Raw genomic sequence first — 56327 nt, 5'->3', positions numbered from 1 at the left:
GCTTCAGCTCGGCCGCGGCGAGGCCCCCGCTGCTCGCGCGGATCTTCTCGTAGAGCGCGACGAGGTCGTCGCCGACACCGGCGACGATGTCGGCGCGGCCGGCGCCCACCGTGACCTCCTCGGCGTCGAGCTTCTGCACGGCGGCGTCCTGCTCCGACTCGAGCTGCGCCACGCGCTCGACGATCTCGGCGCGACGGGCCTCGAGCTCGGTGACGCGGGCCGCGAGCTGCTCGGAGCGCTCCATGACCTCGATCTCGATGTCCTCGAGCTCGCCCTGGCGACGGGCCAGCGACGCCAGCTCGTGCTGCAGCGCCTGCAGGTCCTTGGCCGAACCCTGACCCGCGTCGAGACGGGTCTGGTTGCGCGCGGCGCGGTCACGCACGAGCTGCACGTCCTGCTCCGACTTCGTCAGCTCGCGCTGCACGTCGTGCGCGGCGGTGCGGGCGTTGACGATCTCGGTCTCGAGGCTCGCCAGGTCGTTGCGGGCCGTCTCGAGCGCCCGCGTCTGCGGCAGGTGCGATCGCGCGTGCGCGATCTGGTCGAGCCGCGTGTCGATGGCCTGCAGGTCGAGCAGGCGCCACTGGCGGGACGGGTCGGCTTTCAGGACACACCTCCGGGTTCGGGTGCCGCGCGGTCATCCCGCGCAGCGTTCGCACCGACGACGAACGTCCACGGCTCGGTGCGGATGGCTGAGACTCTGGTCTCGACCCTAGTCGCTCCGCCGGACTGCTCGAGCGCGGAGACCAGACGGTCGCGGGCGCTGGCCGTCCACAGCCACTCCGTGGCCCAGTGCCCGGCGTCGACGAGGAAGGGCCGGCCGCCCCGGGCCTCCTCGCGGGCCTCGAGGACGGGGTGGTGGCGCAGGTCGGCCGTGACGTAGACGTCCGCGCCGCTCGCGCGCACGTCGTCGAAGCGGTCGTCGCCGGAGCCGCCCATGACGGCGACGGTCGAGACGGTGGCGCCGGGGTCGCCGCTCACCCGGATGCCGGCGGCGGTGTCGGGCAGCGCCGCGGCCACGGCGGCGGCGAAGTCCGACAGCGCGACCGACTCGGGCAGCTCGCCGACGCGGCCGGCCGGGTGACCGCCCTCGGTCGAGAGCGGGCGCTGGCGCAGCAGTCCGAGAGCGTCGGCGAGCACCGTCGAGACGCCGGGCTCGGCGACGTCGGCGTTCGTGTGGCCCACCCACAGGGCGATGCCCGCCTTCACGAGCGCCGTGACGGAGGCACCCTTCGCGCTCGTGGTCGCGACCGAGTGCACGCCCCTCAACAGCAGCGGGTGGTGCGTCACGAGCAGGTCGGCGCCCCACGCCGCTGCCTCGGCGATGACCTCGAGGGTCGGGTCGAGCGCGACGAGGACACGGCGTACGGGCTGGTCGGGGTCGCCGGTGACGAGACCCACGCGGTCCCAGTCGGCGGCGGTGTCCAGGGGGTAGAGCGACTCGAGCGCCGCGACGACGTCGCGGAGCGGGAGGTCGGCAGCGGGCTCGGTCACGTGGGCCCGGCCGGGCTCGAACCGACGACACCCGCGGTGTAAACGCGGTGCTCTACCAACTGAGCTACAGGCCCCTCACGCACCGCGGTCCTCCGCGGCAGGCGGCGGTCAGCCTACGGCATCGCGCTGCCCGGCGCGGAGGCTCGCGAGCGCCGACCGGTAGGCCGTGAAGTCGCGCCCCTGGCCGATGCCGCGCACCTCGGTCCAGACGATGCGGCCGTGGCGGTCGAGCAGGAACGTGCCGCGCAGGGCGAAGCCGTCCTCGTCCTCGAAGACGCCGTAGCGACGGGCCACCTCGCCGTGCGGCCAGAAGTCCGACAGGAGCGGGAAGAAGTGGCCCTCGGCATCGGCCCAGGCGCGCAACGTGTACATCGAGTCGCAGGAGATCGCGAAGACCTGGATGTCGCCGTCCTGGAAGTCCTCGAGCCCGTCGCGGATCTCGCGCAGCTCGCCGCGGCAGATGCCCGAGAAGGCCGCCGGGTAGAAGACGACCACGGCGTTGCGCACCCCGCGGACGGCCGACAGGCTGACGTCCACGCCGTACTGGTCGACGAGGGTGAAGTCGGGAGCCTGCTCGCCGACACCCAGGGGTGCGAGCGGTGCGGGCGCCGGCACGGGGCGCTCGACCGGGTGCGCGTTCGTCATGCCGGTCAGTGTGACATCCCGGCGCGCATGCCGCTCAACCGTGGACAAGCCGCTCCGGCACCCGGCCCGGAGACCCGCGGGGTCGTCAGCGACGTGGGCCCTTCGGCGGCATGAGCCGGCTCGCGGTCCAGTCCTTGGCGACGTTGACCTGACCGCCGGTCGTCAGGCCCGCGGTCGAGGCCGCCTCCTCGACGACGCTCGCGTCGACGTGGCCGGCCCGGCCCGCCTTGGGCGTGAGCAGCACGACGAAGCCCTGGTCGAAGAGCTTCGTCACACCGTCGACCATGAGGTCGACGAGGTCCTCGTCACCGTCGCGGTACCAGATGAGCACCCCGTCGGCCCCGTCGTTGAAGTCCTCGTCCTCCAGCTCGGTCCCGATGACGTCCTCGAGCCCGAAGCGCAGGTCGTCGTCGACGTCGTCGTCATAGCCGAACTCCTGGATGACCTGCCCCTTGGCAAATCCGAGCTTGCTGAAGGACGCCGCACCTGCGGTCTCGCTCACTGTCACCGGTCCTCTCGTCGACGCGGCACGGTTGCCACGACATCAGTGCATCGGCTCCGACGCTATCGCGCAAGGTGCGGTCCGTCCGGGACAACACGGGCGACGACACGGACGAGCGGGCCGTGGATGGCGCCGACGACCTAGCAGACGGCGTCCGCAGGGAGGACCCAATTGTGACCACCACCACCGTTGGGTAGAGGATGGGGGCGTGCGTCGCCTCGGCCGACCGGCTGTGAGCGTCGCCTCGCGACGAGAAAGGACCCACGACGTGGCTTCCGAGGCCGGCCCGATCCTCAACGGCATCCCCAGTCAGCTCCCGGACATCGACCCGGACGAGACGCAGGAGTGGATCGACTCCCTCGACGCCGTCCTCGACGAGAAGGGCCGGACGCGGGCGCGCTACATCATGCTCAAGCTCATCGAGCGCGCGCGCCAGCAGCAGGTCGGGGTCCCGTCCCTGACGGCGACCGACTACATCAACACGATCCCGCCCGAGCGCGAGGCGTGGTTCCCCGGCGACGAGGACGTCGAGCGCGAGATGCGCCGCTACATCCGCTGGAACGCCGCGGTCATGGTGCACCGCGCCCAGCGCCCCGGCATCGGCGTCGGCGGGCACATCTCGACGTACGCGTCGGCCGCGACGCTCTACGAGGTGGGCATGAACCACTTCTTCCGCGGCAAGGACCACCCCGGCGGCGGCGACCAGATCTACTTCCAGGGCCACGCCTCCCCCGGCATGTATGCCCGTAGCTTCCTCGAGGGCCACCTCACCGAGGCCCAGCTCGACGGCTTCCGCCAGGAGAAGAGCCACCAGGTCGACGGCAAGGTCGAGGCCGTCCCGTCCTACCCGCACCCGCGGCTGCTCCCCAGCTACTGGGAGTTCCCGACGGTGTCGATGGGCATCGGCCCGATGAACGCGATCTACCAGGCGCAGTTCAACAAGTACCTCCACAACCGCGGCATCAAGGACACCAGCCAGCAGGACGTCTGGGCCTTCCTCGGCGACGGCGAGATGGACGAGCCGGAGTCGCGTGGCCTGCTCCAGCTCGCGGCGAACGAGGAGCTCGACAACCTCAACTTCGTCATCAACTGCAACCTGCAGCGCCTCGACGGCCCGGTCCGCGGCAACGGCAAGATCATCCAGGAGCTCGAGGCGTTCTTCCGCGGCGCCGGCTGGAACGTCATCAAGGTCGTCTGGGGCCGCGGCTGGGACCCGCTGCTCGCGGCCGACCGCGACGGCGCCCTCGTGCACCTGATGAACTCCACGAGCGACGGCGACTACCAGACCTTCCGCGCCAACGACGGCAAGTACGTGCGCGACCACTTCTTCGGGCGCGACCCGCGCACGGCCAAGATGGTCGAGGGCTGGAGCGACGACCAGGTCTGGTGGGACCTCAAGCGCGGCGGCCACGACTACCGCAAGGTCTACGCGGCATACAAGGCGGCGCGGGAGCACACCGGCCAGCCGACCGTCATCCTCGCCAAGACCATCAAGGGCTACGGCCTCGGCTCGCACTTCGCCGGCCGCAACGCCACGCACCAGATGAAGAAGCTGACGCTGGACGACCTCAAGGCCTTCCGCGACAGCCTGCGCATCCCGATCACCGACGAGCAGCTCGAGGCCAACCCCTACCAGCCGCCGTACTACCACCCGGGTGCCGACAGCGACGTCATCAAGTACTCGATCGACCGTCGCCAGAAGCTCGGCGGCACGCTGCCGAGCCGCCGCGTCGACTTCGAGCCGGTCAAGCTGCCCGGCGACGAGGCGTACGCCCAGGTCAAGAAGGGCTCGGGCAAGCAGGAGGTCGCCACGACGATGGCGTTCGTCCGCCTGCTCAAGGACCTGCTGCGCGACAAGGAGTTCGGCCCGCGCATCGTGCCGATCATCCCCGACGAGGCGCGCACGTTCGGCATGGACGCGTTCTTCCCGACGATCAAGATCTACAACCCCAACGGGCAGAACTACACGCCGGTCGACGCCGAGCTGATGCTCGCCTACCGCGAGAACGTCAGCGGCCAGATCCTGCACCTCGGCATCAACGAGGCTGGCTCGCTCGCGGCGTTCACGGCTGCCGGCACGTCGTACGCGACGCACGGCAAGCCGATGGTGCCGATCTACGTCTTCTACTCGATGTTCGGCTTCCAGCGCACGGGCGACTCGATCTGGGCTGCCGCCGACCAGATGACCCGCGGCTTCCTCATCGGCGCCACGGCCGGTCGCACGACCCTGACCGGTGAGGGCCTGCAGCACGCGGACGGGCACAGCCCGCTCCTCGCCGCGACGAACCCCGCGGTCGTGCACTACGACCCGGCCTACGCCTACGAGATCGCCCACATCATGCAGGACGGCCTCCAGCGGATGTACGGCGAGGGGAAGACGGCCGAGGAGTCGAACGTCATCTACTACCTCACCGTCTACAACGAGCCGATCCAGCAGCCCAAGGAGCCGGACGACGTCGACGTCGAGGGCATCCTGCGCGGCATGCACCGGATCTCCCCCGCGAAGACGGAGGGCTGGACGCACGACGCGCCCAAGGCGCAGATCCTCGGGTCGGGCGTCGGCGTGCCGTGGGCGCTCGAGGCGCAGCAGCTGCTCGCCGACGACTGGGGCGTGGCCGCCGACGTGTGGTCGGTGACCTCGTGGAACGAGCTGCGCCGCGACGGCCTCGCCGCCGACGAGCAGGAGTTCCTCTCCCCGACCGACGAGAAGCGCGTCCCGTGGGTCACCCAGTGCCTCCAGGGCACCGATGGCCCGGTCGTGGGCGTGTCCGACTACATGCGCGCCGTCCAGGACCAGATCCGCGAGTGGGTGCCGGGCACCTACGCCACGCTGGGCGCCGACGGCTTCGGCTTCTCCGACACCCGCGCGGCGGCGCGGCGCTTCTTCCACATCGACGGCCCCTCGGTCGCCGTGCGGACGCTGCAGCTGCTCGCCAAGGAGGGCAAGGTCGATGCCGACGTCCCGCGTCGGGCGGCCGAGAAGTACCAGCTCGACGACGTCACCGCCGGCACGTCCGGCAACGCGGGCGGCGAGAGCTGACCCGCTGACGTATGCCGTGTGGCCCGGTCCCTGCCCAGGGGCCGGGCCGCTCGGATGTCCGGGCGTCGCCGAGCGGCGGCGCGGCCCGGGCGATTGGATAGGTATGCGCTGGTGTGCATATACTTGCATCCATGTCCAAGGTCCTCACGTCGCTCCCCGTTGGTGAACGTGTCGGCATCGCCTTCTCCGGCGGTCTCGACACCTCGGTCGCAGTTGCCTGGATGCGAGAGAAGGGCGCCGTGCCCTGCACCTACACGGCCGACCTCGGGCAGTACGACGAGCCCGACATCGAGTCGGTGCCGGGTCGCGCGGGCCAGTACGGCGCCGACATCTCGCGTCTCGTCGACTGCAAGAGCGCGCTCGTCGAGGAGGGCCTGTCGGCCATCGCCTGCGGCGCGTTCCACATCCGCAGCGGCGGCAAGACGTACTTCAACACGACTCCCCTCGGCCGCGTCGTCACCGGCACCCTGCTCGTGCGCGCCATGCAGGAGGACGGCGTCTCGATCTGGGGCGACGGCTCCACCTTCAAGGGCAACGACATCGAGCGGTTCTACCGCTACGGCCTGCTCGCGAACCCGCACCTGCGCATCTACAAGCCGTGGCTCGACGCCGACTTCGTCACCGAGCTCGGCGGCCGCCACGAGATGTCGGAGTGGCTGACCGCGCGCGACCTGCCCTACCGGGCGAGCGCCGAGAAGGCCTACTCGACCGACGCCAACATCTGGGGCGCGACGCACGAGGCCAAGACGCTCGAGTTCCTCGATGAGTCGATCGAGGTCGTCGAGCCGATCATGGGCGTCAAGTTCTGGGACCCGTCCCTGACCATCGAGACCGAGGACGTCACGGTGCGCTGGGAGCGCGGCCGTCCCGTCGCGATCAACGGCACCGAGTATGCCGACGCCGTGGCCCTCGTCGACGCCGCGAACCGCATCGGTGGCCGCCACGGCCTCGGCATGAGCGACCAGATCGAGAACCGCATCATCGAGGCGAAGTCGCGCGGCATCTACGAGGCGCCGGCCATGGCGCTGCTCCACATCACGTACGAGCGGCTCCTCAACGCGATCCACAACGAGGACACGATCGCCAACTACCACGCCGAGGGCCGCAAGCTCGGCCGCCTCCTCTACGAAGGCCGGTGGCTCGACCCGCAGTCGCTCATGGTGCGCGAGTCGCTCCAGCGCTGGGTCGCCTCCGCCGTCACCGGCGAGGTGACGATCCGCCTGCGCCGCGGCGACGACTGGTCCATCGTGGGCACCGCCGGCCCCGCCTTCAGCTACCACCCGGAGAAGCTCTCGATGGAGCGCACCGAGGACGCCGCCTTCGGGCCGGTCGACCGCATCGGCCAGCTGACGATGCGCAACCTCGACATCGCCGACTCGCGAGCCAAGCTCGAGCAGTACGCCGCCCAGGGCCTGCTCGGCGCGGACACCCACGAGCTCGTCGGCGAGCTCGCCCCCGGTGGGGCGGCCGCCATCTCGGCCAACCCGTCGGCGGCCGACGTCGACGACCAGGACGACGCCCTCGACCGCGCGGCCATGGAGTTCGGCACCGACTGAGCGAGGCCGGCCGAGGGGTCGCACGGCCCGATCGGGTAGGTGCCCTGCATGACCGAATCCCAGAAGATCACCGTCCAGCGGAGCATCGACGCCTCGGCCGCCGACATCTTCGACGTGCTGAGCAACCCCAAGCGGCACGTCGAGCTCGACGGCTCGGGCTTCGTGCGCTCCGACGAGAAGGCCGAGCGCATCCAGCAGGTCGGCGACGTGTTCCGCATGAACATGGCCGGCGACCACATGGGCGGCGAGTACCAGACCGACAACACCGTCTCGGGCTACTCGCACAACGCCCTGCTCGCCTGGAAGACCGCGCCCGCCGACACCCCGCCCCCCGGCTGGGAGTGGATGTGGGAGCTGACGCCGGAGGGCCCGAGCTCGACCCTCGTCTCGCTCACCTACGACTGGAGCCACGTCACCGACAAGGAGATCCTCCAGAAGGTGAGCTTCCCGCTCGTCGAGAAGAGCCAGCTCGAGGACAGCCTCGGCAACCTCGCGTCGGCCGTCTCCGGCTGAGCCGGACCGCCTGACCACGCACGCGGCCGCCGACTTTGTGAACGGCATACAAAGTCGGCGGTCGCGTGCGCCTAGGCTGGGCTCGTGAGCGACGCAGCCCGGCAGCACCCGAGCGAGGCGACCTCACGCGCCGTCGAGCGCAGCGCCGGCGACCTGGCGACGCTGGCGTCGCAGCGCATGGAGGAGAAGCTGCGGTGGTACCGCGACCTCTCCGCCGAGGAGCGCTCGCAGGTCGGCCTCGTCGCGCAGGCCGGCATCTCGCAGTTCATCGCATGGTTCCACCACCAGGAGAGCCACTCCCCCTCGGCCATCTCGATCTTCGGCAACGCCCCGCAGGAGCTGACGCGCTCGGTGAGCCTGCGCCAGACCCTCGACCTCGTGCGCACCGTCGTCGACGTCGTCGAGTCCCGCGTCGAGAGCCTCGCCGGGCCGGGCGACGAGCAGCTCCTCCGCGAGTCGGTGCTCCGCTTCTCGCGCGAGATCGCCTTCGCCGCCGCGGAGGTGTATGCCGGGGCCGCCGAGGCCCGCGGCGCCTGGGACGCCCGGCTCGAGGCCCTCGTCGTCGACGCCGTGCTGCGTGGGGAGGCCGACGACTCGATGCAGTCCCGGGCGAGCGCTCTCGGCTGGGGCGACGTCGCCGACGTCACCTTCGTCGTCGGCAGCACCCCGACCACGGCGCGGGCCGGCGCGGTGCCGGCCGTCGACGACCTGCGCCGCTCCGTGCGCCAGCACGGGGTGGAGGCCCTCGCGATCGTGCAGCGCTCGCGCCTCATCGCCATCCTCGGCGGCACGCGGGCGGCCGTCGAGGTCGTCGAGGAGGTCGCCGGCTGCTTCGGCCCGGGCCCGGTCGTCGTCGGCCCGACCGTGCCGCACCTCTTCGCGGCCGGCCGGTCGGCGCGGGCCGCCCTGAGCGGGCTCTCGGCCGCGGCGGCCTGGCCGGACGCGCCCCGCGTGCTCGAGTCGGACGCCGTGCTGCCCGAGCGTGCCCTCGCCGGCGACTCCCCCGCGCGCCGCGTGCTCGTCGACCGCATCCACCGACCGCTCTCCGCGCCCGGCCACGCCTCCCTCCTCGAGACGGCGACCGCCTACCTCGAGCTGGGTGGGTCGCTCGAGGCGTCCGCGCGGGCCCTGTTCGTCCACCCCAACACCGTGCGCTACCGCCTCGGGCGCATCGCCGACGTCACGGGCTACGACCTGACGACGCCCCGCGAGGCGTGGGCCGTGCGCATCGCGCTCGCGCTCGGCCGGCTGGCTGAGGCGCCGGGCTCGCGCCCGGCCTCGCGCGCGACCGCGAGCCCGGCGCAATTGGAGGAAACCTCCAAGGTATCGTCTGCGACTTCGTGACATTCGGTGGCGGGGTCCCCGTCGGTAACCGGGAAAGGTGGGGACCGTGCTAGCGATCGTGTGCCCTGGACAGGGCTCCCAGACCCCCGGCTTCCTCGCCCCGTGGCTCGAGCTCGACGGCGTGCGCGAGCAGCTCACGGCCCTCGGCCTCGCAGCCGGGCACGACCTGGTCGCCCACGGCACCGAGTCCGACGCCGACACCATCAAGGACACCGCCGTCGCGCAGCCGCTCATCGTCGCGGCCGGGCTCGTCACCGCGTCGGCGCTCTTCCCCGAGCGCAGCGCGCTGTCGGCGACCAACGCCGTCCTCGCGGGGCACTCCGTCGGCGAGCTGACGGCGACCGCCCTCGCCGGCGTCCTCACCGACGACGAGGCGATCGCGCTCGTGGCGACCCGCGGCCGGGCCATGGCCGAGGCGAGCGCCGTGACCCCCACCGGCATGGCCGCCGTGCTCGGTGGCGCCCCCGACGAGGTGCTCGCCACCCTCGAGACCCACGGCCTCACCCCGGCCAACATCAACGGCGCCGGCCAGGTCGTGGCCGCCGGCACCCTGGAGCAGGTCGAGGCGCTGCGCGAGAACCCGCCCGCCAAGGCCCGCGTCATCCCCCTGCAGGTCGCCGGCGCGTTCCACACCCGGCACATGGCACCGGCCGTCGACGCCATGGGCGAGGCCGCCGCGCGGCTGACCCCGTCCGCGCCAGCCCTGCGGCTGCTCTCGAACGCCGACGGCTCCACCGTGGCCGACGGGGCCGACGCCCTGGCCCGCCTGGTCCGCCAGGTGAGCAACCCGGTGCGCTGGGACCGCTGCATGGAGACGATGACGGAGCTCGGCGTGACCGCCCTCGTCGAGCTCGCACCGGCGGGCACGCTCGTCGGCCTCGCCAAGCGGGCCATGCGCGGCGTCGAGACGCTCGCCGTCAAGACGCCCGACGACCTCGACGCCGCCCGCGCCCTCGTCGAGAACCACTCCAGCTCCTGACCGGTCGTCGCCGCCCGTGGCAGCCGCCGCCACCCCGGCGTGACCCCGTCCCACCCACCCCTGACCCCGAGAAGGCCCCCGTGACCGCACCCAGCGCCTCCGCCCCGACGCCCAAGGGCACCGGCACCCTCGTCGACAGCGGCGCCGCCCGCCACTCCCGCATCCTCGGGGTGGGCGCGTACCGCCCCGCGCGGGTCGTCATGAACTCCGAGATCGTCGACAAGATCGACTCGAGCGACGAGTGGATCCGCGAGCGCTCCGGCATCATCAGCCGGCACTTCGCCGCCGACGACGAGAGCGTCATCGACATGGCCGAGGCCGCCTCGCGCCAGGCCCTCGAGCACGCCGGCATCGCGCCCGAGCAGATCGGCTTCGTCCTCGTCGCCACGGTGACCCACCCCTACCAGACCCCCGCCGCCGCGCCGGAGCTCGCCTCTCGGCTCGGCTCGACGGCCCCGGCCCTCGACATCTCGGCCGCCTGCGCCGGCTACTGCTACGGCGTGGCGATGGCGAGCGACATGGTCAAGGGCGGCTCGGCCGACTACGTGCTCGTCGTCGGCGTCGAGAAGCTGAGCGACTTCACCGACCCCTACGACCGCGGCAGCGCCTTCATCTTCGGCGACGGCGCGGGCGCCTGCGTCGTCGGCCCGAGCGACACCCCCGGGATCGGCCCCACGGTCTGGGGCTCGGACGGCACGCAGCGCGACGCCATCACCCAGAAGCAGGCCTGGACCGACGTGCGCGAGTCGTGGCAGACGGCGCAGGCCGACAAGAACGTCTGGCCCGCGATCGGCATGGCCGGTCAGACGGTGTTCCGCTGGGCGGTCTGGGGAATGGCCCCCGTCGCGCAGCAGGCCATCGACAAGGCGGGCATCAAGGCCGACGACCTCGACGCCTTCATCCCGCACCAGGCCAACATCCGGATCATCGACGCCATGGTCAAGCAGCTCAAGCTGCCCGCCGACATCCCGGTCGCCCGCGACATCGTCACGACGGCCAACACCTCGGCCGCCTCGATCCCGATCGCGACGACGCGCATGCTCGCCGAGAAGGAGATCCCGAGCGGCGGGCTCGCCCTGCAGATCGGCTTCGGCGCCGGGCTCGTCTACGCCGCGCAGGTCGTCGTGCTGCCCTGAGCGGCGGCGACCTCCACCACTCCCGCCGGTCCCGACGGGTCATTCGGGCCACGGAACGACATCCAGCACCGCCCACAACACAAGGAGCAGACAGATGGCTCAGTCCGAGCAGGAGATCCTCGAGGGTCTTGCCGAGATCGTCAACGAGGAGACCGGCCTCGACACCGCGTCCGTCGAGATGGACAAGTCCTTCACCGAGGACCTCGACATCGACTCCCTCTCGATGATGACGATCGTCGTCAACGCCGAGGAGAAGTTCGGCGTGCGCATCCCGGACAGCGAGGTCAAGAACCTCAAGACCGTCCGCGACGCCGTCACGTTCATCGCCGGCGCGCAGTCCTGATCCTGTCGGTCGGCGCCCGGGACCACCGGGCGCCGACCGCGCGGGCCGCACCCGGCGCCGCACGACCGCACCGCACCGCACGACCGCACCCCCTGCACGACTCACCACTTCCGACTCAGAGGAGCACGTCACCATGACGTCCAATCGCGACCGACGCGTCGTGGTCACCGGTCTCGGCGCCACGACGCCCCTGGGCGGCACGGCCCCGGAGACGTGGGACGCCCTGCTCGCCGGCCGGTCCGGCGCCCGCCCGATGGACTTCGACTGGGTCGAGAAGTACGAGCTCCCGGTCACCTTCGCCGCCACGATCGCCGTCCCGCCGATCGACGTGCTCGCCAAGGTCGAGACGCGCCGTCTCGACCCGTCGAGCCAGTACGCCCTCATCGCCGCCCGCGAGGCCTGGGCCGACGCCGGCGCCCCCGAGATGGACCCGGAGCGGCTCGGCGCCGCCATCGGCTCCGGCATCGGCGGCGTCTGGACGCTGCTCGACCAGTGGGACAACCTGCGCGAGAAGGGCCCGCGCCGGGTCTACCCCCTCGCCGTCCCGATGCTCATGCCGAACGGCCCCGCGGCCGCGGTCTCGCTCGACCTCGGGGCCCGCGCCGGTGCCCACACGACGGTCAGCGCGTGCGCGTCCGGCGCCGAGAGCATGGGCTACGCCATCGACATGATCCGCACGGGCCGCGCCGACGTCGTCGTCGCCGGCGGCACCGAGGCCGCGGTCCACGCCCTGCCGATCGCCGGCTTCGCCGCGATGCAGGCGCTCTCGACCCGCAACGACGACCCGGAGCGGGCCTCGCGGCCCTACGACACGGGCCGCGACGGCTTCGTGCTCGGCGAGGGCGCCGCCGTCATCGTCCTCGAGTCCGAGGAGCACGCCCGCGCCCGCGGTGCACGCATCTACGCCGAGCTCGCGAGCGTCGGCATGTCGGCCGACGCCCACCACATCACGGCACCGGAGCCGAACGGCTCGGGCGCGTCCCGCGCGATGAGGTATGCCGTCGAGCGGGCCGACCTGTCCCTGACCGACATCATCCACATCAACGCGCACGCCACCTCGACCCCGGTCGGCGACGTCGCGGAGTACAACGCGATCAAGCGCGCCTTCGGCGACCACGTCGACGACATGTCCGTCACGGCGACGAAGTCGATGACCGGGCACCTGCTCGGTGCGGCCGGCGCGCTCGAGGCCGTCATCACGATCCAGTCGGTCTACAACCGGCTCGTGCCGGCCACGATCAACCTCGACGACCAGGACCCCGAGATCCCGCTCAACGTCGTCACCGGGGAGCACCAGAAGCTGCCCGACGGCGACATCGCGGCCCTGAACAACTCGTTCGGCTTCGGCGGCCACAACGTCGCGCTCGCGATCCGCAGCGTCTGAGCCGCCGCCATCCGCCCGCGCCGGGCGGTGCCGACCGCTGCTCGACCACGCGCTACGTCACTGACCCGCTTTTCGGGTCAGTGACGTAGCGCGTTGCGCCGGCACCCACCGCCGGTAGTGCCCCGCTCGCTGCGTCAGTGACCCGTTCCGCGGGTCACTGACGCAGCGGTCAGCCCTTGACGCAGAGCAGCGTGCTCAGGCGGGCGACGACCGCGACGAGCGGGTCCGGGCCCCCGGCCTGCGCCGCGATGACCGACTCGAGGTCCTTGTACGCCGAGGGGATCTCGTCGATCACCCCCGCGTCCTTGCGGCACTCGATGCCGGCCGTCTGGGCCCGCAGGTCCTCGACCGTGAACTGCCGCTTTGCCGCGTTCCGCGACATCCGGCGTCCGGCGCCGTGGCTCGCGGAGTTGAACGACGCCTCGTTGCCCAGTCCCCGCACGACGTACGAGCCCGTCCCCATCGACCCCGGGATCAGGCCGAGGTCGCCGGCGCCGGCCCGGATCGCGCCCTTGCGCGTCACGACGACGTCGACCCCGCCGTAGGTCTCCTCGGACACGTAGTTGTGGTGGCACCGCACCGGCTCGTCGAAGACGACGTGCGGGAAGTGCCGTGCCACGACCTCGCGCGTCGTCGCCATCATCACCTCACGGTTGAGCAGCGCGTACTCCTGCGCCCAGTAGAGGTCGTGCAGGTAGGCCGCCATCTCGTCCGTGCCCGCCAGGAACACCGCGAGGTCACGGTCGGGCAGCCCGAGGTTGTGCTCGAGCGTCTTGGCCGTGGCGATGTGGCGCTCGGCCAGCTCCTTGCCGATGTTGCGCGAGCCGGAGTGCAGCATGAGCCAGAGGTGGCCGTCGTCCGCCTCGCACACCTCCCAGAAATGGTTGCCAGATCCGAGCGACCCGCACTGCGCCAGGGCACGGCCCCGACGGTCGGCGATGCGCGGCGCCCGAAGGTCGCCGAAGCCGGACATGAGCCGGTCGACCCGGCCGGCCAGGCCCACGTCACGGGCCAGCACGGGTGCCGAGCCGTCGTGCGCGCTCCAGCCGACGGGCAGGACCGACTCCACGGCCGACCGGAGCGGGCCGAGGTCGTCGGGCAGGTCGTCCGCGGTGAGGTTCGTGCGGACCCCCGTCATGCCGCAGCCGATGTCGACGCCGACGGCCGCGGGCGACACCGCGTCGCGCATCGCGATGACGGAGCCGACCGTGGCGCCCTTGCCGAGGTGGACGTCGGGCATGACGCGCAGGCCGTGCACCCACGGCAGCCTGCTGATGGAGCGCAGCTGCTCGAGCGCCGCCGGCTCGATGTCGGCGGGGTCGGCCCACAGCAGCGTGGACGCCTCCGCACCGGGCAGCGGCACCGGGAAGGTGGACATGGGTTTCAGCCTTTCGTGGACCGGACGGTCGTCCGGTGGGTCATGGGTCAACGGTGGGTCAGTGGCGGCCGCCGCGCGCTCGGCGTCGGCGACCGTCGCCGGCCAGGAGAGCTCGGGGTCGTGGCCGGTGCACGCGGGCTTCGCTCGTGCCGCAGGAGTGGGGAGCCCGGTCGCCTGGTGCTCCGGACCGACACGCGGTGCGGCAGGGTCTCGTCGGTGCACGAGAAGAGCCGCCCGTGGGGGTCATCCCGGGGGCGGCTCGACGGACGGAGCCAGGCGGCTCGTGGCGTCAGTGAGATCGCGGCACGGGACGGTGCGGGATGCTGCGCGGGTTGCAGCGCTCGCCGGGGAACAGGCAGGGCGCACCGACGGCATACCGTTCGTGCTGCTTCTCCGGAAGGAGTGCCGGTGCCATCTCAGGTCCTCGGGTCTCGGGTGGTCACGTCGTGCGGCGCGCAGACTGCGCGCCGGCTCGATGATCGCAGGGCACCATGCGCCCTGCCAGCGAATATCGCGGACGTGGCAGGGGCGGCATACGTCCTCGGGCTGGCGGGCAGGACGAGGGCCCGGGAGCACGAACCGCCCGGGCCCTCGCCACGTCCGGTGCCCGCGGGCGGGCGGACGGTCAGCCGGTCTGGTGCAGCCAGCGCACGGGTGCGCCGTCGCCGGCGTAGCGGAACGGCTCGAGCTCCTCGTCCCACGGGATGCCGAGGAGCAGGTCGATCTCCTCGTGCAGGGCGACGACGTCGCCGCGGGTGCGCAGGATCGCCTCGCGCAGCCGGTCCTCCTGCACGACCGCGTCACCGGACGCCGACGTCATGGCGTGGTGGATGCCGAGGCGGGGCGTGTAGGACCAGCGGGCGCCGTCGCAGCCGGGCGACGGGTCCTCGGTCACCTCGTAGCGCAGGCCGTCCCAGCCGCGCAGGGCGCTGGCGAGCTCCGCGCCCGTGCCGGGGGCGCCCGCCCAGGCCAGCTCGGTGCGCACGGTCCGGGGCGCGGCCGGCTGCGGGATCCAGTCGAGGCTCACGGGCTGGTCGAGGACGGCCTCGATCGCCCACGTGATGTGCGGGCACAGCGCGGCCGGGGTCCCGTGGACGAACAGGACCCCCCGTGTCGTGGTGCGCGGCATGGCGGCAGCCATCCGAACCTCCTGGAGTTGCAGGGACGTCTTCCCCAACGCCTGCGTCTCCGAGCGAGGATCCGGTCGTGCTGTCGTGTTCCCGGCTCACGGCCGAGCGTGCTCGGCCGTGAGCACCTGCCCATTGTGCACCATGCGACACAGGCGCACCAGCAGTCCCGATGACCGATTTACGCCACTTTCGTCAATTCGCTCCAGGTCGTCAGGAGCCGGCAGGCACGCCCGGGTGGAGGTAGACCTCGCCGTCGCGGACCTCGACGCGGTGGGTGGCCACCGGCTGGGTCGCCGGCAGGCACATCGGCTTGCCGTCCGCGAGGCAGAACCGCGTGGCGTGCAGGGGGCACTCGACCTCGCCGGCCTCGATCCAGCCGTCGGCGAGGGAGGCGTCCTCGTGCGAGCACATGTCGTCGAGGGCGTAGTACGTGCCGTCGTCATCGCGGAAGAGCGAGATCGCCTCGGCGGTGCCGGTCAGCGCGGTGTCGAGCACGAGCGCCTCCCCCGTCTCGACGTCCTCGACTGCCGCCACGCGGATGCCGTCACTCATGCTGGTCGATTCCTCACGTGCCCGGGGTGGTTGGTCACGCCGAGCCTAGAGGCACGTCACCGATCGGCCGACACCGCTCGCTAGACTCCACCCCGACCACGCCGGGCCCCGGGCCTCGCCTGGTCACGGGGCAGTAGCTCAGCCGGTCAGAGCAGCGGACTCATAATCCGTCGGTCCAGGGTTCAAGCCCCTGCTGCCCCACCACACCGGGACCCCGCCCGGACGCGTGCTCCGGACCCCGCTCGGCGCTCCCCGGGCGACGGGGCCCTCAGGGCGTCAGGGCGTAGACGTCCACGGCGCGCCGCGTCACGTTGACGAGCCGGCCGCCCGCCACCTCGACGGCACCGTCCGCGAGGTAGCCGTAGGGGCTGAGGAAGTCGGAGTCCGCTCCCGGCACCGGTCGACCGGTGGCGGCGACGAGGGGCGCCTCGCCGGGCGTCACGTAGGCGAGGTCCGCGGCGAGCACGGCGGCCGTCGGGGCCACGCTGCGCGCCGAGGTCCACACCCGCGCCCCGGTGGCGCGGTTCAGCGCACAGACGTTCGTCGCGCCGCAGCCGACGATCAGGCGCACGGGGCCCGCCGCGAGCAGCGGGCCCGACTCCGTCGAGGTCCACCGGACCGCCCCGGTGGGAGAGAGCGCGGTGATCCGGCCCGCCGGGTTGCGGGCGTAGACGTTGGGGCTCACCGTGCCGCTCGGGTCCGCGCGGAGGAACGACCACCCGGCCGGCTTGCTCCAGCTCGTCGCGCCGCGCCGGGCGAACGACAGGGCACCGCACGTCGTGAGGATGTTGTCGTCGGAGGCGAAGAGGCCCGCGTCCGGGCCGAAGCCCGACGACACGCAGCCGCTCCGCACCCACCGCTGCGCGCCGGTCGTCAGGTCGTAGGCGACGACCGACGGCACTCCGGAGATGTCGTCGTTGTCGGAGACGACGGTGCTGCCCGAGACGACCATGCTGCGGTTGTAGCCACCCCGCTGGACGGACCACACCGTGGCTCCGGTGGCCGCGTCGAGGCCGACGAGACGCAGACCGGGGTCGCTCTGTGAGAGACAGCCTCCGCTGCCCTGGACGACGACCCGCGAGCCGCTGACGGCGAGGTCGGTCGCCTGGAACCCCGTCGTCCCGCCGAGGTCGGCGCCCCGCCAGAGCTGCTGCCCGGTCGCCAGGTCGGTCGCCACGACCCGCCGTCCGTCGAAGACGTAGAGACGGCTCGCGGTGGCGACCGCCGCGTGCGGGTGGGCACGGCCACAGACGGAGTAGTCGGGCAGCCGCCCGACGGAGTAGCGCACCGCGAGCCCGGCCACGGTCGCCGCCGTGATCGTCGTCTCCGCGTTGTTGCGGTTGCTGTGTGCCGCGTCGCCCTGGGGCTGGCTCCACGACGAGGTCGACACCGCCCCGGTCGCCTCGCTCGAGCTCAGCACCCCCAGGCACACGATCGACAGCGCCGCCGTGGTCAGACCCAGTCGTCTCATCGAGGACCCCCTCGTCGTCCCGGAGCTCCCAGCGTGGCACCGCTCGGGCCCGGCCATCAGCCGAACGTCGAACCAGCCCGGTCAAAGCCGGACAAAGCCGGGCGCCAGGGGAATTCACGTTCCAGATGGCCCACTGCTGCGCCCCCGATCGACGTCGCCGACCCCTAGCGTCGAGGGATCAGGGTCGATGGATCGTCCGCCGGTCGAGGCGGACCTCACCAGGGGGCGGGGTACGGCGATGGAGTCTGTCTCGAGGCGTGACGTCTCACGCAGGGCGGTGCTGCGGGGCGCGGGTGGGGCGGCCGCCCTGCTCGCGGGAGGAGCGGTGGCGAGCGCCGGCGCGGGGTCAGCCGTCGCGGCGCCGGCGTGGAGCACGCTGCAGCAGCGGATGAGCGGCCAGGTGCTCGTCCAGGGCGCGACCGGCTACACCGCCGTCGCGCACGGCTACAACCCGCGGTTCGACACCGTCTGGCCCTCGGCCGTGGCGCGCTGCGTCTCGACGGCCGACGTCTCCGCCGCCGTCGCCTTCGCGCGGAGCAACGCGCTGCCGTTCACGATCCGCTCGGGCGGCCACGCCCTCACCGGCTGGTCGACCGGCACCGGCCTCGTCATCGACACGACCCTCATCTCGGCGATGACGGTCGACCCGGCCACGGCCACCGCGACCGTCGGCGCGGGGGCGCGGCTCATCGACGTCTACCAGAAGGTGGCCTCGGCCGGCCTCGCCCTGCCCGGTGGCACGTGCGGCAGCGTCGGCATCGCCGGCCTCGCGCTCGGCGGCGGCATCGGCGCCCTGACCCGGCCGTGGGGACTGACCTGCGACCAGCTGACGGGCGCGACGATCGTCTTCGCGGACGCCTCCGTCAAGCAGGTCTCGGCGAGCCACTGGCCGGGCCTCTTCTGGGCCCTGCGCGGCGGTGGCGGTGGCTCCTTCGGCGTCGTCACCTCGCTCACCTTCCGGCTCCGCCCGGCGCCGACGTTCCAGGTGTGGTCGATGCCCTACGACATGTCGGCCGCGCCGGCCGTCGTCGCCGGCTACCAGACCTTCATGGCGACCGCCGACAGCCGGCTGCACGGCGAGCTGTCGTTCCGCGCCACGCCCTCGACCGGCAAGACGTCGCTGACGGTGACCGGGACGTGGATCGGCAGCGCCGCGGCGCTGACGGCCCAGCTCGACGCGCTCGTCGCGGCCATCGGCGTGCGGCCGAACGCGCGCACCGTCAGCAGCCAGGGCTACCTCGCCGCGATGCTCCAGGAGGCCGAGTGCTCCTCGTACGCGAGCTGCCACCTGCCACCGCAGGGCACGATCCCGCGCGTCCCCTCGGCCGGCGCGTCGACGATGGTCTACGCGCCGCTCTCCCCCGCCGCGGTCACGACCCTCGTCGACCGGGTCAGGGCCGGCCTGGCCGTGCCGAAGGCGACGTGGACGGGGTGCACCGTCGTGGCCCTCGGTGGCGCCGTGCGATCGACGACGACGGCAGACTCGGCCTTCGGCCACCGCGACGCCCGGCTCATGCTGCACTACCTCGCCCGGTGGAGCCCGTCGACGCCCACGCTCGACCCGACGCCGTTCGACGGCTACGTGCGCGGCTTCCGGGCCGCGATGGCACCCTTCTGCGGCACCGGCGCCTACGTCAACTACCTCGACATCTCGATCGCCGACCACGGCGCCGCCTACTGGCCCGGCACCTACGCGCGACTGCGCACCGTCAAGGCGACCGTCGACCCCGGCAACCTCTTCCGCTTCCCCCAGTCCGTGCGGCCGTGACGGGTCCCTGACCCCGCGCCGCACGACCGAGGGGCGTATGCCGGGTGGCGCGCCCCCGGCATACGCCCTCGGCGGGAGCGGGGCTCAGCCGGCCAGCAGGAAGAGCGACCGCGCGGCCCACGAGACCCGGTCGACCGTCGGCCCGCTGATGCGCACCGGCACGCCCGTCACCGTCGCGCCGTTCCAGCCGACGCGGTAGAGCGAGCTGTCGACCGTGGAGGTGTAGTACAGGTTGGCACCGGCGACGAGCAGGCCGCGGCTCGAGCGGAAGTCGACGGAGCTCGGCACCGTGAAGACGCGCTCGTCGACGATCCCGCTGTCGGGCGAGAACCAGCGCCAGCGCAGCGTCGGGTCACCCGTGATCGTGTAGAACAGCCGGCCGCCCGTGTAGAACATGCCGCTGAGGTTGGGCAGCTGCCCGTAGAGGGTCGGCAGGTTGCCGTCGAAGGTGCCGTTCAGGTGGTTGTCGACGGTCGCCCACCGCGGGTCGTGGTACGGGTCGATCCGGGTCTCGGCGCCCCAGACGCCCTGCACGAGCGGGCGGGAGTAGAGGTAGCCGTCCGTCTTGGCGTAGAACACCTTCGAGCCGACCATGAAGGCGCCGCGGGTGCCCGACCACGCGACCCCGCCGTTGCCGACGGGCACGGGCTGCGAGCTGACCCCGGTCGACGTCAGCCCGACGCTCGACAGCGCGTCGGAGGTCGCGCCGGCGACCGAGCCACCGAGGAGCACGGTGCCCGGGAGGGTGCCCACGGTCGTCGAGGCGAGGGTGCTGCCCCCGGCATACGGGAAGAGCACGATCTTCTTGCGCACGTAGGTGAAGTTGCCGACGTAGTCGGTGTTGGAGCCGAGCCACAGTCCCTCGCTCGTCGCGAGGATGGCGTAGACCGCCTTGCCCGGAGGGTTGCGTCCCGGGTTCCACTGCAGCGGACGGCCGCTCACGGGGTCGAGTGCGACGAGACCGGGGCGCGGCACCGCGCCCGGGCCGGCGAAGTCACGTCCGTAGGGGTTGTTGCCCCACCGCTGGTGGCCACCGACGAAGACGGCGGCCTCGGTGATCTCGACGGCCCACATCGTGTCGCCGCCGGTCTCGGCCACCCACGTCGGCTGCAGGTCGGCGCCCACGGCATACGTCTCGAAGCGGGCGGCGGCGTCGCAGAGCGTGTCGCGGACGCCTCCTCCGGTCGCGCCGATGACGAAGTAGGAGCCGCCGGGAGAGAAGGAGACTCCGCGCACGTAGGAGTCGAACGAGTTGCTGAAGCACAGCGGGTTGTAGCGCAGCGTGTTCCAGTCCGGCGTCACGACGGCCGCGGCCGCGCCGAGGGTGATGAGCGCGACCTGGTCGCGCGGCAGGCCGTCCGCCGTGCGGAAGTTGCCGATGACGACGAGGCGGTCGCCCGCCGGGCTGACATCGAGGTTCCACGGGCCGACCGCGCCCTGCGCGCCGGTGCCGGAGTTGTTGTGGTGGCCCGCGAACTGCACGCGCAGGTAGGTCTGGTCCACCGCTCCGGTGGTCGCGCTCAGCGCGGCGATCCCCGCGTGCGCCTGGCCGCCCACCGTCGAGAAGTCGCCGACGACGACGAGCCGCGATCCGACCCTGACCATGTCCTTGACGCGGCCGAAGCTCGAGAACGCGGGGGCCGTGAAGCCGGGCACGACGGTGTTCGTCGAGAGGTCGACGAGGGCGACGTTGCGCCGGGCCACGCCGCCGACCGTCGTGAACGCTCCGCCGATGTAGGCCGTCGTGGCCGTCGGGCCCGGCACGACGGACGAGACCTCACCGTTGACCGCCAGCGAGAGGCCGGTGAGCGCGCCGGTGCTCGCGGAGAAGGCCGCGAGGCGCGAACGAGCCACCCCGTTGACCGTGGTGAAGTTGCCGCCGATGACCATCGTGCTGCCGACCTTCGCGATGGCCCGCACGTCACCGTCACCGACGGCCGGCGTGGCCGCGGACGGCACGGCACTCACCATCGAGGAGCTCGACGGTGCCGGGGCCGGTGGTTGGACCGCCGAGGCGGTCGGCGCGGCCAGCACCGCGATGCCGAGGACGACCGAGCCGAGGCCCGCTGTCGTGACGTGCCAGATCCTGCGCATTGCACCCACCCCATCCTGACCGGATAGCCGAACTGTAGGTCGGCGGACCGACGGGCGACCGACCTTCGGCAAAACCCGGATGCGGGGGCGGGGTGGGAGTCACCGTCTCCCCCGGCGACACCCACCCCGTCCAGCTCGCACGACCGGGTCCCCCGACCCGACCGGCCAGGCCTTGCGGCCCGACCCCCGGGTCCCCCGACCCGGTGTGCGCTCCCGACTGCAACCCCCACGGCCGTGTCGGTAACCCCTCCCCCTGAACCACAGCCTGCACTGCGGACTGCAGGATCCGGGGTCGTGAACCACCTCCGTTTCCGCAAGATTTGCGCAAGTTGTCGATGGAAACCGTCGACAAGCGGTCACCTGCCGATCAAGGGGGACGAGAGTCGCCCGGGTTCTCGAGGTCGATCCGTGCTCACCGGGCGGCCTTGGTCGCCACACCCGTCACAGTCGTCATATCGAGGCCCATGAGCCTCTGGAACCACAGGGGTCACAGGTCCGTCGGCGGGCGCGGCTCGCCGGGCCGACGATCGAGCCACCAACTCGGTGCGAACCGGCCCGTCGCGGGCGGGCCCGACCTAAGGTGGGAGTCGACCGGCGTGCCGGGCCGACCAGCCCGGTCGCTCCCGGCCGCGCGGCGCCCGCGAGAGCGGCGACGACCAGGCCCCTCCGACGGGAGGGCGCCTCAGACGACACGAAGCAGTGGCAAGGCAGGGGGTGGCAGACGGTGCGAACACCGGCACAGCGCACGGGTCCGCTCGTCGTCCACGTCAGGATGAGCGGGCGACTGGTCCCGTTCGCCCTCATGCTGCTCGTCTTCGCCCTGCTGCCGTTCCTCGGCGGCAGCTCGCCGCAGTCGCCCGGGGCCACCGTCGTCCTCGCCGCAGCGGCCCCGAGCGAGGTCGACGACGCCGTCGCCGTCGTCGAGCAGGCCCGCACCGAGCTGTCGACGACCGTCACCGCCGCCTCGACGGCTGCGGCGGCTCCTGCGCTCTCGGCCTTCTCGGACGCCCTCGGCGGCGGCCTGTTCATGTTCCCGGCCATCAGCCTCGTGCCGCAGACCGCCGAGGCCCTCGCCGCGCCGATCAGCGGCGCACCGTTCTTCGTCCACCCCGTGCCGGGCGGCGAGACCTCGCCCTTCGGCCCCCGGATCCACCCGCTGCTGGGCCGGCCGATGTTCCACACCGGCCTCGACCTCGCCGCGAGCTGCGGGACGCCGATCCGCGCCGCCGCCGCCGGCACGGTCGTCTACGCCCGCACGTCCGACTCGTGGGGCAACCGCACGATCATCCAGCACAGCCCGACCCTCAAGACCGCGTACGGACACCAGTCCCGCTTCCTCGTCACCGAGGGGCAGACGGTCACGCAGGGCCAGGTCATCGGGCTCGTCGGCACGACCGGCTGGTCGACGGGCTGCCACCTGCACTTCGACGTGATCATCGACGACCGCTACGTCGACCCGGCCCCCTACCTCGGCTTCGCGCCGTCGTCGCTGGGCTCGGTGCCCTACGGCGCCGTGCCCCACCTCGTCATCGAGCCGGGCGGCACCGTGGTGCAGACGGTCAAGGACGGCGACGTGCCGATCCCCGACCCGAGCGACACCGGCGGCACGGGCGGCACGCCCACGCACACACCGAGCCAGACCCCGACCGCCACGTCGACGCACACGCCCTCGTCGAGCCCGACGAGCACGACGCCCACCACGACGGCCCCGACCACGACGGCTCCGACCACGACGGCTCCCACCACCTCCGCGCCGACCACGACGGCTCCCACCACGACGGCTCCCACCACGTCCGCGCCGACCACCTCGGTGCCCACGACGACGGCTCCCCCGACGTCCGGACCGACGACCTCGGGCCCGACGAGCACGACGCCCACCACGACGGCGCCGACGACCACCGGGCCCACCACGACCGATCCGACGACCTCGGCACCGAGCTCGTCGGCACCGACCAGCTCGGCACCCTCCAGCTCGGCGCCGTCGAGCCAGGACCCCACGACGTCCACCTCGACCACGACCGCCGGCACCACGCATCCGTCGTCGGAGAGCCCGTCGGAGTCGGCGACGTCAGCCCTGAGCACCACGGCCGCCGAGGTGCTCGCGTCCGCGACGCAGAGCGCGCTCGCCACCGAGTCGGCCACACAGGCGGCCGGGCCGACCACCTCTGCCCTCGAACGGCCCTGACCGCCGGTCCTCACGATTCGGGCACGCTTCGCGCCCGGGCGGCGCGGGATGGGTGCTCCCCACCTCCGGAGCCGATAGGTTGCCCGGATGGACGACGTGAACACCGATCCGCCGGTGGAGAGCACTGCTGACCACGACGTGTCTCGCGACCCGATGGTCGTCATCGAGGGCGTCAACAAGCACTTCGGCGACCTGCACGTGCTGCGCGACATCAACCTGACCGTCGGAAAGGGTGAGGTCGTCGTGGTCCTCGGCCCCTCCGGCTCGGGCAAGTCGACGCTGTGCCGCGCCATCAACCGCCTCGAGACCATCGAGTCCGGCACCATCTCCATCGACGGCAAGGCGCTGCCCGAGGAGGGCAAGCCACTCGCGCAGCTGCGCGCCGACGTGGGCATGGTCTTCCAGTCCTTCAACCTCTTCGCGCACAAGACGATCCGCGAGAACGTGACGCTCGGGCCGATCAAGGTGCGCAAGAAGTCGAAGTCGGATGCCGACAAGCAGGCCGCCGACCTGCTCAAGCGCGTCGGCGTCGAGGCGCAGGCCGAGAAGTACCCGGCCCAGCTCTCGGGCGGCCAGCAGCAGCGCGTGGCCATCGCCCGCTCGCTCGCCATGGGCCCCAAGGTCATGCTGTTCGACGAGCCGACGTCGGCGCTCGACCCCGAGATGGTCAACGAGGTGCTCGACGTCATGGTCGGCCTCGCCAAGGAGGGCATGACGATGATCGTCGTCACCCACGAGATGGGCTTTGCGCGCAAGGCCGCCGACCGGGTCGTCTTCATGGCCGACGGCCAGATCGTCGAGGTCGGCACGCCCCAGGAGTTCTTCACGAACCCGACGAGCGATCGCGCCAAGGACTTCCTCGGCAAGATCCTCACCCACTGAACCAGCAGCATCTGCACCAGCCGCACAGGCAGCGGCGCACACCACGTGCGCCGAGCAACCACCCAGGGAGGAACCCAGATGAACGCACGACGACTCGGAGCGGCCGCCGCGGCGGCGACGCTCGCGCTCACGCTCGCCGCCTGCGGATCGAGCGACGGAGGGAGCGGTGACTCCAGCGGCGGCAAGGGGCTCAAGATCGGCATCAAGTTCGACCAGCCCGGCCTCGGCCTCAAGAAGGGCAGCGAGTTCACCGGCATGGACGTCGACGTGGCCAAGTACGTCGCCAAGGCTCTCGGCACCGCCGAGGGTGACATCACCTGGGTGCAGGCGCCGAGCGCCCAGCGCGAGACGCTCATCTCGACCGGGCAGGTCGACATGGTCGTCGCGACCTACTCGATCACCGACGCCCGCAAGGAGAAGATCAGCTTCGCCGGGCCGTACTTCATCGCCGGTCAGGACCTCCTCGTGCGCGCGGACGACAGCTCCATCACCGGGCCCGACTCGCTCGCGGGCAAGAAGCTCTGCTCGGTGACGGGCTCGACGTCCGCACAGAACGTCAAGGAGAAGGTCCCGGGCGTCAACCTCCAGGAGTTCGGCACGTACTCCGAGTGCGTGGCGGCACTGGCCTCCGGCGCCATCGACGCGCTGACGACCGACGACACGATCCTCGCCGGCTACGCCGCGCAGGACCAGTACAAGGGCAAGCTCAAGGTCGTCGGCAAGCCGTTCTCCACGGAGAACTACGGCATCGGCATCAAGAAGGGTGACACGGCCATGTGCCAGAAGATCACCGACGCCATCAAGACGATGATCTCCGACGGCTCCTGGCAGAAGGCCGTCGACAGCAACCTGGGGCCGGCCGGCTACAAGCCCGGCGCGGACAACCCGCCCACCCCGGCCTCCTGCTCCTGACGCACGACGACGGGCGCGGGATGCCGGCACGGCCACGCATCCCGCGCCCGACTCACCACGAGAGGTGATGGATGGGCGACATCCTCAGCAAGTACGACATCCTCGGCGCCTTCTGGGTCACGATCCAGCTCTCGGTGCTCTCCGCCCTCGGGGCGCTGGTCCTCGGCACCGTCATCGCGGTGCTCCGGGTCTCCCCCGTGCGGGTCCTGCGCCTGCTCGGTGCGTCGTACGTCAACGTCTTCCGCAACACCCCCCTGACGCTCCTGATGGTCTTCAGCATCCTCGGGCTGTCCTTCATCCTCGGGATCACCCTCTCGCAGGACCTGTCCCGAAACGCGTACCTCTGGGCCGTCGTCGCGCTGTCCGTCTACCACGCAGCGTTCGTGTGTGAAGCCCTGCGCAGCGGCGTCAACACGGTCCCGACGGGCCAGGCCGAGGCTGCCCGCGCGATCGGGCTGACCTTCGGGCAGTCGCTCCGTGAGGTGCTGCTGCCGCAGGCCTTCCGGGGCGCTGTGGCGCCGCTCGGCTCGGTGCTCATCGCCCTCATCAAGAACACGACGGTCGCCGCGGTCATCCTCGGCACCTCGGAGGCCGCCGGCCTGCTCGCGCAGATCACCGAGAACGAGGGCGCGAGCCTGCCGACCTTCTTCCTCTTCGCGGTCGGCTTCGTCATCCTCACCCTGCCCCTGGGCATCCTGACCACGAACCTCTCCCAGCGCCTGGCGGTGAAGCGATGAGCTCCGAGATCGTCCTGTTCGACGCCCCGGGCCCCAAGGCCCGTCGGCGACACGCCGTCCTGACCGGCGTGGGCATCGTGCTGGCGCTGGCCCTGGTGTGGCTCGTCGTGCGCAAGATGGGTGACGCAGCACAGCTCGAGGGCTACATGTGGGCGCCGTTCGTCAACGACCCCGACGTCTGGACGCAGTACCTCCTGCCCGGCCTGTGGGGAACCGTCAAGGCCGCGGCGCTGTCCGTCGTGTTCGCGGGCGTCTTCGGCATCGTGCTCGGCCTCGGCCGGCTGTCGTCGAACCGATGGATCAGCATCCCTTCCGGCGTCGTCGTCGAGTTCTTCCGCTCGGTGCCGGTGCTCATCATGATGGTCTTCGCCTACTTCGGCTACTTCGCCACGAGCAACCTCGTCTCGGCCCAGACGGCGCCGCTCGCGGCCGTGGTGCTGGCGCTGACGCTCTACAACGGCTCGGTCATCGCCGAGCTCGTGCGCTCCGGTGTCTTCAGCCTCCCGAAGGGCCAGAGCGAGGCAGGTCTCTCGATCGGCCTGTCGCCGGGGCAGACACTGCGCTCGATCCAGTTGCCACAAGCCCTGACCGCCATGCTGCCCGCCCTCGTCGGTCAGCTCGTCGTCGTACTGAAGGACAGTGCGCTCGGTGTCGTCATCACGTACCCCGAGCTGCTCAACGCCGCCAAGACGCTGGGGTCCGCGTACGCCAACACCGTGCCGGCCTACCTCGTGGCTGCGGTGATCTTCATCGTCATCAACTACCTGCTGACCCGACTCGCCCGCGCGGTCGAAGGATGGCTCAAGCGACGTGGTGGCTCCCACAGCCCTGCCGGGGCCCCGGACGCGGAGACCACCGACCTCGAGGTGGGCGCGGGGGTGGGCATCGGGCCGGGTGCCGTCGCCCGACGCTGATCCGGAGGACGAACGAGAAGGGCCCCGACACCACTGGTGTCGGGGCCCTTCTCGTCGTTGGCTCCCCCGATTGGACTCGAACCAATAACCTGCCGGTTAACAGCCGGCTGCTCTGCCAATTGAGCTACAGGGGAATGCTGCTGCGCAACCATAGCAAAGCATCCGCGCGGTCGAGAAATCGGGTGCGACCTGCCGAAAACACCCCGTGCGACGGCACCGGCGAGAGCCTCAGAGACCCACCTCGGAGCGCAGCCGGGCGAGGCGCTCGGCCGCCTCCCGCGCCACGTCCGGGTCGCTGACGTCGGCGCCCTTGCCGGGCACGATCTGCTCGAGCAGTGCGCCCGTCGCGAGGTCCTGGCGGATGACGACGCGGACCGTGCGCCGACCCGCGGTGCGGAACTCGTCGGCGAGCACGACGCTGGCCTGCAGGCGCTCGCGCAGGGCCTGCTGGAGCAGCGAGGGCTCCGTGACCTGCCAGCGCGCCGGGGCGCCCCGGTCGACCCACGTGACGGTCAGCGTGGACGTCTCCCCCGCCCACGTGCCGGTCTCGGCCTCGTGCCAGGGCCGGCTCCAGGCGAGCTCGTCGTCGGGCCCGACAAAGACCAGGTCGTGCGTCGTGGCGACGACGTGGCCACCCGTCCGCTCGTCACGCGCCCACGCGAGCACGGACGCCCCGCCGACGAGGGGCACGGCGGCCCGCACCGGTGCGGGCAGCGCCGGCCGGCGCCGCCGTTCGAAGAGTGCCATCAGCCCATCCCTGCCTTGATCGCCGCGAGCTCGCGCTGGAGCGTCTGCAGCTGGATGCCGAGCTCGCGCGTGCGCTCGGGCGACGGCTCCTCGGCGTGGTCGAGCCGGCGCATCTCGCTCATCGAGTCGGCGATCTGCCGGGTCAGCGCGATGGTGCGCACCCGGTCGAAGAGCTCGTCGACGTAGCGCGAGGTGGGCAGGCCGGTGTTGGGGTCCATCCGCGTCGGCAGCGTGTCGACGGCCAGCTCGCTGACGAGGCCGGCGACCGGGCTGGGGGCGGCCTCGGTGACGGCCGACGTCCAGACCCGCACGTTGCCCTTGTCGGTGCTGTGGTGCGCGATGCGGATGCCGTCGAAGACCGCGCGGTGCGCGGGCGCCGAGAAGGCGTCGGGCGTCAGCAGGTCGATGGCTCCCGGCTTGAAGACCGCCGGGAACTGCAGGAGCACCTGGAGCAGCTGCCGCTCCGCGTGCACGACGGGGTCGCGCCGGTCGGGCACCGGCATCCCCATCGCCTCGGCGGGCGATCCGACGGGCTCGGCGTCGTCGCGGCCCCCGCCCCGCGCGCCCGCCCGGTCGGCGCGCGCGTCGTCGTCGACCTTGAGCTTGCCGGCCCGCGACACCTCGGTCGCCACCTGCTCGACGTCGAGCCCGAGCATGCCCGAGACCTCACGGGTGTACTCGGGCCGCAGCGACTGGTCGCGGATGGCGGCGATGATGGGGGCCACCGCGCGCACGGCCTGGATGCGGCCCTCCGCGGTGCCCACGTCGAAGCGCTTGATCGTCGTGCGGACGGCGAACTCGAACATCGGGACGGCGTCCTCGATGAGCGCCTGCACGGCCGGGTCCCCCCCGGCCTGGCGCAGCTCGCACGGGTCCTTGCCCGACTTCTCGACGGCGACGAACGACTGCGAGGTCCACTTCTCGTCGTCGGCGAAGGCCCGCATGGCCGCCTTCTGCCCGGCGGCGTCGCCGTCGAAGGTGAAGATCACCTTGGCGGGGGCGAGCCCGGCCTCGTCGCGCATGAGCCGGCGCAGTGTCTTGATGTGCTCGGCGCCGAAGGCCGTGCCGCACGTCGCCACCGCGGTGTCGACCCCGGCCAGGTGGCAGGCCATGACGTCGGTGTAGCCCTCGACGACGACGGCCTGGCGGCCCTGCGAGATCTTCTTCTTGGCGAGGTCGAGGCCGTAGAGCACCGTCGACTTCTTGTAGATCGGCGTCTCGGACGTGTTGAGGTACTTCGCCTCGATGCGGTCGTCGTCGAAGATCCGGCGCGCCCCGAAGCCGACCGTGTCACCGGTGATGTCGCGGATCGGCCACACGAGCCGCCCGCGGAACCGGTCGTAGAGCCCGCGCGCACCGCGACCGGCGAGCCCGCCGGTCACGAGCTCGTCGTCGCTGAAACCCTTGGCCCGCAGGTGGCGCACGAGGTCCTCCCCGCCGCGGGGCGCGAAGCCGATGCCGAACTGCTTGACGTGGCTGCTGTTGAAGTCGCGGGCGCGCAGGAAGTCGCGTCCGGCGCGCGCGGCCTGGCCGCCCAGCAGCTGCTCCGTGTAGAACTCCTCGGCGACGCGGTGGGCCTCGACGAGCCGGCTGCGCCGGCCGATGCCCTCCTCGCGGGGGCGGTCGCCGTTCTCGTAGCGCAGCTCCATGCCGAGCTTGCCGGCGAGCCGCTCGACGGCCTCGGAGAAGCTCAGGTGGTCGACCTTCTGCACGAAGGAGATGACGTCGCCGCCCTCCTGGCAGCCGAAGCAGTGCCAGGCGCCCACGGCGGGGCGGATGTTGAACGACGGCGTCTTCTCGTCGTGGAACGGGCAGAGGCCCTTGAGCGACCCCGGGCCCGCGGAGCGCAGGGTGACGTGCTCGCGCACGACGTCCTCGAGGGACGACCGCGCCTTGACCGCCGCGATGTCCTCGCTGTTGATCAGCCCCGCCATCTGCCTCCTGTCGCTGCCGTGATTCTAGGTCGTCGCCGGGAGGGTCGTGTCAGCGGCACCACCGGGTGTGGAGGGCGAGCGCCCGCACGTCGGTCAGGGAGGCCACCTGGTCGACGACGACGCGCAGCCGCTCCCCGTCGTCGGCAGCCGCGTCGTGGTCCGCGCGGAAGGCGACGTCAAGGCGCTCGTCGGGCGCTGCCGCGAACGCCTCGACGAGGGCGCGCACGACCTCGCGCTGCTGCGACATGACGGCGAGCCGCTCGTCGGTCGTCATGACGAAGTGGTTGGCGACCGCCTTGAGCACCGCGCACTCCGCCCGCGTCCCGTCGGGCACCACGAGGTCGGCACCGAAGCGGCACAGCGTGCCCGTGCCGTGCCGCTCGCGCGTGGCCTGCTCGACGACGAGCACGAAGTGCCCGATGAGCCGGCTCGTCATGTCCTTGAGCATCGCGAGGTCGCCCCGTGAGCCGTCGTATGCCGTCGGCACCGCCCCCGAGGCGAGCAGCCGTTCCAGCGCCGCACCGAGCGCGTCGGCGCCGAGGTCGGGGGCGTAGGTGCGACCGGCGACGTCGAGCACGGCGCCCAGGTCGCGCGAGTGCAGCACCCGCGGGTCGAGCCAGCCCGAGGCGATGGCGTCCTCGACGTCGTGCACCGAGTAGGCGACGTCGTCCGACCAGTCCATCACCTCGGCCTCGAGGCAGCGGACCCCCGGCTGCGCCCCGTCCCGGATCCAGTCGAAGACCGGTCGGTCGGAGGGGTAGACGCCGAACTTGCGCGTGCCGTCCGGCCCCTCGCCCCGCGCCCACGGGTACTTCGTCGACGCGTCGAGACTGGCCCGGGTCAGGTTGAGCCCGGCCGGGCGGCCGTCGGGGTGGGCCCGTTTGGCCTCGAGCCGGGTCAGCAGGCGCAGCGTCTGGGCGTTGCCCTCGAATCCTCCGATGTCCGAGGCGATCTCGTCGAGCACGGTCTCGCCGTTGTGGCCGAACGGCGGGTGGCCGAGGTCGTGCGCGAGGCAGGCGGTGTCGACGACGTCGGCGTCGCAGCCGAGGGCGGCGCCGAACTCCCGACCGATCTGCGCCACCTCGAGCGAGTGCGTGAGGCGGTTGCGCACGAAGTCGTCGTGCCCGGGCGCGAGCACCTGGGTCTTGGCCGCGAGCCGGCGCAGCGCCGACGAGTGCACGACCCGCGCCCGGTCGCGGGCGAAGTCGTCGCGGTCGGCACGTTTCTGGGCAGGGTCCTCCGCGACCCAGCGCTCCCGGTCCCGACCCTCGTAGCCCACACCGGAACTCTATGCGCCGGGGTGACGGCGACCACGGCGCCGCTCCAGGGCGCATACTGCAGGCATGGAGCCGTTCGGGCTTCCAACCTCAGGAGCGCGCCATGGGCGACAAGTCACCGAAGTCCCACATGTCCACGAAGGCCAGGTCGCTCAAGGAGAAGCGTGCCGACAAGCACGCGAAGTCCGCCGCCAAGGACCACGCGGAGATCATCCCGCCCAAGGCCAAGCGCTGACCGGTCGCTGAGCGACCTCGGCTCGACCGACCTCGGCTCAACCGAGCTCGGCCTGCAGGCGTCTGACCCAGGCCGGCTCGGTGCCGTAGCGCTGCGTCCTGATGAGGCGCAGGTGCGCGCAGTCGTCGACGAGCTCGGCCATCCGCCGGTCGCGCGTCGCCTCCTGCTTGGCCGTGACGACCCAGTTCGTCGCCAGCTTGCGGTACGACGGGGTTGCGGCGTCCCAGAACGCCGACGCCCGGGGGTCGGCCCGCAGCTGCGCCTCGTAGGCCTCGGGCCAGCTGCGCTCACGGTTCTCGTAGGCGTAGACGCCCGAACGGTCCTCGCGCCGCCTCTCGAACGCCGCGAGGCCGGCCGGTCGCATGCGTCCGGCCGCGGTGAGCTCGGCCACGGCGGTGATGTTGATCGTGCTCCAGTTGCTCCCGGGCCTGCGCGGCGTCCAGCGCTGGCGCACCGTGTCGTCGTCGATGCGCTGTGCCATCGAGTCGATCCACCCGAAGCACAGCGCCTCGCGCACCGCCTCGGCCCACTGCAGGCCGCGCGGCTCGACGTGCTTCTTGTTGAGGCCCATCCAGAGCTCGGTCGCGTGCTCGTGGTTCGCCTCGAGCCAGGCCCGGAAGTCGTCGGCGTCGTCGAAGAACGTCGCGGGGCGCTCCGCTGACCCACCGTCTCTCATGGCCCGATCCTGCCACCGGTCGCCGACACTGAGAGGATCGGCGTCGTGACCGACCGCATCGTGCTCGCCGCCCGCAACAACGCCCTCTGGTGCGATGCGGTGGCCCGCTCGCACGGGGTCTCCACGACGCTCGACACCGACGCATGGACGGCCGCCACGCGCACCCCGCCCTACTACCCCGATGCCGTGACGCTCTCGCCCACGGTCGGCGAGTACGACGTGCTGGCCCGCGTCGACGGCTCGGACGGCTGCTCGGTCAAGGACTCCTGGGCCCGGCTCGACCTCGGCCCGGAGGACTTCGCGCGTCTCGTCGTCGGGGAGTGGATCTGGCTCGACCCCGGGACGCCCTTCACCGACCCCGGCCCGGACTGGCGGCCCGTGACCTCCGCCACGGGCATGGCCGCGTGGGTGCGCGCCTGGGCCAGCGACCCCGACGCCGAGGCGATCCTGCGGCCCACCCTGCTCGACGAGCCCGGCGTCCACGTCCTCGCCCGGCACGCGGGGGCGGCCGACGACGCGCCCGTCGTGGCGGGCGCGATCGTCCACGTCACCGGCGAGGTGGCCGGCCTCGGCAACGTCTTCACGCTCGACGGCGACGCGACCCGTGCCTGGGCGCAGGCGGCCGCCGCCGCCCGCACCGTCGCGGACGGCCTGCCCCTCGTGGGCTGGGAGGCCGGCGACAGCCTCGACGCCGCCCTCGCTGCCGGGGCGGAGCAGGTCGGTCCGCTCGCCGTCTGGCTGAGGTGATGCTCGGCCGGGGTCAGGTGGGGGTCAGCCGCCGCTGACCGAGAGCTCGGCCTCCGCGATGGTGCGCCGGTGCTCCTCGGAGAGCTCACGCGACTCGAGCCAGCGGTCGGGCAGCGCGACGGAGCGCGACGATCCGGCCCGTCCGCGCTGGCCCTCGGCCGCCTCACCGGGCCACGGCGCGTCGGGGTCGAGCGTCGCGAGGAGGTCGTCGAGCGCCGCCATCGAGTCGACGAGCGCGAGGCTGTTGCGGATCGTCGAGCCGGCCGGGAACCCCTTGAGGTACCACGCGATGTGCTTGCGGATGTCGCGGCAGGCGCGCTCCTCCTCGCCGTAGAAGTCGCAGAGGTAGGCCGTGTGCGTCCGCAGCGTCTCGGCGACCTCACCGAGCGTCGGCGTCACCCGCGCCGGGGTGCCGGCGAAGGCCGCGGCGAGGTCGGTGAAGAGCCACGGGCGACCGAGGCAGCCGCGGCCGACGACGACCCCGTCGCAGCCGGTCTCGCGCACCATGCGCAGGGCGTCCTCGGCCGACCAGATGTCGCCGTTGCCGAGGACCGGGATGCTCGTCACGGTCTCCTTGAGCATCCGGATGGCGCTCCAGTCGGCGGTGCCGGAGTAGGCCTGCGACGCGGTGCGGCCGTGCAGGGCCACGGCCGCGACCCCCTCGGCCTCTGCCGTGAGGCCGGCGTCGAGGAAGGTCAGGTGGTCGTCGTCGATGCCCTTGCGCATCTTGACGGTGACGGGGATGTCGCGCTTGGCGCCCTCCTCGACGACGGCGCCGACGATGGCCTTGAAGAGGTCCTTCTTCCACGGCAGCGCCGAGCCGCCGCCCTTGCGGGTCACCTTCGGCACGGGGCAGCCGAAGTTGAGGTCGATGTGGTCGGTGCGGTCCTCGGTGACGAGCATCCGCGCCGCGGCCCGCGCCGTCGCCGGGTCGACGCTGTAGAGCTGGATCGAGCGCGGGTTCTCGTCCGGGTCGTGCTCGATGAGGCGCATCGACTCGGGCGTGCGCTCGACGAGGGCGCGCGAGGTGATCATCTCGCTGACGTAGAGGCTCGTCGCGCCGCTCGCGCCGCCGATCGCGCGGCCCTCGTTGCCGTACTCGCGGCACAGGCGGCGGAAGGCGCGGTTCGTGATGCCGGCCATCGGGGCGAGCACGACCGGAGACTCGATGACGTGGCGCCCGATCCGGAGCGGGGGCAGCACGGCGCCCGGGGTCTCGGTCACGGGGGTCATCACGTCGGTCACCCGCCCGATTCTCCCCGATCAGCCGCCGCGTGCCGAATCGGCGACCCCGTCGGCGAGCTCGGCGACGTCGTGCGCGAACCGGAGCAGCGCCTCGGCGAACGCCACCGGCTGGTCGAGTCCCGCCAGGTGGCCCGCCCGGGAGAGCACCACCTCGCGGGCCTGCGGGCACGCGCGGCGGAAGGCGCGTACCCCGAGCCGCATCTGGTCGAAGCGCCCGTTGAGGAGCAGGACGGGGCAGCCGACCCCGTCGAGCATGGCCGGCCGGCACCGGGCCATGACCTCACGCCACGCCGCCCCGGTCGGCGCGAAGTAGTAGCCGCCCGCGATGACCGGCTCGATGCGCTCGGCCGGGTAGAGCCGGCGCAGCACCCGGTCGTTGACGCGGGTCATCCGCGTCGGGCCGAGCCGGTCGGTGAGGGCGGCCACGCCGCGGTAGACGGCAGCGCCCGGCCCGGTCGGCGTGGCGCTCGAGTCGGCGAGCACGAGCCCGTCGAGCGCGTCGGGGTGGGCCGCGGCATACGTCATCGCGGCGTAGCCGCCGAGCGAGTGGCCCACGAGCACGACCGCCCGGCGGGGCACGGCCCGCGCGGCCGCGCGCACGGCCTCGTCGATGACCTCGACGCAGCGGTCCAGCGTGAAGGCCTCCGCGGCGCGCGTGCCGTGCCCGGGCAGGTCGACGAGCGTCAGGTCGACGTGGCCTCGCAGCAGCGGCAGCTGGGGCGCCCACTGGCTGCTCGCCAGCCGCGACCCGTGCACGAGGACCAGGTGAGCACGCACGTGCCGAGGATGCCACGATGGCGGCATGACCCACCTCCTTCGCGCCGACCAGCTCGCCTCAGAGATCGAGGACGTCGTGGTGCTCGACGTGCGGTGGGCGCTGTCGACGGCGAACACCCCCGCCGGTCGCGCCGACTACGACGCCGGCCACGTGCCGGGAGCCTTCTTCGTCGACCTCGACACCGAGCTCGCGGGGCCCGCCGGCGACGGCGGCCGCCACCCGCTGCCGGCGCCCGAGGTCGTGCAGGCGCTGGTCCGCCGGGCCGGCATCACCGAGCACAGCCGGGTCGTCGTCCTCGACGCCCGGGAGTCGTATGCCGCCGCGCGGGCCTGGTGGGTGCTGCGCTGGGCCGGCGTGCCCGACGTGCGCGTGCTCGACGGCGGCTACGCCGCGTGGGTCGCGGCGGGCCTGCCGGTCTCGACCGAGGCACCGGCCGACCGGCACGGCGACATGGTGGTGCGCCCCGGGGCCCTGCCGACCCTCGACGCCGAGGCTGCGGCCGCGCTCGCCCGCGAGGGTCTGCTCCTCGACGTGCGCGCGCCGGAGCGCTACGCCGGCGAGACCGAGCCGATCGACCCGGTGGCCGGGCACGTGCCGGGCGCGGTCAACAGCCCGACCGCGGCGTGGCTGACGGCCGACGGCACCTTCCGGGGCGACCTCGCCGAGCACTGGGCAGCGGTGCGCGCCGGGCACGAGGGTCCGGTCGGCGTCTACTGCGGCTCGGGCGTCACCGCCGCGCACCACCTGCTCGCGCTCGCCGAGCTCGGCGTCGACGCCACGCTCTACCCCGGCTCGTGGAGCGAGTGGATCCGCGACCCCGCCCGCCCCGTCGCGACGGGTCACTCCCCCGGCTGAGGGCCGAGTCCTCCCGCCCCTCCCGCACCCCCGCCCGCGCAGTGACCTGCCCCGCTGTGCGGAGCAGCTTCCGATCGCGCGCGGTGGCCTCAGATCTCCCGGTCGAGGCGGCGCGCCAGGACGCCGAGGGCCCTGACCGCGGCGCTGCGGACCGCGACGTCCGGGTCGTGGACGGCCTCGTGCAGGGCGGCCGCGTGCTCGCCCTCCCCGACCACGCCGAGGGCCCGCGCGGCAGCGGCCCGCACCCTCGGGACGTCGTCGGTCGTCACGAGCCCGGCGCAGGTCCGCGCGGCCCACACCCGCGACCAGTGGCGCGTGTCGTCGTCCAGGCGCTCCGGCGACCCCCATCCCGCCGCCGCCCTGCCCCCGACCCAGCCGACGTCGGGCAGGCCCGGGTCACCCCAGACGGCGCGGCCGGCCAGCAGGTCGGCGCACCACCCGGTCAGGACCTCGTCGCCCAGCGCGTCAGCAGCCGCCCGGGCGCGTTCCCCGGGGGTCGCCCGCAGCACGGCCCTCGCCCGCTCGTGACCCGGCCACGCACGCAGTATGCCGCCCGCCCGAGGTGGGCGGACGGCATACGTCGGCGTGGTGCGTGGGTGATCGGCGGCTGGTCAGCAGCCGATCAGGCGCGCGGCGAGGTAGCCCTCGACCTGGTCGAGCGCGATGCGCTCCTGCGCCATGGTGTCGCGCTCGCGGATCGTCACGGCCTGGTCCTCGAGCGTGTCGAAGTCGACGGTGATGCAGAACGGCGTGCCGATCTCGTCCTGGCGGCGGTAGCGCTTGCCGATGGCGCCGGCGTCGTCGAAGTCGATGTTCCAGTGGCGACGCAGCGTCGCGGCGAGGTCACGGGCCTTGGGCGAGAGGTCGGCGTTGCGCGAGAGCGGCAGCACCGCGGCCTTGACCGGCGCGAGGCGCGGGTCGAGGCGCAGCAGCACGCGCTTGTCGACGCCGCCCTTGGTGTTGGGCGCCTCGTCCTCGGTGTAGGCGTCCACGAGGAAGGTCATGAGCGAGCGCGACAGCCCCGCCGCCGGCTCGATGACGTAGGGCGTGTACTTCTCGCCCGTCGTCTGGTCGAAGTAGACCAGGTCGGTGCCGGAGTGCTTGCTGTGCGTCGACAGGTCGAAGTCGGTGCGGTTCGCGATGCCCTCGAGCTCGCCCCACTCCGAGCCGGCGAAGCGGAAGCGGTACTCGATGTCGACCGTGCGCTTCGAGTAGTGCGACAGCTTCTCGGGCGCGTGCTCGTAGTGCCGCAGGTTCTCGGGGTCGATGCCGAGGTCGACGTACCAGCGGGTGCGCTCCTCGAGCCAGTACTGCAGCCACTCCTCGTCCTCGCCGGGCTTGACGAAGAACTCCATCTCCATCTGCTCGAACTCGCGGGTGCGGAAGATGAAGTTGCCGGGCGTGATCTCGTTGCGGAAGCTCTTGCCGGTCTGGGCGATGCCGAACGGCGGCTTCTTGCGCGAGGCCTGCATGACGTTGTTGAAGTTGACGAAGATGCCCTGGGCCGTCTCCGGGCGCAGGTAGTGCAGCCCCGCCTCGTCCTCGATGACGCCGAGGTAGGTCTTGAGCATCATCTGGAAGTCGCGCGGCTCGGTCCAGCGGCCCTTGGTGCCGCAGTCGGGGCAGACCACGTCGGTCATCAGGATCGTGTCGGGGTCCTCGATGCCCTTCTTCTCCGCGAGCGCCTCCTGCAGGTGGTCCTGGCGGCGGCGCTTGTGGCAGTTGAGGCACTCGACGAGCGGGTCGGTGAAGGTGCCGACGTGGCCGGAGGCGACCCACGTCTCACGCGGCAGGATGATCGAGGAGTCGAGGCCGACGACGTCGTCGCGGCTCGTCACCATGGACTTCCACCACTGGCGGCGGATGTTCTCCTTGAGCTCGACGCCGAGGGGGCCGTAGTCCCAGGCAGACCGCGTGCCTCCGTAGATCTCACCGCTCGGGAAGACGAAGCCCCTGCGCTTGCAGAGGCTGACGACGGTGTCCACGATGGAAGTCTGCTTGGCCATGCCGCACAGGTTATCGGGCCGACGGCGGTGCTTCGCCACGCGTCCGACGTGGGCGGCCCGGTCACCTAGGCTCGGTGCGTGGCCCTCAGCTTCCGTTCCCGTCTCGAGCACGCCTCCGTCCCGTGGGTGGAGCGGCTCAACGCCGTCCCCCGACCCGTCGCGCTCGTCGTGCTCGTGGCCCTGCTCGCCGCCGGCATCGTCGCCCCGCGCCCGTGGGGCGGCATCGCCTTCCTCGTCGTGTCGGCCTTCGTCGGATGGCTCCTCTTCCTCACCTGGCAGCGGCTGACCCTGCCCGAGCGGCTCATGCGGGTGGCCGTGCTCGTGCTCGCCGTGGCCGTCGCGATCGTGCGGATCGTCCCGGCCTGAGATCCCGGTTTTGACAATCATTCTCATAATGAGAATGATTGTCATCATGACCCTCTCCTCCCGCCGCTCGACCCCTCGCCCGGCCGCCCGCTCGCGTCGAGCCCTCGCCTCCCTCTCCGTCGCCGCGGCCGTCGTCGCCGGGGCCGCCGCCTGCGGGAGCGACGCCCCCGGGTCGGGTTCCGGGGGCTCTGCCGAGGGCGCCGTCGTCACCTCGTTCTACCCCGTCGAGTTCGCGACGCAGCAGATCGCCGGCGGCACGGTCCCGGTCACCGTGCTGACCAAGCCCGGCGCAGAGCCGCACGACCTCGAGCTGGCCCCCCAGGACGTCGGGTCGATGACGCAGGCCCGCCTCGTCATCTACTCCGACGGCTTCCAGCCGGCCGTCGACGACGCCATCGGCCAGGTCGACCCGTCGCGCGTGCTCGACGTGGCCGACGCCGCCCAGCTGACGCTCACGGCCGCCGAGGAGGAGGGCCACGACCACGCCGACGAGTCGCACGGCGACCACGCCGCCCACTCCGGCGACGACCCCCACTTCTGGCTCGACCCCAAGCGCTACGCCGCCGTGGCCCAGGCCATCGCCGCGCGTCTCGGCGCGGACGACCCGACGCACGCCGCCACCTACACGGCGAGCGCCAAGGCGTTCGTCGCCAAGCTCGACGCCCTCGACGCGGAGTTCGCGAAGGGCCTCGCGTCGTGCGACTCGAAGGTCGTCGTCACGAGCCACGCCGCGTTCGGCTACCTCTCCCAGCGCTACGGCCTCGAGCAGCACGGCATCAGCGGCCTCTCCCCCGAGGCCGAGCCGAGCGCCGCCGGCCTGCAGGAGATCTCGAACCTCGTCCGCAGCGAGAAGGTCTCGACGATCTTCCAGGAGACGCTCGTCGAGCCGAAGTTCGCCCAGACGGTCGCGACGTCGACGGGCGCCACGCTCGCGACGCTCGACCCCGTCGAGGGCATCACGACCGAGTCGGCCGGCACGGACTACTTTGAGGTCATGCGCAGCAACCTCGCCGCCCTCCAGAAGGGCCTGGGCTGCAAGTGACGGCCGCCGCCGCCCCGCACCGCGACCCGGCCACCCCGGCGGTCATCGAGCTGCGCCGTGCCTCCTTCGGCTACGGCGAGCGGCCCGTGCTCGTCGACGCCGACCTCGTCGTGCACCCGGGCGAGATCGTCGCCGTGGTGGGTCCCAACGGCTCCGGCAAGTCGACGCTCATGAAGGGCCTGCTCGGTCTCAACGAGCGCATCGCGGGCGAGGTGACCCTCTTCGGGGTGCCGGGTCACGAGCTGCACGACCGCGCCCGCATCGGCTACGTGCCGCAACGGCACACCTTGTCGGCCTCGGTGCGGGCGACGGCGGAGGAGATCGTCTCGACGGGGCGCCTCCCCCGGCTCGGCTGGCTCGGCCGTCTGCGTGCGACGGACCGCCAGGTCGTCGCCCGCTCGCTCGAGGTCGTCGGGCTCGCCGACCGCGCGGCGACCGAGGTCAGCACCCTCTCCGGCGGGCAGCAGCGTCGCGTCCTCATCGCGCGCGCGCTCGCCGGCCAGCCCGAGGTGCTCGTCATGGACGAGCCGACGGCAGGGGTGGACGCAGCGAGCCAGCACGTGCTCGCCGACGTGCTCGAGCGCCTCGTCGACCGCGGCGTCACCATGCTCATCGTCACGCACGAGCTCGGCGCCCTCGAGCGCCTGCTCACCCGCATCGTCGTCGTCGACGGCGGGCGCATCCGCTTCGACGGCACGCCGAGCGCGTATGCCGCCGCGCGCGACCGCGTGCACCACGACCACGACAGCCACCACCACGACGACGAGCTGCACGGCGACGGCGGCGGGGTGCCGCACGGGCCGCTCGACGCCATGCGCGACAGGAGGACCCGGTGATCGAGATGCTGTCCATCGACTTCATGCAGCGCGCGCTCGTCGCGGCGCTGCTCGTCGGCACCGTCGCCCCGATGGTCGGGATCTTCCTCGTCCAGCGCCGCCTCTCCCTCATCGGCGACGGGATGGGCCACGTCGCGCTGGCCGGCGTCGCCATCGGCCTCGTGACCGGGTCGGCCCCGGTGCTGACGGCGCTCGTGGCGGCGGTGCTCGCCGCCGTCGTCATCGAGCTGCTGCGCACGCGCGGCCGCACGAACGGCGACGTCGCGCTGGCCGTCATCTTCTACGGCGGCATCGCGGCCGGCGTCGTCATCATCAGCAAGTCCGCCGACGGCACCCCCGCCAACCTCATGAAGTACCTCTTCGGGTCGATCCTCACGACCCAGCGGAGCGACCTCTACCTCTTCGCCGCGCTGGCCCTCGTCATCGCCGTCACGACGTGGGCGCTGCGCCCCCGGCTCTTCGCCGTGGCCAACGACGAGGAGTACGCGCGCGCCGTCGGCATCCCCGTGCTACCGCTCAACATCGTGCTCGCCGTGCTCACGGCGACGACGGTCGTCGTGGCGATGCGCGTCGTCGGGCTGCTGCTCATCAGCGCCCTCATGATCGTGCCGAACGCGGCGAGCCAGCTCGTCGCCCGCTCCTTCGGCGGCGGGCTGCGCTGGGCCATCGGCTTCGGGCTCGTCTCGTCGGTCGGCGGGGTGGCCCTCTCCTATCCGCTCAACACCCCGTCGGGTGGCACGATCGTGCTGCTCGCCGTCGGGCTCTTCGTCGTCACGGCGGCGGTGACCGGCATCATGACGCGCGTCGGGTCCCGGCGGCACGCGGAGGCCGAGACGCACGCGCACGAGCACGGCGTCGAGTGCGGCCACCCGACCGTGACCCACGGCGACCATCTCGACTACCTGCACGACGGCCACCTGCACGCCGCCCACGAGGGGCACTACGACGAGCACGGCGACCACGACGAGGGCCACCACGACCCCCACGGCCACCAGGGCACGCACGGGCACCCCGCCCCGGCGGGCGCGCCCGGCTCCGCCACCCCGACGACGGGAGACCGACGATGACCACCGGCAGCAGCACGCGCGACACGACGGCGAGCACCGCCCGACGGCCGACCCGGCAGCAGGCGGCCGTGGCCGAGCTGCTCGAGCGCTCCGACGACTTCACCTCGGCCCAGACGGTGCACGCCCGGCTGCGCGAGTCCGGCGCCGGGGTCGGGCTCGCGACTGTCTACCGCACGCTCCAGTCGATGGTCGAGGCCGGCACGGTCGACGTGCTGCGCACCGACGACGGCGAGGCCGTCTACCGGGCCTGCTCGACGCACCACCACCACCACCTCGTGTGCCGCTCGTGCGGCCGCACCGTCGAGGTCGAGGGGCCCGCCGTCGAGAAGTGGGCCGACAAGGTCGCGAGCGACCACGGGTTCTCGGGCGTCACGCACACCCTCGAGATCTTCGGCACCTGCGCCGACTGCACCGCCGCCGCCCGCTGACGCCACCCCCGTCGCCCGTCGCCACCCGCGCGGAACCGGGCCACCGCCAGACGGGTGGCGTCGTGCCGGCGGCGCGTCTCGGACCCGACGGGGCCGCTCCGTCCACACCCCCTTTCGTCCGCGCCCGGGTCATCCACAGCCGCTTGGGTCCGCTCCCGGGCGCCGGTCGCACGGCCCACGCTGTCACCATGAGCGCTCCCCGTCGCGTGCAGCCCGACGTCGACCTGCCGTATGCCGCCCGCGACGTCCTCAGCGCGGCCGAGCTGGCTCGGCACGGGATCGACTCGCACCAGGTGCGGCGTCTCGTCCGTTGCGGCCGGCTGCACCGCCTGTGCACGGGCTGGTACGCCACGCGCTGCCCCGAGGACGCCGTCGACCGCCACGTGCTCCTGGCCCGAGCGGTGCTGCGCCAGCTCGACGGACGGGCAGCCCTCAGCCACCACAGCCTCGTCGTGCTCGCCGGCCTCCCCGTGTGGCGTGCCGACCTGTCGGCGGTCCACGTGACCCGGGTCGCCGACCAGGTGACGCGCCGCAGGCCGCACGTCGTCAGCCACTCGGCCGTGCCCGGGCTCGTCCCGACCACGCCGGCACCGCAACCGGGCCCGCCGGCCGTGGGACCGCTCGTGCCCCTGGCCGTCGCAGTCGTCCAGACGGGCCTCGTGGCCGGATCCATGGATGCGGCCATCTGCGCGGACGCCGCCCTTCGATGCGGCCTCGTGACGGCCGGGTCGCTGCGCGAGGCCGCCGCCCTGTTGTCGGGGCATCGCGGCATCCGGGCCACGGTCGCGGCCCTGGAGCGATGCGACGGCCGGCACGAGTCCCCCGGCGAGACGCGCCTGGCCCACCTTCTTGCCGACCTCGGGCTGTCCGTGACGCCGCAGCTCGAGGTCGCGACCCGACTGGGCACGCGCCGCGCCGACTTCCGCATCGACGGCACCCGGGTGCTCATCGAGTTCGACGGCAAGGTGAAGTACACCGACCCGCGGCACGGTGGCGACGTGCTGTGGCAGGAGAAGCGGCGCCAGGACGCGCTCGAGGACGAGGGCTGGACGGTGGTCCGGGTGACGTGGTCCGACCTCGACCGACCGGAGGTCGTCTGGAACCGCATCCGCGCCGCGATCAGCCGCAGCCGGCCGTCCGATCCGGCGGCACGCTGAGGGTCCCGAGCCACCCGGAGACCAGCGGCGTCGACCCGACGGGGTGGCTCAGGGAGCGGTCGTCGGGGTGTCGACGGCGCCGCCGTAGCGACGGTCGCGGTCGACGTAGGCCTCGATGGCGGCCCAGAGGTCGCGACGGTCGTAGTCGGGCCACAGCCGGTTCTGGAACACCATCTCGGCGTAGGCCGACTGCCAGAGCAGGAAGTTGCTCGTGCGCTGCTCGCCGGAGCTGCGCACGAAGAGGTCGACGTCGGGCATCGTCGGCTCGTCGAGGTACTTCTTGATCGTCTTCTCGTCGACCGATCCCGGCCGCAAGCGACCGTCCTTGACGTCGTGGGCGATCCGCTGGACGGCGTCGGCGATCTCGGCGCGGCCGCCGTAGTTGACGCAGAAGTAGAGGGTCAGCCCGGTGTTCTGCGCCGTCAGCTCCTGCGCGATCTCGAGCTCCTTGATGACGGACCTCCAGAGGCGGGGCGCGCGGCCGACCCAGCGCATGCGCACGCCCCACTCGTTCAGCTGGTCGCGGCGGCGGCGGATGACGTCGCGGTTGAAGCCCATGAGGAAGCGCACCTCCTCGGGCGAGCGACGCCAGTTCTCCGTCGAGAAGGCATACGCCGACAGGTGCGTGACGCCGACCTCGACGGCTCCGGCAACGACGTCGAGCAGCGACGCCTCGCCCGCCTCGTGCCCCTTCGTGCGCGGGAGCCCGCGCGCGTTGGCCCATCGACCGTTGCCGTCCATGACGATGGCGACGTGCTTCGGCAGCAGGTCCGCGGGGATCGCGGGCGGCATCGCCCCGGACGGGTGCGGGAACGGCTTGGCGTACATGGGTCTCCGGTCGGTCGGGAGCGGGTTCGCTTCGGGCTCAGGCTCGTTCGACGAGGCGCAGCGACCGCAGACCCCGCTCGATGTGCCACTGGAGGAAGGCCGACACGAGCCCGTTGCCCTGGCTGCGGTGCCGCTCGTCGCTCGCGTCGGCGACGTCCCAGTCGCCGGTGAGCAGCGATGCGAGCAGCTCGAACGTCTCCGGGGCCGGGGCGCTCGAGCCGGGCGGGCGGCAGGCGGAGCAGACGGCCCCACCGGCCTGCACGTGGAAGGCGCGGTGCGGGCCCGGCGCGCCGCACTTGGCGCAGTCGACGAAGCTCGGGGCCCAGCCCGCGATGGCGAGCGAGCGCAGCAGGTAGGCGTCGAGCACGAGGCCCGCGTCGTGGTTGTGCTCGGCGAGCGACCGGAGGGCGCCGGCGAGCAGGAGGAACTGCTGGGTCTGCGGCTCGTGCTCCTCGGTCAGCTGCAGCGCGGTCTCGAGCATCGAGGTGGCGCACGTGTAGGCCGTGTAGTCGCGGGCGATGGCGTCGCCGTAGGGGGCCAGCGTCTCGACCTGGGTCACGGTGTCGAGGTTGCGCCCCTCGTAGCACTGCACGTCGATGACCATGCCGGGCTCGAGCCGCGAGCCGAAGCGCGACTTCGTGCGCCGCACCCCCTTGGCGACGGCCCGCACGCGCCCCCGGGTGCGCGTCAGCATCGTGATGATCCGGTCGGCCTCGCCCAGCTTGTGGGTGCGCAGGACGATCGCCTCGTCACGGTAGAGGGGCATGGGCCCATTCTCTCCCCCTCCGGGGTGTGGGACGCACCGCACGCGCCGGGCTCCCCGAGGTCGGCCCGGAACTCGGCCCCCGAGGTTCGAACACGCGTTCGACCACGTGGTCTATCGTGGGGTCATGGACCTCTCACTCCAGGGTTCGCTGCTCGACCTGGGCGAGGCGATGACCCTGCGCGCCCTCGGTACCGGCACCGTGCGGCACCCGCTCGCCCACGGCGCCTGGGTCGACGTCCGGCCCGGCTGGCTCGCGGCCGGCGACGAGCTCTTCACGGCGCTGCTGCGCGACGTGCCGTGGCACGCCGAGCGCCGCCAGATGTACGACTCCGTCGTCGACGTGCCCCGCCTCACGAAGTTCTACGCGGGCGACGAGCGTCTCCCCCACCCGATGCTCGTCGAGGCGCGCGACGCGCTGAGCCGCCACTACGCGCCGGAGCTCGGTGAGCCGTTCGTCACCGCGGGCCTCTGCCTCTACCGCGACGGGCGCGACAGCGTCGCGTGGCACGGCGACCGCATCGGCCGGTCGCGCGACAGCGACACGATGATCGCCATCCTGTCGCTGGGCTCCGCGCGCACCCTGGCGCTCCGGCCCCGCGACGGCGGCCCCATCCCCGGGTCGAGGGCAAAGAGCTTGCGCTACGCCCTCGGGCATGGTGACCTCGTCGTGATGGGTGGCTCGTGCCAGCGGACGTGGGACCATGCGGTCCCCAAGACGTCGGAGCCGATGGGACCGCGCATCTCCGTGCAGTTCCGTGTCGCAGGCGTCCGCTGACAGGAGATCCCGTATGCCGTCCAGCCGCTCAGGTGGCCCCCTTCCCTACCTCGACCACCTCGCGGCCGACTCGGCCCGCTTCCGCGCGGTGCTCGCGACCGCGCCGGCCGACGCCCGGGTGCCCTCGTGCCCCGACTGGAGCGCGGACGACCTGCTCTGGCACCTCGCCGAGGTGCAGTGGTTCTGGGGCGAGATCGCCGAACGGGGACTCACCGACCCCGCGGCGGTCGAGGCGATGAACGACGCCCGCGACGAGCGGCCCACCGACCGGTCGGGGCTGCTCGCCTTCTTCGACCGCTCGAGCGAGCGGCTCCATCGGCAGCTGACCGACCTCGCGCCGACGACGCCGCTCTGGATGTGGGCCGACGACAAGACGGCCGGCTACATCGCCCGGCGCCAGGCCCACGAGGCCCTCGTCCACCGCCTCGACGCCGAGCTCACGGTCGGCGACCGCACGCCGCTCGACCCCAGGCTCGCGGCTGACGGCGTCGACGAGGCGCTCCGGATCATGCGCGGTCACGAGCCCGACGAGGACCTATCCCACGCTCCGGTCGCCGGGCCAGTGACGATCGCCACCGTCGACGCGATGCACACGTGGACCGTCACCCCCGTGCGGATCACCGGCAGCTGGAACGGGCGCGAGATCGACCTGCAGCGCTTCCTCGTCGCCGACGGGCCCGACCCGAGCTCGGTCGCCGAGATCAGCGGCACCGCGGCCGACCTCGACTGCTGGCTGTGGAACCGGCCGCCCGAGGGGTCGATCGCCCGGGACGGCGATCCGACGGCGCAGGCGGCGGTCGACGCCGTGCTCAGCGACTCGATCGACTGAGGGGCCGACCGCGTCGCCGAGCCGGCCGCGGCACGTGCGCGTGCACGAGCCCGGCCAGCGCGACGACGAGCGGGACGAAGGCGAACAGGTAGCGCGACCGCCCCTGCAGCACCACGGTGAAGGCGGCGATCCCGAGCACCGAGACCGCGACGAGCAGGGTCTCGCGGCGGTACGGCACGCGCAGCAGGCCGACACCGGCGACGAGCAGCACGGCGAGCCAGAGCGCCTGGGTGAGGTCGGCCCGCAGCGGGTAGGCGTCGCCCTCGAACCCGTTGAGCGCGTGGACGATCGCGGTCGGACCGGTGGCCGGGGCGAGCGTGCCGGGCAGGGAGTCCGGGCCCTCGCCCCAGGCCCAGAACATCCCGTCGCCCCAGTTCCACGCCGTCTTCGAGGCGTAGAACGCGATGCTCCCGCCGAGGCCGCGCTCGTCCCAGCGGTCCGCGAGGAACTGCGCCGCGTAGGCCCTCATCTGCTCCTGCGAGGCCCCGTCGACGGCGTCGACCATCGGCCGCGAGTACGCGCCGTAGTTGACGACGCCCCCGGCGCCACGCTGCTCGTCCGCGCCGAGCGCCACCCACCACAGCAGCGGCGGCGACACCTCGGTGTGCAGGCGGCTCGCGTCGACACCGGCCGCCGAGGTCGCCGCCGCGGACAGCCCGACCCCGAGCCCGACGAAGGCGAGGGCCGAGGCCGCGCAGGCGGCGAGCACCCGGGCCCGGCGCTCCGGCGCCAGCCCGTGGTCGAAGAGGGCGACCACCGTCGTCAGCACCGCGGCGACGGCGATGACCACGGGCGTGGTCTTGACGGCATACGCGATCGCGACGGCGACGACGGCGAGCACCCACAGCACGATGCGGCCACGCCGCGCACCCGGCGTCAACGCCCTGGCGGCGAGCGCGACCCCTCCGACGACGAAGGGCATCGCGTAGAAGTCGGTGTAGGGCACCGCGAGCCAGGGGCTCGTGCCGACGAGCACGAGCGTCACGAGCTGCGCGCCGACCGCCGGCCCCCGGCCCGCCACGCGCGCGACGAGGCCGTGCACGGCATACAGGGTCACGGTCACGCAGATTCCGTTGAGCGGGATGAGGACTGCGTCGGGCGCCAGCGAGAACGCTTGTGCCACGGCGACACCCGCGCGATCGATCGCGAGGAGGGGAAGGTTGTTCGGGTAGAGCGACAGGTAGTCGTAGTCAGCAGCCCGCAGGGGCTCGCCCGCCTGAAGCAGGCGCGCCATGTCGAGCATGACGCGCGCGTCCCAGCCGTAGTGGTAGCGCGTCATGAGGCCGATGACCGTGGCCACGGCGCCGCCGCCGACGGCCACGGCGAGCGCCGCCCCGCGCCCCTTGGCCCAGCCCGGCACCCGGACGAGCGCCGCCACCACGACGAGCGCCACCGTCGCGGGCACGACCACCTGCCAGCGGTGCGCGACGTTGACCGGGCGCGGCGCGACGAGCGCGACGAGGGCCACGGCCACCAGTGAGACCCCGGCCAGTCGCAGCAGCGCTCGACCGACGCGGGAGTCCATGGCGCCTGACGCTACCCCAACGCACGAAGGGCCCCGCGCCCCGCCCGTGACGGCGTGACCGACCGGGCGGGGCCGCCGCTCAGGCGTCGCGCTCGGCCCGGTTGACGGCCGACACGATGGCCTTGATCGAGGCCGTGACGATCGACGGGTCGACCCCGACGCCCCACAGCACCCGGTCACCGACCGCGCACTCGACGTAGGCCGCGGCGCGGGCGTCGCCACCCGCGGACAGGGCGTGCTCCGCGTAGTCGAGCACGCGCACGTCGGGCGTCCCCTCGACGGTCGAGAGCGCGTCGACGAAGGCGGCGATCGGGCCGTTGCCCGTGCCGGTGACCGTCAGCGACTCGCCGCGGTCGGTGACCGTCGCCTCGATGGTGCTCGCGCCGTCGACGGTCGAGTCGGTGACGACGTTGACGAGCTCGAAGCGGCCCCAGGCGCGCGACGGGTCGGGGAGGTACTCGTCCTGGAAGCGCGACCACAGCTCGGCGGGAGCGACCTCACCGCCGTCCTGGTCGACGCCGCGCTGGACGACGCCGGAGAACTCGATCTGCAGGCGGCGCGGCAGGTCCATCTGGTGCTCGGTCTTCATGATGTAGGCGACCCCGCCCTTGCCCGACTGGCTGTTGACGCGCACGACGGCCTCGTAGGAACGGCCGAGGTCGTGCGGGTCGATGGGCAGGTAGGGCACGCCCCAGACGAGGTCGTCGATGCTCGTGCCCTTCTCCTTGGCCTCGGCGGCCATCGCCTCGAAGCCCTTCTTGATGGCGTCCTGGTGCGAGCCGGAGAAGGCTGTGAAGACGAGGTCGCCGCCGTAGGGGTGGCGCTCCCCCACGGGCAGCTGGTTGCAGTGCTCGACGGTGCGGCGCACCTCGTCGATGTCGCTGAAGTCGATCTGCGGGTCGATGCCCTGGCTGAAGAGGTTCATGCCGAGCGTCACGAGGCAGACGTTGCCGGTGCGCTCGCCGTTGCCGAAGAGGCAGCCCTCGATGCGGTCGGCGCCGGCGAGGTAGCCGAGCTCGGCCGCGGCCACACCGGTGCCACGGTCGTTGTGCGGGTGCAGGCTGACGACGATCGACTCGCGGCGTTCCAGGTGGCGGATCATCCACTCGATCGAGTCGGCGTAGACGTTGGGCGTCGCCATCTCGACGGTGGCGGGCAGGTTGACGATGATCTTGTGGTCGGGGCTCGGGTCGATGACGTCGACGACGGCGTTGCAGATCCGCATGGCGAAGTCGAGCTCGGTGCCGGTGTAGGACTCGGGCGAGTACTCGTAGTAGATCGTCGTGTCGGGGATCGTCTCCTCGAGCTTCTTGCACAGCCGCGCGGCCTGGACGGCGATGTCGATGATGCCGTCCTGGTCGAGGCCGAAGACGACCTTGCGCTGCAGCGCCGACGTCGAGTTGTAGAAGTGGACGATGGCCTGCTTGCTGCCGCGGATCGCGTCGTAGGTCCGCTCGATGAGGTGGTCGCGGCACTGCGTGAGCACCTGGATCGTCACGTCGTCGGGGATGTGGCCGCCCTCGATGAGCTCGCGGCAGAAGTCGTAGTCGGTCTGGCTCGCCGACGGGAAGCCGACCTCGATCTCCTTGTAGCCCATCTTCACCAGCAGCTGGAACATCCGCAGCTTGCGCTCGGAGTTCATCGGGTCGATGAGCGCCTGGTTGCCGTCGCGCAGGTCGACGGCGCACCAGCGCGGCGCGGTCTCGATGCGCTTCGTCGGCCAGGTGCGGTCCGGGAGCTCGAACGGGATCTGCTCGTGGAACGGGACGTACTTCTGGAACGGCATTCCCGACGTCTGCTGGGGGTGGATCATCGCTGCACTCTCTTCGTCTGCGTCTCGCTCGGTGTCCGGCCGGACACGAGGAACTCCGCGACGAGGAGGGCCGGGGTCAGGCCTCGTCGCGGCAGAGAAGGAGGAGGCTCACCGCTCGCACCCTTTCACCGTATGCCGGTCGCCACGTCGCGTCCACCCCTCGGGACCGCTGCCCGAATCGTGAGACACGGGTCTCGTCACCCGACCGGCCCGTCGTCGGGCAGGTCGTCGCGCGGGTGATCAGGCAGGTGATCGGGTATGCCGTCCCACCCCGTCGCGGCCGCACTCCCCCGCGTGCCCGGCGGATCGACGACGCCGTAGTTGACGTCGTCGCGACCCGTCCCCATCGCCCCCCAACCGACGGCGACGCCGCTCGGGAGGGGCGGGGAGGCGTCACGCCCCGAGGCCAGCTGCGCATCCGCGCCCTCAGGGCCGATCCCGACGGAACGCCAGACCCTCGCCTCGGCAGGCACCACGTCGAGATCGGTCCAGGCCCGCGCCTCGGCGGCGGAGAAACCTGTTGCTACCCAACGGGTACGAGCCTCCACAGTGACCCCCACAGCGTCGAATGCCCGCGCCTCGACAGGAGTCAGCTGCGGGTCGGCCAGGAGGAGGTCTCGTGCCACGCGGGCCTCGAACCCGGCGGAGCGCCACTTCTCGGCGTCGGCGAGGTCGACACCAAGCCAGGTCTCCAGCTCGTCCACGCCGAACCCCGCCTGGATCCACGTCCGCGCCTCGGACGGAGCGATGTCGCTGAGCGGCCAGGGCCGGCAGTCGCCGTCGGGAGCGGGCACACCGAGCTCCCGCCATTGCGCCACCCGTTCCACCGCGGCGGCGGTATCCACTTCGGACGAGGCGACGGCACCCACCCACGCGGCGGCCTGCGCGTCGGTGAGGGCCTCATCGACCGGCCCGGCCGCCCTGAGCCGCTCCAGGTGCACGGGGTGCAAACCCCGACACACGAGTTCGGCGACGTCCTCGCCCGACCTGCCTGCCGCCGACCACGCCTCCGCAGCAGCCCGCATCTCGGGCGGCACCACTTGCCAGACCTCGTCCGCCGTCATGGCGAGGATCTCTCGCGCGACGGCGAGGACGGCGGCAGGGCCGGAGTCGTCGTGTTCGAGCCGCAGCCAGATCATCCGGACGACGACGTTCACGCCGAGCCCCGACCACGGTGAGCGCAGCAGCCACACGCGGCCGCGCGGCGGTGCAGGGAGTCCGCACTCGGCGGCGGTCTCGCACATCTCCTCGTACGGGTCGCCCCGGCCGTAGGCGGGGACGACCTCCCGTCGACCGTCCAGCCACACCCGGACGACCACCTTCGGGCGGCGGTCCTCCACCCAACCACGCAGCTCCGCAGGCCATGCCGCGAGAACGGCGAGCTGGTAGCCCGAGCCGTCGAACGGCACCCAGCCGGCCTGCACGAGGGCGGCGACCTCGGGCAGCTCGTCCATCCGGGGCATGGTGCGAGACTCGTCCCTCGCCCGCAGCTCGCGTGCCTCACCGCTGGCGACGAGACGGGCGAGGTCGGCGAGTCGTGGCGGCAGGGCGGCCACCGTGTCAGGCGGCACGAGGGGGGCCTCGTCGACGCCCCATGGGTCGCCGGTCAAGGGGCGTCCGTGGGTTCCGATGGGCCCGCGGTGCCTGCCTTCTCGGAGTCCCCGCGGACGTCGGCGATGTTCTCCTCCGGTCGCGGCGGCACCGTCTGGTCCTCCTCGAGGACCTCGAGCTCGTGGTCGGGGTGATTCGTCATCCGCACTCCTGTGACTCGTGGCCGCAACGCCTGCCCGACACGCTACCCGCCCTCGTCGTGACCGTGGTCCGGGACGGTGACCGTCGTCGCCGGCCCGGTGACGTCCCCGAGCAGGTCGGGTAGCGCGCCCGCGCAGCCGACGACCGTGACCGCGAGGACGGCCGTGACGGCGAGCGCCCGCACGTGGGCCGGGCTCCGCCGATCGGTCGGGCCGATCGGGTCGGCGGCCGAGGTCGAGAGCAGGAGCATGCGGGCTGCCAGGCAGACCGTCACGAGCTCGAGGGCGACGGCGGCCAGATCGGCCTGGCCGACGGCCTCCACCTCCCCCGCGCCGGGGCCGAACGGCAGCCCCACCGTCCGCGAGACGAGCCACACGAGCAGCGGTCCGACACCGAGCAGGACCGCGGCGATGAGGAGCCGGTGGCTCCGCACGTCCCCGGCTGCAACTGCGCCACGGCGCGGTTGCGGCCGCGTTCCGGCCTGCTCACCGGCTGCAACTGCGCCACGGCGCGGTTGCAGCCGGGTTCCGGCCTGCTCACCGGCTGCAACTGCGCCACGGCGCGGTTCGGGCGGGGTCGTTCGTCGGCCGCGGAGGACGGCGACGGCGGCCCCTCCCTCGCCGGCCGCGAGCACGACGAAGAAGGCGCCCGCGAGTGGCCACTCGTCGAGGTGCTCGGGCACCACGGCGAGGTGGATCGCGGCGCTGCCCGCGAGCGCCGCGGCGAGCCCGGCCGTCCGCGCGTCCCAGCGTGCCAGGTCCGCCTGGCGCGACCGGCGGGTCACGGGCAGGCGTCCACCGAGGGCGGCCATCACCCACGCGACGACGGCGAGGTTGGACACGACGACGAGACCGGTCCCCCAGGCGACGCCACGCACGGCCGTCGAGACCCCGTCGGCCTCGATGCGCTCGAGGCAGGGCGCACCGCAGCCCGGCGTCATGTGGCTCATGAGGTCGACGTGGCCCTGCTGGAGCCGCAGGTCGACGGCCGCGCCGAGCGCGAGCACGAGCGCGCCGACGACGGCTCCGGCGAGCGCGACGAGCGCGCCGGTCCACAGCTGGCGCCGGCCCCGGGGAACCGGGCCGAACCACCGCACCGCGAGCGCGAGGGCGGCGACGACCGCCACGACGTGGAGAGGAAGCGTGACGACGGTCTGGTGCGCCCACGTCTCGAAGGGGGCCGGGGTGCGCTCGATGGCTCCGACGGCGCTGCGCATCGACGCGGCCCAGAACCCGTCGACGGCGGCGAAGAGGGCGGCGAGGGGCACGACGAGCGCCCAGGGGACCCCGAGACGGCGGTCCGTGGAGGGGGCTCGGTCGCGGGTGACGGGCGAGACGACGGTCACGGGAAGACCTTTCGGCGGTGCGAGCCGGCTACGGGGTGATCTCCCAGCCGAACATCATGGCGTGGTCCTCGTGGAGGAGGTTGTGGCAGTGGGCGACGTACGGCCCGGTGAAGTCGCGGAAACCGCGGAAGATGACCACCGACTCCCCCGGGTCGAGCGCGACGAGGTCCTCGCGGCCGATGTCATCGGGGTGCCCCGGGGTGCCGCGGGTCGCGTCCTTGCCGTTGCGCAGCATGGTGCGGTGCTCCTCCATGTGCAGGTGGAACGGGTGCACCCAGCCGCCACCGCCGTTGCGGATCTCCCAGAGGTTGAAGCTGCCCTTGCGCTGCGACGCGGCCGGCGTGCGCCCGGCCTTGTTCTTGAGGCTCGTGGCCACGCTCATCGGCTCGAAGGGCTTGCCGTTGATGAGCCACTCGACCTCACCGCCGGCGGTCCCCCGCTGCACCTCGAAGATCGACCGGTTGTCGAGCATCGTCTGCCAGTTGGACGGGACCGGTGGGAGGGGTCGCATCGCCGTGGGGATCTGGCTGTCGTCCTGGGCGTCGTCACCGATGACGAACTTCAGCACGGGCACGGCGTACGCGGGGTCCGGGACCGAGCGCGAGGAGTTGGTCCACATCCGCCCGTCGGGCATCTTCATGACGTTCGTCAGGTAGACGACGTCGCCCTTCGTCGTCGGAGTGCCGTCCTGGTAGCGCGTGAAGTCGATGACGACCTCGCGCCGCTTGGCCGGCCACAGCTCGAAGGAGTCTCGGGTGACGGGGAACGGCAGCAGGCCACCGTCGGCCGCGATCTGGGTGAAGCGCATGCACTGCTGCGCGTCCGGGATGCGGTACTGGCCGTCGAGCTCGCTCCGGGTGTAGCCGAGGGAGACCGCGGACCTCGGCCCGTTCGTCGACGACATGAGCTTGAACTCGTAGATGCGCGACACCGAGGCGTCGAGGAAGCGGAAGCGGTACTTGCGGCGCTTCACCTCCATGACGGGGTATGCCGTGCCGTTGACGGTGAAGATGTCGCCGACGAGGCCGTGGTTGGGGAAGTGCTTGTAGAACGACTTGCCCCACCACTCCGGGTGGGTGGAGGGGTTCTTCGCGTCGGGGAACTCGCCCATCTTGTCGTGGAAGTCGAGGTGCGTCGTGACCCCGTCGTCGAGGCGCACGTCGAAGAAGGCGAGCGGGACGTCGTAGTCGACGTCGAACGAGCCGTCGGAGTGGTCGGTGCGCACCCCGGGAAGGCGCAGGCCCTCCGTCTCCTGCCCCGCGTCGTAGCGACCGGGGATGCCGGCGTACTCCTTGGGGTCGTAGATCGGGTAGAGCCCGACCATGCCCTTGTAGACGTTGGCGCCGGTGTGGTCCATCCGGTGGTCGTGGAACCAGAAGAAGCTCTGCTTCTCGCGGTCGTCGTTGCCCGCGGGCCAGTTGAGGTAGAGGTTGTCGCACCACGAGCCGACCGCGTAGCCCTCGAACTTCGGGCCGTAGAGCTTCGAGTAGTGCGGGTTGCCGTCGCTCTCCGGAGCGGTGTGCGCGTTGTGCAGGTGGGTGAGGAACGAGTGGTCCGGGGCGCCGAAGTCCTGCCGGTCCAGGCCGTAGGGGTTCTCGCCGAGGTTGTTGACGAAGCGCACGAGAGCCGGCCGGCCGTACTCGGCGTTGATCATCGGTCCCGGGAAGGTGCCGTTGAAGCCGTGGATGGTGCTCGGGGGCAGGCTCCTCGGCGTGCCGGCCGGGTAGCGGCGGCGGGTCTCGTCGAACGACACCGTCGGCTTGCCGTCCGGCGTGATCGCGAGCACCTTCGAGCTCGTGTAGGAGTGCGGCCGCACCTGCAGCTCGATCCGGTAGACGATCGGGTCGGGGCAGCCGATGTCACGCGTCCACACCTGGTGCCGCTCGTTGCCCAGGGAGTTCTGCTGGCCGTCACCCGGCCCCGGCGGCTGGGCCCACGACGCGACGTCCGGGATCGCCTCCGGCTTGAGCGCCCTCGGGACCGGCAGCTCGTCGGTGAAGGGCTCGAGGATCAGTGGGCTCGTCGGGAACTTCTCGAGGTAGAAGATCGTGTCGCCGAGCACCGTCCCCGTGGCGCCGATCGCCCCGTCGAGCGAGAGCAGGCCTCGCTCCTGCAGGTAGGGCTGGCCGAACGCCTTGGCTCCGGCGAGCGCGACACCGAGCCCGCCGGCCGCGCCCAGTCGCAGCATGGTCCTCCGGGCGAGCCCGCCCGTCGCGTCCGTCGCGTCCGTCTCGTGGTCTTCGCGCATGGCTGGACTCCTTGTCCAGGTCGGTCGTCTCCCGTCGACCACCAGCGTGCCGGACCGGCCTTGTGAAATCCTTGGGCTCCCGATCCACCGGGGCCCGCCACCGGCGGGCGTCAGGCGCGCTGGCAGACCATGAGCGCGTTGCCGTCCGGGTCCTCGAACTGGACGAAGAAGACGCTGCCGATGTCCTCGACCTCGGAGGTGATCGTCACCCCGAGCGCGCGCAGGTGCTGCACCGTCGCGACCATGTCGTCGGTCCAGAGGAAGAAGCGCGGGGGCCCGCTCGCCACGACGTCCGGCCGGTTGGCGTCGAGGGCGAGGCGGGTCTCACCGTCGGTCGGGACGTCGAAGATCGTGCCCTCGTGGGAGGCGGCGCCGGGCTCGAAGTCGAGCAGGTCGGCATACCAGCGGATCGCCGCCGGCATGTCGCTGACGGGGACGAAGACCTGGCCGACGCGGCGCTGGATGGGACTGCTCATCGCGGCAGGCTAGACGATGGCCAGCCGACCGCGAAATCGCTTGGTACGCCTCAGAAGCCGAGGCGCTGCAGCTGCTTGGGGTCGCGCTGCCAGTCCTTGGCGACCTTGACGTGCAGGTCGAGGAAGACCTTCTGGCCGAGCAGCGCCTCGATGCCCTTGCGGGCGTTCGTGCCGACCTCGCGCAGCCGAGAGCCGCCGCGACCGATGACGATGGCCTTCTGGCTCGGCCGCTCGACGAAGACGTTGACCCGCACGTCGAGCAGGGGGCTGTCCTCGGGTCGGTCCTCGCGGGGCACCATCTCCTCGACGACGACGGCCAGGGAGTGCGGCAGCTCGTCGCGCACGCCCTCGAGGGCCGCCTCGCGCACGAGCTCGGCGATCATCACCATCTCGGGCTCGTCGGTGAGCACGCCGTCGGGGTAGAGCTGCGGCGAGCGCGGCAGGAAGGAGGCGAGCACGTCGCGCACCTCCTCGACCTGGCTGCCCGAGACGGCCGAGCACGGGATGATCGCGTCCCACTCGCCCAGCTGGTCGATGGCCATGAGGTGCTCGGCGAGCCGCTCGCGGTCGACGGCGTCGGCCTTCGTCGCGATGGCGACGACGGGACGGCGCCGCACGGAGCGCAGCTCCTTGAGCTCGGCCGCGATGAACGTGTCGCCCGGGCCGATGCGCTGGTCGGCGGGCAGGCAGAAGCCGATCACGTCGACCTCGAGCAGCGTCTCGCGGACGAGGTCGTTGAGCCGTTGCCCCAGCAGGGTCCGCGGCTTGTGCAGCCCCGGGGTGTCGACGAGGATCACCTGCGCCGTCGGCGTCGTCGCGACGCCGCGGATCGTGTGGCGGGTCGTCTGCGGCTTCGAGCTCGTGATGGCGACCTTCTGCCCCACGAGCGCGTTCGTCAGCGTCGACTTGCCCGCGTTGGGTCGCCCCACGAGACAGGCGAACCCGGCCCGGTAGTCGTCGGGTCGCCCGGCGCCGGGAAGGCGCCCGCCCTCGGTCGGCTCAGTGTCCTGCGTGCCCATGGGCGTCCTCCGTCGTGGTGTGCCGCGTCGCGGGGGCCTCGGCCTCCCCGGCGTGGTGCGGGTCGTGCTCGTCGGGCACCGGGGCGCGGTGCACGATGACCGACGCGACGCGGTGGCGTCGCCCGGCCATGCGCTCGGCCGTCAGCTCCAGTCCCGCGACCGTACCGGACGAGCCGACGATCGGGACCCGCCCGATGACCTTCGTCAGCAGGCCGCCGACCGTGTCGACGTCCTCCTCCTCGATCGTCACGTCGAAGAGCTCGGCGAGGTCGTCGATGTCCATCGATGCCGGAACGCGCAGCGTGCCGTCCTCGAGCTGCTCGACGCCGGGCGCCTCACGGTCGTGCTCGTCGGCGATCTCGCCGACGATCTCCTCGATGATGTCCTCGATCGTGACGAGGCCTGCGGTGCCGCCGTACTCGTCGACGACGATGGCGAAGTGGTTCTGGTCGCGCTGCATCTCGCGGAGGAGGTCGTCGACGGGCTTGCTCTCGGGCACGAAGTGCATGGGCCGCATCACCTCGGTCGCGAGGTGCCGCCCGTCCTCGGGCGCCGCGGTGAGGCGCCGCGCGACGTCCTTGAAGTAGAGCAGGCCGCGC

53 protein-coding genes and 3 tRNA genes (2 of these 56 only partly in view) are annotated in these 56327 nt (G+C 72.4%); 26 read left to right on the top strand and 30 right to left on the bottom strand.

The window, feature by feature from the left end; translation table 11 throughout:
* The 5 genes from ABD979_RS07730 to ABD979_RS07710 form a co-directional block, all read right to left on the bottom strand.
* Positions 1-514 carry the 5' portion of a zinc ribbon domain-containing protein gene (locus tag ABD979_RS07730; RefSeq protein ID WP_425583939.1) on the bottom strand. The gene continues 137 nt to the left of window position 1, outside the view, so the window shows 514 of its 651 coding nt (coding positions 1-514); its start codon is at positions 512-514; the stop codon falls past the left edge of the window.
* Positions 515-600: 86 nt separating this feature from the next.
* Entirely contained in the window at positions 601-1491 is an 891-nt protein-coding gene (locus ABD979_RS07725; RefSeq protein WP_345506876.1) for a Nif3-like dinuclear metal center hexameric protein, read from the bottom strand.
* Position 1492: 1 nt separating this feature from the next.
* Positions 1493-1565, bottom strand: a tRNA-Val gene (locus ABD979_RS07720).
* 34 nt (positions 1566-1599) lie between these two features.
* Positions 1600-2136, bottom strand: a complete 537-nt coding sequence (locus ABD979_RS07715; protein WP_345506875.1) for a peroxiredoxin — start codon at positions 2134-2136, stop codon at positions 1600-1602.
* 85 nt (positions 2137-2221) lie between these two features.
* Entirely contained in the window at positions 2222-2638 is a 417-nt protein-coding gene (locus tag ABD979_RS07710) for a DUF3052 domain-containing protein (protein ID WP_345506874.1), read from the bottom strand.
* A gap of 268 nt (positions 2639-2906) precedes the next feature.
* Here ABD979_RS07710 and aceE point away from each other — a divergent pair, with 268 nt between their 5' ends.
* From aceE to fabF, 8 genes are all read left to right on the top strand, one after another.
* Complete coding sequence (aceE, locus tag ABD979_RS07705) at positions 2907-5678, top strand: pyruvate dehydrogenase (acetyl-transferring), homodimeric type (protein ID WP_345506873.1); 2772 nt, start codon at positions 2907-2909, stop codon at positions 5676-5678.
* A gap of 131 nt (positions 5679-5809) precedes the next feature.
* A complete protein-coding gene (gene argG, locus ABD979_RS07700; RefSeq protein ID WP_345506872.1) occupies positions 5810-7234 on the top strand; it encodes an argininosuccinate synthase in 1425 nt (474 codons plus the stop codon).
* Between the two features lie 48 nt (positions 7235-7282).
* Positions 7283-7747 (top strand): SRPBCC family protein, encoded by a 465-nt coding sequence (locus ABD979_RS07695; protein WP_345506871.1) that lies wholly within the window; start codon positions 7283-7285, stop codon positions 7745-7747.
* An 84-nt stretch (positions 7748-7831) separates the two neighbouring features.
* A complete protein-coding gene (locus tag ABD979_RS07690; RefSeq protein WP_345506870.1) occupies positions 7832-9091 on the top strand; it encodes a PucR family transcriptional regulator in 1260 nt (419 codons plus the stop codon).
* Between the two features lie 46 nt (positions 9092-9137).
* Positions 9138-10070, top strand: coding sequence for an ACP S-malonyltransferase (locus ABD979_RS07685; protein WP_345506869.1), 933 nt, complete (start codon positions 9138-9140; stop codon positions 10068-10070).
* A gap of 80 nt (positions 10071-10150) precedes the next feature.
* A complete protein-coding gene (locus ABD979_RS07680) occupies positions 10151-11206 on the top strand; it encodes a beta-ketoacyl-ACP synthase III (protein ID WP_345506868.1) in 1056 nt (351 codons plus the stop codon).
* Between the two features lie 94 nt (positions 11207-11300).
* On the top strand, positions 11301-11549 hold the full coding sequence (locus tag ABD979_RS07675; protein ID WP_020145270.1) for an acyl carrier protein: 249 nt from the start codon (positions 11301-11303) through the stop codon (positions 11547-11549).
* A gap of 133 nt (positions 11550-11682) precedes the next feature.
* Positions 11683-12933 carry a beta-ketoacyl-ACP synthase II gene (gene fabF / locus ABD979_RS07670; protein ID WP_345506867.1) on the top strand — a complete coding sequence of 417 codons (1251 nt, stop codon included), beginning with the start codon at positions 11683-11685 and terminating at the stop codon, positions 12931-12933.
* Positions 12934-13102: 169 nt separating this feature from the next.
* On the opposite strand, the gene ABD979_RS07665 is transcribed toward fabF, so the two are convergent.
* The 3 genes from ABD979_RS07665 to ABD979_RS07655 form a co-directional block, all read right to left on the bottom strand.
* Complete coding sequence (locus ABD979_RS07665) at positions 13103-14311, bottom strand: RtcB family protein (RefSeq protein WP_345506866.1); 1209 nt, start codon at positions 14309-14311, stop codon at positions 13103-13105.
* Between the two features lie 625 nt (positions 14312-14936).
* Positions 14937-15452 carry a DUF3145 domain-containing protein gene (locus tag ABD979_RS07660; RefSeq protein ID WP_345506865.1) on the bottom strand — a complete coding sequence of 172 codons (516 nt, stop codon included), beginning with the start codon at positions 15450-15452 and terminating at the stop codon, positions 14937-14939.
* A 199-nt stretch (positions 15453-15651) separates the two neighbouring features.
* The gene (locus tag ABD979_RS07655; RefSeq protein WP_345506864.1) at positions 15652-15993 is read right to left on the bottom strand and encodes a bifunctional 3-phenylpropionate/cinnamic acid dioxygenase ferredoxin subunit; all 342 of its coding nucleotides are present in this window, start codon (positions 15991-15993) and stop codon (positions 15652-15654) included.
* A 127-nt stretch (positions 15994-16120) separates the two neighbouring features.
* Between ABD979_RS07655 and ABD979_RS07650 the strand changes: the two genes are divergently transcribed.
* Positions 16121-16197: transfer RNA gene (locus ABD979_RS07650), tRNA-Ile, on the top strand.
* Positions 16198-16261: 64 nt separating this feature from the next.
* On the opposite strand, the gene ABD979_RS07645 is transcribed toward ABD979_RS07650, so the two are convergent.
* Positions 16262-17464 carry an outer membrane protein assembly factor BamB family protein gene (locus tag ABD979_RS07645; RefSeq protein ID WP_345506863.1) on the bottom strand — a complete coding sequence of 401 codons (1203 nt, stop codon included), beginning with the start codon at positions 17462-17464 and terminating at the stop codon, positions 16262-16264.
* Between the two features lie 238 nt (positions 17465-17702).
* Between ABD979_RS07645 and ABD979_RS07640 the strand changes: the two genes are divergently transcribed.
* Positions 17703-19232: an FAD-binding oxidoreductase gene (locus ABD979_RS07640; protein WP_345506862.1), complete on the top strand. Its 1530-nt coding sequence runs from the start codon at positions 17703-17705 to the stop codon at positions 19230-19232.
* Between the two features lie 84 nt (positions 19233-19316).
* On the opposite strand, the gene ABD979_RS07635 is transcribed toward ABD979_RS07640, so the two are convergent.
* The gene (locus tag ABD979_RS07635; protein ID WP_345506861.1) at positions 19317-21326 is read right to left on the bottom strand and encodes a hypothetical protein; all 2010 of its coding nucleotides are present in this window, start codon (positions 21324-21326) and stop codon (positions 19317-19319) included.
* 772 nt (positions 21327-22098) lie between these two features.
* Here ABD979_RS07635 and ABD979_RS07630 point away from each other — a divergent pair.
* The 5 genes from ABD979_RS07630 (at position 22099) to ABD979_RS07610 (ending at position 26956) form a co-directional block, all read left to right on the top strand.
* Complete coding sequence (locus tag ABD979_RS07630) at positions 22099-23511, top strand: M23 family metallopeptidase (protein WP_345506860.1); 1413 nt, start codon at positions 22099-22101, stop codon at positions 23509-23511.
* Between the two features lie 153 nt (positions 23512-23664).
* On the top strand, positions 23665-24393 hold the full coding sequence (locus ABD979_RS07625; protein WP_345506919.1) for an amino acid ABC transporter ATP-binding protein: 729 nt from the start codon (positions 23665-23667) through the stop codon (positions 24391-24393).
* Between the two features lie 78 nt (positions 24394-24471).
* Positions 24472-25305, top strand: coding sequence for a glutamate ABC transporter substrate-binding protein (locus ABD979_RS07620; protein WP_345506859.1), 834 nt, complete (start codon positions 24472-24474; stop codon positions 25303-25305).
* 71 nt (positions 25306-25376) lie between these two features.
* Positions 25377-26042, top strand: coding sequence for an amino acid ABC transporter permease (locus ABD979_RS07615; protein ID WP_345506858.1), 666 nt, complete (start codon positions 25377-25379; stop codon positions 26040-26042).
* Positions 26039-26956, top strand: a complete 918-nt coding sequence (locus tag ABD979_RS07610) for an amino acid ABC transporter permease (protein ID WP_345506857.1) — start codon at positions 26039-26041, stop codon at positions 26954-26956. Before ABD979_RS07615 ends, ABD979_RS07610 begins: the two co-directional genes overlap by 4 nt.
* A gap of 58 nt (positions 26957-27014) precedes the next feature.
* Here ABD979_RS07610 and ABD979_RS07605 read toward each other — a convergent pair.
* The 4 genes from ABD979_RS07605 to ABD979_RS07590 form a co-directional block, all read right to left on the bottom strand.
* Positions 27015-27090: transfer RNA gene (locus tag ABD979_RS07605), tRNA-Asn, on the bottom strand.
* Between the two features lie 94 nt (positions 27091-27184).
* Complete coding sequence (locus ABD979_RS07600; protein ID WP_345506856.1) at positions 27185-27703, bottom strand: hypothetical protein; 519 nt, start codon at positions 27701-27703, stop codon at positions 27185-27187.
* Positions 27703-29637, bottom strand: a complete 1935-nt coding sequence (gene dnaG / locus ABD979_RS07595) for a DNA primase (RefSeq protein WP_345506855.1) — start codon at positions 29635-29637, stop codon at positions 27703-27705. Before dnaG ends, ABD979_RS07600 begins: the two co-directional genes overlap by 1 nt.
* A gap of 49 nt (positions 29638-29686) precedes the next feature.
* Positions 29687-30916, bottom strand: coding sequence for a deoxyguanosinetriphosphate triphosphohydrolase (locus tag ABD979_RS07590; RefSeq protein WP_345506854.1), 1230 nt, complete (start codon positions 30914-30916; stop codon positions 29687-29689).
* A 101-nt stretch (positions 30917-31017) separates the two neighbouring features.
* Here ABD979_RS07590 and ABD979_RS07585 point away from each other — a divergent pair, with 101 nt between their 5' ends.
* Complete coding sequence (locus ABD979_RS07585) at positions 31018-31149, top strand: hypothetical protein (protein ID WP_345506853.1); 132 nt, start codon at positions 31018-31020, stop codon at positions 31147-31149.
* A gap of 37 nt (positions 31150-31186) precedes the next feature.
* Here the strand turns inward: ABD979_RS07585 and ABD979_RS07580 are convergent, their stop codons facing one another.
* Positions 31187-31825 (bottom strand): YdeI/OmpD-associated family protein, encoded by a 639-nt coding sequence (locus tag ABD979_RS07580; RefSeq protein ID WP_345506852.1) that lies wholly within the window; start codon positions 31823-31825, stop codon positions 31187-31189.
* Between the two features lie 45 nt (positions 31826-31870).
* Here ABD979_RS07580 and ABD979_RS07575 point away from each other — a divergent pair, with 45 nt between their 5' ends.
* A complete protein-coding gene (locus tag ABD979_RS07575; protein WP_345506851.1) occupies positions 31871-32572 on the top strand; it encodes a hypothetical protein in 702 nt (233 codons plus the stop codon).
* Positions 32573-32596: 24 nt separating this feature from the next.
* Here ABD979_RS07575 and dusB read toward each other — a convergent pair whose 3' ends face one another.
* Entirely contained in the window at positions 32597-33805 is a 1209-nt protein-coding gene (dusB, locus tag ABD979_RS07570; RefSeq protein ID WP_345506918.1) for a tRNA dihydrouridine synthase DusB, read from the bottom strand.
* Positions 33806-33835: 30 nt separating this feature from the next.
* On the bottom strand, positions 33836-34594 hold the full coding sequence (locus tag ABD979_RS07565; protein ID WP_345506850.1) for an alpha/beta fold hydrolase: 759 nt from the start codon (positions 34592-34594) through the stop codon (positions 33836-33838).
* 25 nt (positions 34595-34619) lie between these two features.
* On the opposite strand from ABD979_RS07565, the gene ABD979_RS07560 reads away from it, so the two are divergent.
* Entirely contained in the window at positions 34620-35450 is an 831-nt protein-coding gene (locus tag ABD979_RS07560) for a sulfurtransferase (protein WP_345506849.1), read from the top strand.
* An 89-nt stretch (positions 35451-35539) separates the two neighbouring features.
* Here ABD979_RS07560 and ABD979_RS07555 read toward each other — a convergent pair whose 3' ends face one another.
* Positions 35540-35959, bottom strand: a complete 420-nt coding sequence (locus ABD979_RS07555; protein ID WP_345506848.1) for a HEAT repeat domain-containing protein — start codon at positions 35957-35959, stop codon at positions 35540-35542.
* A 102-nt stretch (positions 35960-36061) separates the two neighbouring features.
* On the bottom strand, positions 36062-37456 hold the full coding sequence (locus tag ABD979_RS07550) for a glycine--tRNA ligase (RefSeq protein WP_345506847.1): 1395 nt from the start codon (positions 37454-37456) through the stop codon (positions 36062-36064).
* Between the two features lie 78 nt (positions 37457-37534).
* On the opposite strand from ABD979_RS07550, the gene ABD979_RS07545 reads away from it, so the two are divergent.
* The 6 genes from ABD979_RS07545 to ABD979_RS07520 all read left to right on the top strand — a co-directional run bounded on the left by ABD979_RS07545 (position 37535) and on the right by ABD979_RS07520 (position 42352).
* Positions 37535-37822, top strand: a complete 288-nt coding sequence (locus ABD979_RS07545) for a DUF6703 family protein (protein ID WP_345506846.1) — start codon at positions 37535-37537, stop codon at positions 37820-37822.
* Positions 37823-37868: 46 nt separating this feature from the next.
* Positions 37869-38864, top strand: a complete 996-nt coding sequence (locus tag ABD979_RS07540; RefSeq protein WP_345506845.1) for a metal ABC transporter substrate-binding protein — start codon at positions 37869-37871, stop codon at positions 38862-38864.
* Positions 38861-39700, top strand: a complete 840-nt coding sequence (locus ABD979_RS07535; protein WP_345506844.1) for a metal ABC transporter ATP-binding protein — start codon at positions 38861-38863, stop codon at positions 39698-39700. The genes ABD979_RS07540 and ABD979_RS07535 overlap by 4 nt, the downstream gene beginning before the upstream one ends.
* The gene (locus ABD979_RS07530) at positions 39697-40767 is read left to right on the top strand and encodes an iron chelate uptake ABC transporter family permease subunit (RefSeq protein WP_345506843.1); all 1071 of its coding nucleotides are present in this window, start codon (positions 39697-39699) and stop codon (positions 40765-40767) included. The genes ABD979_RS07535 and ABD979_RS07530 overlap by 4 nt, the downstream gene beginning before the upstream one ends.
* Positions 40764-41195: a Fur family transcriptional regulator gene (locus ABD979_RS07525; RefSeq protein ID WP_345506842.1), complete on the top strand. Its 432-nt coding sequence runs from the start codon at positions 40764-40766 to the stop codon at positions 41193-41195. The genes ABD979_RS07530 and ABD979_RS07525 overlap by 4 nt, the downstream gene beginning before the upstream one ends.
* A gap of 188 nt (positions 41196-41383) precedes the next feature.
* On the top strand, positions 41384-42352 hold the full coding sequence (locus tag ABD979_RS07520) for a hypothetical protein (RefSeq protein ID WP_345506841.1): 969 nt from the start codon (positions 41384-41386) through the stop codon (positions 42350-42352).
* 48 nt (positions 42353-42400) lie between these two features.
* On the opposite strand, the gene ABD979_RS07515 is transcribed toward ABD979_RS07520, so the two are convergent.
* Positions 42401-43180: an isoprenyl transferase gene (locus tag ABD979_RS07515; protein ID WP_345506840.1), complete on the bottom strand. Its 780-nt coding sequence runs from the start codon at positions 43178-43180 to the stop codon at positions 42401-42403.
* A 37-nt stretch (positions 43181-43217) separates the two neighbouring features.
* Positions 43218-43946, bottom strand: coding sequence for a DNA repair protein RecO (gene recO, locus ABD979_RS07510; protein ID WP_345506839.1), 729 nt, complete (start codon positions 43944-43946; stop codon positions 43218-43220).
* 124 nt (positions 43947-44070) lie between these two features.
* Between recO and ABD979_RS07505 the strand changes: the two genes are divergently transcribed.
* Both ABD979_RS07505 and ABD979_RS07500 read left to right on the top strand, forming a co-directional pair.
* Entirely contained in the window at positions 44071-44721 is a 651-nt protein-coding gene (locus ABD979_RS07505; protein ID WP_345506838.1) for an alpha-ketoglutarate-dependent dioxygenase AlkB, read from the top strand.
* Between the two features lie 13 nt (positions 44722-44734).
* A complete protein-coding gene (locus tag ABD979_RS07500; protein ID WP_345506837.1) occupies positions 44735-45550 on the top strand; it encodes a maleylpyruvate isomerase family mycothiol-dependent enzyme in 816 nt (271 codons plus the stop codon).
* On the opposite strand, the gene ABD979_RS07495 is transcribed toward ABD979_RS07500, so the two are convergent.
* The 9 genes from ABD979_RS07495 to ABD979_RS07455 form a co-directional block, all read right to left on the bottom strand.
* Positions 45531-47075, bottom strand: coding sequence for a glycosyltransferase family protein (locus ABD979_RS07495; RefSeq protein WP_345506836.1), 1545 nt, complete (start codon positions 47073-47075; stop codon positions 45531-45533). The two genes, ABD979_RS07500 and ABD979_RS07495, sit on opposite strands and share 20 nt — an antisense overlap.
* Before the next feature lie 79 nt (positions 47076-47154).
* Positions 47155-48888, bottom strand: a complete 1734-nt coding sequence (leuA, locus tag ABD979_RS07490; RefSeq protein ID WP_345506835.1) for a 2-isopropylmalate synthase — start codon at positions 48886-48888, stop codon at positions 47155-47157.
* Positions 48889-49085: 197 nt separating this feature from the next.
* Positions 49086-50342 (bottom strand): DUF5956 family protein, encoded by a 1257-nt coding sequence (locus ABD979_RS07485; RefSeq protein ID WP_345506834.1) that lies wholly within the window; start codon positions 50340-50342, stop codon positions 49086-49088.
* A gap of 152 nt (positions 50343-50494) precedes the next feature.
* A complete protein-coding gene (locus tag ABD979_RS07480; protein WP_345506833.1) occupies positions 50495-50641 on the bottom strand; it encodes a hypothetical protein in 147 nt (48 codons plus the stop codon).
* Between the two features lie 42 nt (positions 50642-50683).
* Positions 50684-51985 carry a hypothetical protein gene (locus ABD979_RS07475; RefSeq protein WP_345506832.1) on the bottom strand — a complete coding sequence of 434 codons (1302 nt, stop codon included), beginning with the start codon at positions 51983-51985 and terminating at the stop codon, positions 50684-50686.
* 28 nt (positions 51986-52013) lie between these two features.
* Entirely contained in the window at positions 52014-54233 is a 2220-nt protein-coding gene (locus ABD979_RS07470) for a multicopper oxidase family protein (RefSeq protein ID WP_345506831.1), read from the bottom strand.
* A gap of 110 nt (positions 54234-54343) precedes the next feature.
* Positions 54344-54709, bottom strand: a complete 366-nt coding sequence (locus tag ABD979_RS07465; RefSeq protein WP_345506830.1) for a VOC family protein — start codon at positions 54707-54709, stop codon at positions 54344-54346.
* 50 nt (positions 54710-54759) lie between these two features.
* Entirely contained in the window at positions 54760-55728 is a 969-nt protein-coding gene (era, locus tag ABD979_RS07460) for a GTPase Era (protein WP_345506829.1), read from the bottom strand.
* Positions 55709-56327, bottom strand: partial view of a hemolysin family protein gene (locus tag ABD979_RS07455; protein WP_345506828.1) — the 3' portion only. The gene runs 731 nt beyond the window's last position; only the last 619 of its 1350 coding nucleotides appear in the window; its start codon lies beyond the right edge, outside the window; the stop codon is at positions 55709-55711. Before ABD979_RS07455 ends, era begins: the two co-directional genes overlap by 20 nt.

The organism is Terrabacter aeriphilus, from assembly GCF_039542985.1.
GTDB classification, from domain to species: domain Bacteria; phylum Actinomycetota; class Actinomycetes; order Actinomycetales; family Dermatophilaceae; genus Terrabacter; species Terrabacter aeriphilus.
Note: the sequence above shows the minus strand (reverse complement) of the source record. Positions and strands in the feature narration are given on the sequence as shown.

Coding starts and splice junctions, on each gene's coding strand:
- ABD979_RS07715 (WP_345506875.1), bottom strand. CDS start 2,136: ATGACGAACGCGCACCCGGTCGAGCGCCCCGTGCCGGCGCCCGCACCG.
- argG (WP_345506872.1), top strand. CDS start 5,810: ATGTCCAAGGTCCTCACGTCGCTCCCCGTTGGTGAACGTGTCGGCATC.
- ABD979_RS07695 (WP_345506871.1), top strand. CDS start 7,283: ATGACCGAATCCCAGAAGATCACCGTCCAGCGGAGCATCGACGCCTCG.
- ABD979_RS07675 (WP_020145270.1), top strand. CDS start 11,301: ATGGCTCAGTCCGAGCAGGAGATCCTCGAGGGTCTTGCCGAGATCGTC.
- fabF (WP_345506867.1), top strand. CDS start 11,683: ATGACGTCCAATCGCGACCGACGCGTCGTGGTCACCGGTCTCGGCGCC.
- ABD979_RS07665 (WP_345506866.1), bottom strand. CDS start 14,311: ATGTCCACCTTCCCGGTGCCGCTGCCCGGTGCGGAGGCGTCCACGCTG.
- ABD979_RS07660 (WP_345506865.1), bottom strand. CDS start 15,452: ATGGCTGCCGCCATGCCGCGCACCACGACACGGGGGGTCCTGTTCGTC.
- ABD979_RS07655 (WP_345506864.1), bottom strand. CDS start 15,993: ATGAGTGACGGCATCCGCGTGGCGGCAGTCGAGGACGTCGAGACGGGG.
- ABD979_RS07645 (WP_345506863.1), bottom strand. CDS start 17,464: ATGAGACGACTGGGTCTGACCACGGCGGCGCTGTCGATCGTGTGCCTG.
- ABD979_RS07640 (WP_345506862.1), top strand. CDS start 17,703: ATGGAGTCTGTCTCGAGGCGTGACGTCTCACGCAGGGCGGTGCTGCGG.
- ABD979_RS07635 (WP_345506861.1), bottom strand. CDS start 21,326: ATGCGCAGGATCTGGCACGTCACGACAGCGGGCCTCGGCTCGGTCGTC.
- ABD979_RS07630 (WP_345506860.1), top strand. CDS start 22,099: ATGAGCGGGCGACTGGTCCCGTTCGCCCTCATGCTGCTCGTCTTCGCC.
- ABD979_RS07625 (WP_345506919.1), top strand. CDS start 23,665: ATGGTCGTCATCGAGGGCGTCAACAAGCACTTCGGCGACCTGCACGTG.
- ABD979_RS07620 (WP_345506859.1), top strand. CDS start 24,472: ATGAACGCACGACGACTCGGAGCGGCCGCCGCGGCGGCGACGCTCGCG.
- ABD979_RS07615 (WP_345506858.1), top strand. CDS start 25,377: ATGGGCGACATCCTCAGCAAGTACGACATCCTCGGCGCCTTCTGGGTC.
- ABD979_RS07610 (WP_345506857.1), top strand. CDS start 26,039: ATGAGCTCCGAGATCGTCCTGTTCGACGCCCCGGGCCCCAAGGCCCGT.
- ABD979_RS07600 (WP_345506856.1), bottom strand. CDS start 27,703: ATGGCACTCTTCGAACGGCGGCGCCGGCCGGCGCTGCCCGCACCGGTG.
- dnaG (WP_345506855.1), bottom strand. CDS start 29,637: ATGGCGGGGCTGATCAACAGCGAGGACATCGCGGCGGTCAAGGCGCGG.
- ABD979_RS07585 (WP_345506853.1), top strand. CDS start 31,018: ATGGGCGACAAGTCACCGAAGTCCCACATGTCCACGAAGGCCAGGTCG.
- ABD979_RS07580 (WP_345506852.1), bottom strand. CDS start 31,825: ATGAGAGACGGTGGGTCAGCGGAGCGCCCCGCGACGTTCTTCGACGAC.
- dusB (WP_345506918.1), bottom strand. CDS start 33,805: ATGACCCCCGTGACCGAGACCCCGGGCGCCGTGCTGCCCCCGCTCCGG.
- ABD979_RS07560 (WP_345506849.1), top strand. CDS start 34,620: ATGACCCACCTCCTTCGCGCCGACCAGCTCGCCTCAGAGATCGAGGAC.
- ABD979_RS07550 (WP_345506847.1), bottom strand. CDS start 37,456: ATGGCCAAGCAGACTTCCATCGTGGACACCGTCGTCAGCCTCTGCAAG.
- ABD979_RS07540 (WP_345506845.1), top strand. CDS start 37,869: ATGACCCTCTCCTCCCGCCGCTCGACCCCTCGCCCGGCCGCCCGCTCG.
- ABD979_RS07525 (WP_345506842.1), top strand. CDS start 40,764: ATGACCACCGGCAGCAGCACGCGCGACACGACGGCGAGCACCGCCCGA.
- ABD979_RS07520 (WP_345506841.1), top strand. CDS start 41,384: ATGAGCGCTCCCCGTCGCGTGCAGCCCGACGTCGACCTGCCGTATGCC.
- ABD979_RS07515 (WP_345506840.1), bottom strand. CDS start 43,180: ATGTACGCCAAGCCGTTCCCGCACCCGTCCGGGGCGATGCCGCCCGCG.
- recO (WP_345506839.1), bottom strand. CDS start 43,946: ATGCCCCTCTACCGTGACGAGGCGATCGTCCTGCGCACCCACAAGCTG.
- ABD979_RS07505 (WP_345506838.1), top strand. CDS start 44,071: ATGGACCTCTCACTCCAGGGTTCGCTGCTCGACCTGGGCGAGGCGATG.
- ABD979_RS07500 (WP_345506837.1), top strand. CDS start 44,735: ATGCCGTCCAGCCGCTCAGGTGGCCCCCTTCCCTACCTCGACCACCTC.
- ABD979_RS07495 (WP_345506836.1), bottom strand. CDS start 47,075: ATGGACTCCCGCGTCGGTCGAGCGCTGCTGCGACTGGCCGGGGTCTCA.
- leuA (WP_345506835.1), bottom strand. CDS start 48,888: ATGATCCACCCCCAGCAGACGTCGGGAATGCCGTTCCAGAAGTACGTC.
- ABD979_RS07485 (WP_345506834.1), bottom strand. CDS start 50,342: ATGGACGAGCTGCCCGAGGTCGCCGCCCTCGTGCAGGCCGGCTGGGTG.
- ABD979_RS07480 (WP_345506833.1), bottom strand. CDS start 50,641: ATGACGAATCACCCCGACCACGAGCTCGAGGTCCTCGAGGAGGACCAG.
- ABD979_RS07470 (WP_345506831.1), bottom strand. CDS start 54,233: ATGCGCGAAGACCACGAGACGGACGCGACGGACGCGACGGGCGGGCTC.
- ABD979_RS07465 (WP_345506830.1), bottom strand. CDS start 54,709: ATGAGCAGTCCCATCCAGCGCCGCGTCGGCCAGGTCTTCGTCCCCGTC.
- era (WP_345506829.1), bottom strand. CDS start 55,728: ATGGGCACGCAGGACACTGAGCCGACCGAGGGCGGGCGCCTTCCCGGC.